Below are 50005 nucleotides of genomic sequence, written 5' to 3' on the forward strand. Positions count from 1 at the left end.
TCTGCCCCGTCACAAAACAGTGCAAAATAACGAAGTTGCAGCGCGGCGCTCGCCGCGCTCACTGAATCGGCCTATAAATCGACACAACGGGCCGATCCCCACACCGCGTTACACCGCTCAAATGAAAGGAAAACCATGCTGCGGGCTTTGATATGCGCCGGCGCGCTGGCCGTGCCGCTGACGGCAGCCGCGTTCACGGGAGGCGACCTCAACAAGCTGTGCACAAGGACCGACGTGGCATCGCGTAGCGCGTGCGCAGCCTATATCGAGGGCGCGGCTGACGGCGTGTACAACACGATCGACGCCATCGGCGGCACCACGGGCCCGCGTGTCGGGCAATATTTCTGCCTGCCGGCGGACACGCGCACGCAGCAGATGACCGATGCGGTGCGCAAATACGTCGCCGAAAACCCGAACTCCGTAAATTACAACGCGAGCACGGTGATTGCGCTTGGGCTTGGCAAAGCGTTCCCATGCAAGTCGAACCAATGAACTGAAGCGATGACGCCATGAGCCGCTTGGTGGTGGTCTCCAACCGTGTGGCAACGCCGACGGAAACCAAGGGCTCGGCGGGCGGTCTCGCGGTCGCCGTATTCGGCGCGTTGAAGGACATGGGCGGCGTGTGGTTTGGCTGGAGCGGGGACGTCGTCAGCGAGACGGTCGCGAACGCCGGGCCTAACCTCGAAGTGGACGGCGCGGTGACCTTCGCCACGGTCGGCCTGCCGCGCCGCGACTACGACCAGTACTACCGCGGCTTCTCGAACGCGATGCTGTGGCCGGTATTCCACTATCGCAACGATCTCGCCGTCTACGAGCGCGACGAGTATGCGGGCTACCGGCGCGTCAATGCCTGGCTCGCGCATAAGCTCATCAAGCTGCTCGAACCGGACGACATCGTCTGGGTTCATGACTACCACCTGATTCCGTTTGCCGAGGCGCTGCGCCAGGAAGGCATCGGCAATCGGCTCGGTTTTTTCCTGCATATCCCGTTTCCGTCGCCGCAGATTCTGCTCAACGTGCCGCCGCACGAAGAGCTCGTGAAGTCGCTGTGCTGCTACGACTTGCTGGGCTTTCAGACGGAAAGCGATCAACTGGCCTTTCACGATTACATCGTCCGCCACGCGCACGGCACTGTGCGGCCAGGCGGGCAGGTCGAGGCGTTCGGCCGGACGCTGCGCACGGGCGTCTACCGGATCGGCGTGTTTCCCGACGAGATCGCCGAGCAGGCGGAACGCTATGAAAGCCGCCAGCATGTGCTGGAGCTCAAGGAAAGCCTCGAAGGACGCAGGCTCATCATGAGCGTGGACCGGCTCGACTATTCGAAGGGCCTCGTCGAGCGCTTTCGTGCGTTCGAGCAGTTGCTCGAGAAAGCGCCCGAATGGCGCGGCAACGTCACGCTCGTGCAGGTTGCGCCGCCGACGCGTTCGGACGTCGACACCTATCAGCAGATTCGTCAGCAACTCGAGTACGAGGCCGGGCGGATCAACGGCCGCTATTCGGGCCTCGACTACACGGCGATCCGCTACCTGAACCAGCGCTACGACCGCCAGAAGCTGATGTCGCTCTTTCGCGAGTCGCAGGTCGGCTTCGTTACGCCGCTGCGCGACGGCATGAACCTCGTCGCGAAAGAGTACGTCGCCGCGCAGAATCCCGACGACCCCGGCGTGCTCGTGCTGTCCTGCTTCGCGGGCGCGGCCGACGAACTGACGTCCGCGCTGCTCGTCAATCCGCACGACATCACGGGCATGTCCGAGGCGCTGCAGCGCGCGCTGTCGATGCCGCTCGCCGAGAGACAGCGGCGTCATCAGGCCAACATGGCGGTATTGCGCAAGAACAATCTCGGCGTCTGGCGCGACGCGTTTCTCGCCGATTTGCACGGCGTGCCGCTGACTTCACAACCGACGCCGCCCGGCACGCCCGAGCCGCCTTCGGCCCCCGGCGCCGACACGCAGCACTAAAAACCCATCGCCTGATGCTGACGACGCTGGCCATCGCCAATTACCGCTCTTTGCGCCACCTGCTGATCCCGCTTGGCGGGTTGAACGTCGTCACCGGGCCGAACGGCAGCGGCAAATCGAGCGTGTACCGTGCGCTGCGCCTGCTGGCCGAGACGGCGCAGGGCGGGGTGATTCCGTCGCTGGCGCGCGAGGGCGGCTTGCAATCGACGCTGTGGGCCGGCCCCGAACGCTTCTCGCGCGCGATGCTGGCGGGCGACCAGCCGGTGCAGGGGACCACCCGCAAGGACCCGGTGAGCCTCAAGCTCGGCTTCGCAAGCGACGAATTCGGCTACGCGATCGACCTCGGCCTGCCGTTGCCGAGCAGTTCGCAGTTTTCGCGCGATCCGGTGATCAAGCGCGAGTGCATCTGGAGCGGGCCGTTTCTGCGGCCGTCGGCGCTGCTCGTCGACCGCCAGGGCGCGGCGCTGCGCACGCGCGACAGTGACGGCGAATGGGCGACGATTCCACAGCCGGTCGCGAGCTTCGAAAGCATGATGACGGAGTTCTCCGATCCGCGAAGCGCACCCGAAATGATCGCTTTGCGCGAGCAGATCCGTTCGTGGCGCTTCTACGATCACTTCCGGACCGATGCCGAATCGCCCGCGCGGCTGCCGCAAATCGGCACCCATACGCCGATGCTCGCCGATGACGGCGCCGACCTCGCCGCGGCGCTGCAGACGATCCGCGAAATCGGCGATGCGCGCGCGCTCGATCAAGCCATCGACGACGCCTTCCCCGGCTCCAGCATCGGGATCGAGAACCACGACGGCCGCTTCGAAGTCACGATGCGGCAGCACGGCTTGCTGCGTCCGTTGAAGGCGGCCGAGCTGTCGGACGGGACGCTGCGCTACCTGCTGCTGGTCGCGGCGCTCCTGACGCCGCGGCCCCCGGCACTGGTTGTGCTTAACGAACCGGAGACGAGCCTGCATCCCGACTTGCTGCCGGCGCTTGGGCGGCTGATCGCGCAGGCGGCGGGGCGCTCGCAGGTCATCGTTGTCTCGCATGCCGCGCGGCTCATCGCGGCGCTCGAGCGGGAGCCGCAAAGCCATTCGATCGTGCTGGAAAAGGTGTTTGGGGAGACGAAGATCGCGGGCGCCGACGATCTCGACCTGCCGGCGTGGAAGTGGCCGTCGCGCTAGCGGTGGCCTGGCGCCGGGCTGTGGCATGAGCGCGCGGGCCCATAAGCACCCCGAATCCGGATGTTTCGCGACTGTAACAGGACCGAGGAAGTGCAATACTTCCCGTCGCTTTACGCACGATCCGCGATAATCGAGCCTAAATGAACCGAAAAAGCGGGCGGGCAGCGGCTGGAACGGCGCGCTGCCGAGCCCCCGGGAACCCAACGGCCGCGAGAGCCGCTACCTGCGACGGCGTACCCGTCCAGACATGGAGAGCCAGAAAGATGAAGATTGCGCAGATCGCCCCTCTGACCGAGTCGGTGCCCCCGAAGCTTTACGGCGGCACGGAGCGGGTTGTGTCGTACATCACGGAGGCGCTGGTCGATCTCGGCCACGAAGTCACGCTGTTCGCCAGCGGCGACTCCCAGACGAGCGCGAAGCTCGAGCCAGTGTGGCCGCGCGCCTTGCGCCTGGATCCGGCGATTCGCGACCGGATCGCCCCGCACATGCTGCTCATGGAGATGGTGCGGCGGCAGGCCGAAGAGTTCGACGTGCTGCACTTCCACATGGATTACTACTCGTTCTCGCTGTTCAAGCGGCAGGACACGGCCTTCGTCACGACGCTGCATGGCCGGCTGGATCTGCCCGAGCAGCAGCCGGTATTCGATACGTTCAATACGGCGCCGGTGATTTCGATCTCCGATGCCCAGCGCGCACCGTTGCCGCAGGCCAAATGGCTGACGACGGTTTATCACGGCCTGCCGGAGATGCTCTACACGCCGCAGCCGGTCGAGCAGAAGTACCTCGCGTTCCTCGGCCGGATCTCGCCGGAAAAACGCGTCGACACGGCGATCCGCATCGCCTCGCGCTGCGGCCTGCCGATCCGGATCGCGGCCAAGATCGACGCCGCCGACCGCGAATACTTCGAGCGCGACATCAAACCGCTCTTCGACCTGCCGCACGTCGAGTTCATCGGCGAGATTGCCGATCATCAAAAGGCCGAATTTCTGTCGGGCGCCCATGCGCTGCTGTTTCCGATCGATTGGCCGGAGCCGTTCGGCCTGGTGATGATCGAAGCGATGGCCTGCGGCACGCCGGTCATCGCGTTCAATCGCGGCGCGGTGCAGGAAGTGATCGACGAGGGCATCTCGGGCTTTATCGTCGAGGACGAGATCAGCGCCGTGGCGGCCGTGAACCGCTTGCATACGGTGCCGCGCAAGCGCGTGCGCCAGCGCTTCGAGGAACGCTTCACGTCGCACCGCATGGCCAAGCAGTATCTCGAGGCGTATCAGGCCGTGATTCGCGCGCAGAAGCGCTCGCGCTTCAAGGTGATCGATACGACGTCGAGCTGACCGCGCCGGCCATGTGCCAATGAAAAACGGCGATGCGTTCACAACGCATCGCCGTTTCTTTTTCCGCGTCCTGCGCGCGACCGGGACGCCTTCGAGGCTTCCCGGCGCACAGGCAGCGCCCGTTAGATATTGAGGCGCGAGACCTTCGTGCCTTGCAGCGACAGGTCGCCCATCAGCCCGGCGTTCGTCAGCACGAACACTTCGACGGGCGAGGTGGCCGTATTCGTGTCGACCGCGCCGTTCGCGCCCATCTTCACGAGCGCGACCGAGGCGTCGCCGCCGGCCGACCAGCCGTCCGTGCTGCGGAATTTGTCGAGCGATTCCTGCGTCATGAACAGGAACACGATGGCCTTCGACTGCGCACCGGCCTGCAAGCCGAGCGAGCCCGTTGCCGTGCTGTAGTAGCCGACGGTGCTGCCGCCCACGCGCAGCGCGCCTTCGCCATATTGACCGCCGACGATCAGGCCGGCTTGGATGACCGACGGGAACACCAGCACGCCGCGGGCTTTGCCGACGAGCTCACGCGAGCCCGGCACCGTCGCATAGAGACGCGACATCGTGGCATCCACGCTCGCGTTGATCGACTGGCGCTTGGAAGCGTTGGTCGCGCTGTTATCGGGTGTGTTCGGGGTGGTCGTGCAGCCTGCCAGCGCGAGGCTGCCCACTACGAGCGCCGTTGCTGCCTTGAGCATCAAGTTGCGTTTTTGCATCTTTTTCTCCGTCGTGGATCTTCAAGGAAAACCTCACAAAATGAGAGGTTTGTATGAAGCGTTATAACACAGAGACAAGTTTCCGAACCCCGATCCAATCTCGAAAAGCCTTGCTGGGCGTGGCTCTCTGCGGATCGACAGTTCGTTTCGGTAATTCGGACCGGTTCGCCAAACCTTCCATTTCGCGCAATGTTTGAGCGTCCGGCGTGCCTGTAAAGCGGCGCTTCGCGCGCCTGACGAGTAAGGCAGCAGAAGCCATGCCAAGCGCGAGACTAGCTAAATGAGCGGCTCAATGATTCACCGGGCTCTTCACGGGGGGCGGCCGGCGCAAGGCGCGGCGGATGCCCGCGATCACCAGGCCGACGGCAAAGATGAACGCTGCCGGCACGATCCAATAGCCGACGAACGCGTGCCAGAGATAGCCCGCAAGCGTGCTTTTTCTGAGGGCGTATAGGTCGATGGCCTCCTGTTGCCGCGCTGCATTGGCGGCCAGGACCTCGGCCGGGCAGCCGGCCGAGCGCGCCTCGTCCGGCTTGCCGTGACAGCGGGCCGGGGCGCCTGCGGCGCGTTGGGCGTCGGTGAAGGTCCAGGTCGTGAGCGCGTTGTTGAGGTCGACCGTGTTGTAGGCCATCTCGTCCTGTATCTCACGTACCGCGACGATCATCACCGGCACCAGCCAGAAGGTGATGACGATCAGCCACCGCCTGAACCAGCGGTTTTGTCTCCATGCCATTCCTGCCTCCGCAATGCATCACGCATCAACGATGAGACGGCGGCCCGATGGCGCTTAGTCGTATTTGGGGAGCGGGCCGTCTTTGCAGCCATCATAAAAGAAAATGCGACATATCGCCGCATCATGAATCGCCCGCGGGGCGACCGCAGATCAATGCAGGCCAAAAGCGGTCGCAGCCGCACGGCCGCGCGGCTGCGTTCAGGCCGGGCCGAGCCAGGCCCGAGAGGCGCGGAAAAGGCTCGGGCTTAGCCCTTGTTGCTCAGGCAATCCTTCATGAATGCCTTGCGGTCGTCGCCTTTCTTGTCGGCGGCTTGCTTGTTGCACATCGTCATCTTCTCTTGCTGCGTCATCGGCTTCGCGCTGGCGGCCGGGGTCTTCGACAGACAGTCCTTCATGAACGCCTTGCGGTCATCGCCCTTCTTGTCGCCAGCCTGTTGGTTGCACACCGTCATTTTCGATTGCTGGCTGTTTTGCGCGAAAGCGGGGGAGGCGAGCGTGGCGCCGGCGAGAACGGCGGCAAACGCGGACAGGGCGATAGCGGATCGGATCTTCATTCGACACTCCAAACGGGTGATTAGCGTTATTGGCGATGCGACCACGCGCGGATCGGCCTTCAAGTCACAAAAGACTCAGAAGCGACTAATAAGCGACTCGAACGGGCTGGGCGCCGTCGCATTATGGCAAAGCTATCGCGATAAAAGCCAGAAATGCCAATTCGAAAAGACCATGCGTAATTTCTTCAAATTGGCTGGTAATTCGGGTGTTGTAAGTCGCTCGCAGTGAAATGCGGCGCGCATGCCGGTGACGCGACCCGAATCGCTGCCGTGATTAGGCAGCGGATTGAGCACGATTCAAACGGAACGGGTCTTGCATGCATTCCCAGGCGTCCCGGGCGCGCGTCAGCTGCGCGCCGCATGCCGCCTGAAGGCGTGCCGTGGCGGGAGCATTCCATCCAAATGGAGTTTGCGATGCTGGTTCCTCAGTCGGAGCATTACAAAGGCTATGCGATCGCGGTCCAAGCCCTGCGCCGCGCGAAGGAAAACGACGAAGCGCCCGATGGGCCGCGGCACTTCGATATCGTCGTCACCATTTCGCGGCAGTTGAGCGGCGAGCACGGGAAGTCCGAAATGTTCGGCGTGCCCGAGCATGATCCCTTCGATAGTCAAATCGAAGCGCACAAGACCGGCGTGCAGTTCGCGCGCGACATCATCGACGGCAAGGTGGAAGGGCACTCGGTCGAGGGGCTGTAGCCGCGCGGTCTGCCGCGCCAGCGCTCGTTTTCTCGCTTTTTGTAGCAGAAACCCCAATCTTCGCGCTCTTTCCTTGCGCGCTTCGCAATAACGGTACAGCATAGGCGGTCCCGAGCACATCAATAAACGGCTCGTCCCGAGCCCATAAACCAAGGAGATTTGCATGGATCACCGCATTCGTCGCCGCGTGCTGAGCGCGGCCGTCTTGCTTGCCGCCAGCGCGGCGATGCCGTTTTCCGCTATCGCTCAGACGCCGAAGAAGCCGAAGGTCGCGCTGGTGATGAAGTCGCTCGCCAACGAGTTCTTCCTGACCATGGAAACCGGCGCGAAGGATTATCAGAAGCACAACGCCAGCCAGTTCGACCTGATCACGAACGGCATCAAGAACGAAACCGATACGACCGCGCAGATCAACATCGTCGAGCAGATGATCGATTCGAAGGTCGATGCCATCGTGCTCGCGCCCGCCGATTCGAAAGCGCTCGTGCCGGTCGTGAAGAAGGCGGTCGACGCCGGGATCATCGTGGTCAACATCGACAACCGGCTCGATCCCGACGTGCTCAAGTCGAAGGACCTGAACGTGCCGTTCGTCGGCCCGGATAACCGCAAGGGCGCGGAGAAGGTTGGCGACTATCTCGCGAAGAAGCTGAAGGCGGGTGATGAAGTCGGCATTGTCGAAGGCGTGTCGACGACCACCAACGCACAGCAGCGCACCGCGGGCTTCAAGGACGCGATGCAGAAGGTCGGCGCCAAGATCGATTCGGTGCAGTCCGGCGAGTGGGAGATCGACAAGGGCAATGCGGTGGCCTCCGCGATGCTCAACGAGTATCCGAACCTGAAGGCGCTCCTGTGCGGCAACGACAACATGGCGATCGGCGCCGTGTCGGCCGTGCGCGCGGCGGGCAAGCAGGGCAAGGTGTACGTGGTGGGCTATGACGACATCGACGCGATCAAGCCGATGCTCAAGGACGGCCGCGTGCTGGCCACCGCGAATCAGTACGCCGCGAAGCAGGCCGTGTTCGGCATCGATACCGCGTTGAAGGCGATCGCGGGACACAAGAAGCAATCGGAGCTGTCGGGCGTCGTCGAGACGCCGGTCGATCTCGTCACCAAGTAACGTCGGCGGGCGGTGGGCGCTTCCAAGGAGCGTCCTGCCGGCTTGACGGACGAGGCTGGCCCAAACCAGGTCAGCCTGTCTTGGCGGGTTTGGCAACCAGCCGGCGCGAACGAGTGCGATGCGTCTGGCGCCCACCCGCCAATTCCACAAAAACTCAAGAAAGACGCGGCATTGCCGTTATCTTCAAGATAGCCCTCATGGCGACCGCCGATTCGTGATGGATTCGACCCACGACGAAATGACCGCAGTGCTGTCCGTGACCGGCATCGGCAAGACCTATGCCGAGCCGGTGCTGGCCGATGTCGCGCTCGAACTGTTCGCGGGCGAGGTGCTGGCGTTGACGGGCGAGAACGGCGCGGGCAAGAGCACGCTGTCGAAGATCATCGGCGGGCTTACCGAACCGACCACCGGAGCGATGCGGCTCGCGGGCGAACCCTATGCCCCGGCGAGCCGTACAGCGGCAGAGACGCTCGGCGTGCGCATGGTCATGCAGGAGCTCAATCTGCTGCCGACACTCTCGGTGGCCGAGAACCTGTTTTTGAACCACCTGCCGCGAGTGGGCCCGAAAGCGCTAGGCTGGATCGACCGGCGGCGGCTGCGCGAAGATGCGCGCGTCGCGATGGCGCAGGTCGGGCTCGACGCGATCGATCCCGATACGCTCGTTGGCGAACTCGGCATCGGTCATCAGCAGATGGTCGAGATCGCGCGCAACCTGATCGGCGACTGCCGCGTTCTGATCCTCGACGAGCCCACCGCGATGCTGACCGCGCGCGAAGTCGACTTGCTGTTCGAGCAGGTCGAGCGGCTCAAGGATCGCGGCGTGGCGCTCGTCTACATCTCGCATCGGCTGGAGGAACTGGCGCGTATCGCTGAGCGCGTCGCCGTGCTGCGCGACGGCCGCCTGGTCTACACGGACCGTATGGCGAACGTGACGAGCGAGCGCATCGTCACGTTGATGGTCGGGCGTGAGATCGGCGAGCGGATCGATCTCGGCGAGCGCAGGATCGGCGCGCCGCTCTTGAAAGTCGACAAGCTCGGCCGCGGCCAGGTGGTGCGCGACGTCTCGTTCGAGGTGCGCGAGGGCGAAATTTTCGGCGTGAGCGGGCTGATCGGCGCGGGGCGCACGGAGCTGATGCGCCTGATTTACGGCGCCGATCTCGCGGATCGCGGGACGGTGTCGGTCGGTCGGCCGCTCGCACCGGTGCGTATCGCGTCGCCATCCGATGCGGTGAAGCATGGCATCGCGCTCATCACCGAGGATCGCAAGGGCGAGGGATTGCTGCTGCCGCAGCCGATCGCCGCGAACGTCTCGCTCGGCAATCTGCGCGGCGTCGCCAAGCGCGGCGTCGTCGATGCGCGCCGGGAAACGGCGCTCGCGCAAACCCAGATCGATACGCTGCGCGTGCGCGCGGCGGGGCCGGCGCAACCGGTCGGCGAGCTGTCGGGCGGCAACCAGCAGAAGGTCGTGATCGGCCGCTGGCTCGCGCGCGCGACCACGGTGCTGCTATTCGACGAGCCGACGCGCGGCATCGACGTCGGCGCGAAGTTCGACATCTACGGCCTCATGGGCACGCTTGCGCGCGAAGGCCGCGCGCTGGTCGTCGTGTCGAGCGATTTGCGCGAGCTGATGCTGATCTGCGACCGGATCGGCGTGATGTCGGCAGGCAAGATGACGGGCATTTTCACGCGGGACAACTGGACGCAAGACGCGCTGCTGGCCGCCGCATTCGCGGGCTACAGCGGACGCGACGCGCTGCTGCACCCGCACGACGAAACGCATCAGGCAGGGAGTCTGTCATGACTGACCAACCGGCGCCGAAGAGCGGCGCGAACGGTGGGGCAAGCGGAGCAGCAAGGGAGCCAAACGCAGCCGCCGAAAGCGGAGGCGCCGAGCGCACCGCGCCGGCCGGCACGCGGCTGGGGTTCTCGAACTATCTCGGGCTCGCGGGCGCGCTCGCGGCGATGGTCGCGCTGTTCTCCGTGCTGAGCTCGCACTTTCTGACCTACGACACGTTCAGCACGATCGCCAACCAGATTCCCGACCTCGTCGTGATGGCGGTCGGCATGACCTTCGTGCTGATCATCGCGGGGATCGACTTGTCGGTGGGCTCGGTGCTCGCGCTCGGCGCGTCGGTCGTGAGCGTGGCCGCGCTGAAATGGGGCTGGGGGCCGTTTCCGTCGGCCTTGCTCGGCGTCGCGGCCGCCGCGCTGACCGGCACGGTGACGGGCGCGGTGACGGTTGGCTGGCGGATTCCGTCGTTCATCGTGTCGCTCGGCGTGCTCGAGGCCGCGCGCGGGCTCGCCTACCAGATGACCAACTCGCGCACGGCCTATATCGGCGACGCGTTCGACTTCCTCTCGAACCCGATCGCGCTCGGCATCTCGCCGGCATTCCTGATCGCGGTGGCCGTGATGATCGTGGCGCAGCTCGTGTTGACGCGCACGGTGTTCGGCCGGTATCTGGTCGGCATCGGCACCAACGAGGAAGCGGTGCGCCTGGCCGGCGTCAATCCGCGTCCGTACAAGGTCGTCGTGTTCGCGCTGATGGGCGCGCTGTCGGGCTTGGCCGCCTTGTTCCAGATCTCGCGGCTCGAAGCCGCCGACCCGAACGCCGGCGTCGGCTCCGAGCTGCAGGTGATCGCGGCGGTGGTGATCGGCGGCACGAGCCTGATGGGCGGGCGCGGCTCGGTCATCAGCACGTTCTTTGGCGTGCTGATCATCTCGGTGCTGGCCGCGGGGCTCGCGCAGATCGGCGCGAACGAGCCGACCAAACGGATCATCACGGGCGCGGTGATCGTGGTGGCGGTCGTGCTCGACACGTACCGAAGCCGGCGCAAGCGCACGTGACAGGGTAAACATTGCAAAGAATCGACATAAGGCATCATCAGGTGGTTCAGTCATTCGAATAATCTGCCGATATAGCGGAATGGATTTACGGGGCATTCCGCCGCGCGGCCGCCAAACAATCAGTAACAAGGCCGCGCAACGGCGCAAGCAGAGCGTAATGAGGCAGGTGTAGAAGGTAGCGGTTGGCCAGAAGCGTTAAGGGCCCGCCTGCCGGAAAGAAAAACAAGCGAGAGAGAAACGGGTTATGGCGACGATCAAGGATGTGGCGGCCGTGGCTGGCGTATCGTTCACCACGGTGTCGCATGTGGTGAACAACTCGCGGCCGGTGTCGGCCGACGTGCGCGCGAAAGTCGAGCGGGCGATCAGCCAGCTCAACTACGTGCCGTCGGCGGTCGCGCGATCGCTGAAGGGGCGCGCGACGGCCACCATCGGCCTCGTCGTGCCGAACAGCACGAATCCTTACTTCGCCGAGCTGGCGCGGGGCATCGAGGATGGTTGCGCGCGCAAGGGTTACTGCGTGTTCTTCTGCAATTCCGACGACGACCCCGCCAAGCAGCGCAACTACCTGCGCGTGCTGCAGGAAAAGCGCATCGACGGGCTGATCATCGCGTCCGCCGGCGACGACGCCGTGCTCGCCGAGAGCCTGGCCGACGCGCGCGAGCCGCTCGTGATCGTCGATCGCAACATCGAAGGGCTCGCGGCCGATCTCGTGCAGATCGACCATGAAAAGGGCGCCTATCTCGCCACCAAGCATCTGCTGGAACTGGGCCACGCCAAAATCGGCTGTATCACGGGACCGGTTTCAACTGCCGTGAGCGCGATGCGCGTGCACGGCTTCATCCGCGCGATGGCCGAGCGCGGCATCGAGATCGCGCCGGGCGCGATCGTCGAAAGCGATTTCTCCGGGGCGGGCGGCCATCTGGCGGCGGGCCAACTGTTCGATACCGTGCGCCCGACCGCGATCTTCGCGTGCAACGACATGATGGGCATAGGCGCGCTGCGCGCGGCCGCCGAACGCGGCATCCTCGTGCCGCATGACTGCTCGATCATCGGCTTCGACGACATCGAATTCAGCGCGTACACCTATCCGGCGCTGTCGACGGTCGGGCAGTCCGTGCGCGCGCTCGGTGAGACGGCCGCGCTGACGCTGATCGAGCGCATCACGAGCGACGCCGGCGGGCCGACTCGCCGCCGCGTGGTCTCGCCGCGTCTCGTGCTGCGCGAATCGACCGCCGCCTATGTGGAGCCGGGGCGCATCGAGCTTTACGCTTAGCCAGGCGCGCCTGGCGGGTGATTCGCAAAACCAGGCTCGTAACTACTGCAAGCTTGCAGCGCACCCAATCTTCATACGGTAAAAAGTGCTTCAAGTCCTCTGCGTTCGCGCCGTAAACGTGGCTAGAGCGCGGCGTCTAATCGCGCCTATTCGCGAGGCGTCTTGGGTGCGCCCGCGCGACTCTGGTTCCCCATCGATGCGTTAGAGGACTTGGCAACACCATGAAGAGCATTTCGATCAAAGCACGCATCGGTTTGACGATGGCGTTCCTCTCCGCGCTGCTGTTGGCGCTCGGCGTATTGGGGCTGTCCGGCCTGGGCCGCTCGAACGACGCCTACCGCGAGACCTACACGAACGAGATGCCGAGCGCCGTCAACATCGGCAACGCGGAAGTCTATGCGGCGCGCGAGCGCCTGGCGCTCGACCGCGCGGCCTTCCAGGCCGGCACACCGGACGCGGCCGCCACCCTCGAGCGCGCGAAGCTCATGCGCACGAATTCGGACATGTGGTGGAAGAAATACCTCGATCTGCCGCGCGGCGCCGACGAGGACAAACTTGCCCAGGACGTATCGGCCAAGCGCGACGCCCTGCATCAGCTGCTCGACGCCGAAGTACCGATCATCCAGGCGAACGACCACGACAAGATTCTCGACATCGCGAACCGCCTCCAGGTGGCTTATAACGACCTCGCGAATGCCGACGATGCGCTGCGTCAGTTGCAGTTCACGCAAGCCGACCAGGGCTTCCGTGATGCGCAATCGGCGTTCGGGACGTTTCGCCTCGTGACCATCGCCTTCTTGATCGCCGGGCTCGGCGCAGCGCTGCTGTCGTATACGACGCTGCGCGGCGCGATCGCGCGCCCGCTCGACGAAGCGCTCGGCCACTTCGATGCGATCGCCGCGGGCGACCTGCGACGCCAGATCGTCGCGCGCTCGCACGACGAAATGGGGCTCTTGATCGAAGGGCTCGGCAAGATGCAAAAGAGCCTGACCGATACGGTGCGCTCGGTGCGCGCGGGCAGCGAATCGATCGCTTCGGCGACCAAGCAGATCGCGGCGGGCAACGTCGATCTGTCGTCGCGCACTGAAGAGCAGGCGTCCGCGCTGCAGGAAACCGCGTCCAGCATGGACCAGCTGACCGGCACGGTGCGCCAGAACGCCGAAAACGCGCGGCAGGCGAGCGCGCTGGCGGCGAACGCGTCGGAGATCGCCAACAAGGGTAACGCGGTGGTCGGGCAGGTCGTCGGCACGATGGGCGACATCAACCAAAGCTCGGCCAAGATCGCCGACATCATCGCGATCATCGAAGGCATCGCGTTCCAGACCAATATCCTTGCGCTGAACGCGGCGGTCGAGGCTGCGCGGGCAGGCGAGGACGGACGCGGCTTCGCGGTCGTCGCGGGTGAAGTGCGCAGCTTGGCGCAGCGTTCGTCGGCGGCGGCCAAGGAAATCAAGGAGCTGATCGATACGTCGGTCGAGCGTGTGCGCTCGGGCTCGGCGCTCGTCGACGAGGCGGGCCGCACGATGGAGGAGATCATCGGCGCGGTGCAGCGCGTGACCGACATCATGGGTGAGATCGCCGCCGCCTCCGAGGAGCAGAGCACGGGTATCGATCAAGTGGCGCGCGCGGTCACGCAAATGGACCAAGTCACGCAGCAGAACGCGGCGCTGGTCGAGGAAGCCGCGGCGGCGGCGCACTCGCTCGAAGACCAGGCGAGCAAGCTGCGCGCGACGGTGGCCGTGTTCCGGCTCGACGATGGTTATGCAGCGCCCGCTGCGGCTTCGATGGCACCGGCTCGCGCCGTGTCGCGCGCGAAGCCGGCCGCACTCGCCAAGCGTCCGACTGCGGCGGTACCGGTGCGTGCGGTAGCTGCCGCGCCGAAGGCCGAGCCGGCTCCCATGCTCGCTTCATCGCCTGTAAAAAGCACTGCGCGCGCCGCCCACAAGCCGGCTGCGCCAGCACCTCAGCCCGCTCGGGCCGCAGCAGCCGCAGCCGACGGTTCCAACGACGACTGGGAAACCTTCTAAGCGCCCCGGGCGGCAAACCGGGACGCAGGGGACGTAGCCGCCATACGTCCCCGTTAGAATGCGCGCAGCGCCATCGTGCCGCTGCGCCAACCGACTTGCCCGGGGATGCCTGCCTATGCTGCTGCGCACCGAAGCCCGCCGTACTTCCTCCCGCGTTGCCCGGATCGCCGGTATCGGCGTCGCGGCGATTCTTCTGATCCTTATCGTCTGCGCAGCCGGAATCTGGCTGTTCCTGCGCGCAAGCCTTCCCCAGCTCGACGGCACCCGCGCCGAAGCGGGCCTTTCCGAGCCCGTCACGATCTCGCGCGACTCGCAGGGCGCCGTGACGATACGCGGCGCCACCCGTGCCGACGTCGCGTTCGCCACCGCTTTCGCGCAGGCGCAGGACCGCTTCTTCCAGATGGATCTGCTACGCCGCGTCGCGGCCGGAGAGCTCGCCGCGCTGATCGGCGGCGACGCGCTCGCGATCGACGAGCAGAACCGGCTGAATCGCTTTCGCGCCCGAGCCGAGGCAGCGGTCGCGGCGCTGCCGGCCGACGAGCGTGCTGTACTCGGACGCTACACGGATGGCGTCAATGCCGGCCTCGCTTCGCTCTCCGCGCGCCCGTTCGAATACGCGGTGCTGCGCGCGGCGCCGCAGCCGTGGCAGCCCGCCGATACGCTGCTGGTCGTCTACGCGATGTACCTCGACCTCCAGGCGGGCGAAGTGCCGCACATCCTCGCGCGCGCGGCGCTCCGCGATGCGGTGCCGCCTGACCTGTTCGCGTTCCTGACGCCTAGCGGCAGCCGCTGGGACGCACCGCTCGACGGCCGGCCGACCGTCGCGGGACCGCCCGTCATTCCCGCGACCCGGCCCGATTGGCTCGACGACAAGCTGCCAGCGGATATAACCGCACACGCCGAGACGTTCATTCCGCCCGCGGCGGCCATCGGCAGCAACAACTGGGCCGTCGACGCCGCGCATGGCGTGGGAGGGCGAGCGTTTGTCGCGAATGACATGCATCTCGGCCTGCGCCTGCCGAACATCTGGTACCGGCTGACGCTGTATTTTCCCGACGATACGGGCCACACACGGCGCCTATCGGGCGTGAACCTTCCGGGCACGCCGCTCGTCGTGGCGGGCAGCAATGGCGACGTGGCGTGGGGCTTCACGAACAGCTACGGACATTTCATCGACTTGGTGGAACTCGAACGCGATCCGGCCGATCCATCCCGCTATCGCGGGCCGGGCGGCGCATGGGAACGCGCGGACGAGCATGTGGAAACGATTGCCGTCAAAGGCGCGCCCTCCGTGCAATTCCCGGTGCGCGAGACGCGCTGGGGGCCGATGCTGGAGGTCAGCGCGGACAAAGGGAGCCACGCAGCGCGTACCTACGCCGTGCGCTGGGCCGCGTATCTACCTGGTGCGGTCAACGTGAATCTGATCCGCATGGAAGAGGCTCACGACGTCACGCAAGCCTTGGCAGCCGGACAGGGCAGCGGCATCCCAACGCAGAATCTCGCCGTCGCCGATCGCGGCGGCCATATCGCGTGGACGCTCGCAGGACCTTTGCCCGACGCGATGCTCGACTCGCAAGGCTTACCGGTTCCGGCCAGCGCGACAACGGCCGCATCGAAGTTCGAGCGCTTGCCCGCCGCGAACTATCCGCGCGTGATCGATCCATCGCAAGGCCGCTTGTGGACCGCGAACAATACCGAGCTCGGCAACGCGCAAGAGCAGCGCAAGATCGGCGACAGCGGCGCCGACATGGGGGCGCGCGCCGCGCAGATCCGCGACGACCTGTTCGCCCGAGAGCGTTTTGACGCACGCGATCTGCTCGCGATCCAGCTCGACGATCGTGCGCTATGGGTGCGTTATTGGCGCGAACTCGCGCTCGATACGCTCGATGAAGACGCGTTGACCGATCATCCGCAGCGTGCGGCGTTCAAGCGCATCGTGAGCGCTTGGAACGGTCGCGCCGATAGCGACGCGGCCGGCTACACGCTCGTGCGCGATTTCTATCAATCGTTCTACGAGGCATGGTTCGGCCCGCTCGATGCGCGCATGCGGCAACGCTGGCCGCAATCGTCATCGTCGAAAGGCGCCATGCCGTGGCTTTCCGCGCCGACTGCCGGCCGTGCATCGTCGCGCTTGGAGCCTCTCATGGAAGCGCTTGCACAACAGCATGCATGGGTGCCGTCTCGCGATGCGAATTGGCGCGCATTCGTTCTCGATCGCATCGACGCGACGATCGCCCGCAATTTGCAGCATCACGCCGCGCTCGACGACGCGCGCTGGGGCGAGCGCAATCGCCTCGCGCTTTACCACCCGTTCGCGCGGCTGTTGCCCGCGATGTTGCGCGGATGGCTCGGCGCGCCGTCCGACCCGATGCCCGGCGATATCGACATGCCGCGCATCCAACACCCGTCATTCGGCGCATCCGAGCGCTTCGCGGTGTCTCCGGGTCACGAGGAAGACGGCATTCTCGAGATGCCGGGCGGCGCATCGGGACATCCGCTCTCGCCATATTTCCTGGCCGGCCACAGCGCATGGGAGCGCGGCGAGCCGAGCGCGTTCTTGCCGGGATCCGATGTTCATCGGCTTACGCTCACGCCCCTTCGATGATCGTGCAATCGAGTTGAAGGTTTCTTCGAGCTCGATTCGGCATGGTGAAAGCAGACCGCGAAAAACAGGTGTCGATCGATGCAGCAGCGCCGGAACACGACGCTCGCGCATGCACCATTTCAGCATCGCGGCGGCACGCACAAAAAAACTGTAACCAATCGACAAACGTGTAATCGGAAACGGGGCGTCGCGCGTATAAGGAAGAACAGCGAGGTAGGGAAGCGGTCGGCGAGGAGACCCATCGCAAGTCCGACAAAAACGCGCGCGGCCTACACGGCTAAGACGTGCGTAAGCCGTGGATAAGTGCCGTAAAGCACACATCGGCAACGTGGAAATTATGTGGGATGGCAGACGTGCGGCAAGGCGAGAGGTGTGGCGAAAGTACGTTGGCGTACAGGCGAATTTCTTGCACTGCGTCACCGTCCCAAGCACACAAAGTTTTGTCTCAAGTAAGAGCAGGAACGCAGTGGCAGTGAAGATTCGGGAACAAGATTGTAGGTGACCGAATCTGCGTTTCCAAGTTGGGAATGACGCCAAGCGCTTTTCACAATGTTGTTCGTGAAAAAAAATTTAAAAGGGATTAGGATGATTTCGAGCGATGTCGTTTCCGATTTTGCGCGCCGCGCGCGGCATCGATCGCAGACTTCGGCGAGGAGGTAGCATGGATATCTACAGCAGCTTCGCGAACCGCTTCGAGAAAACTCGGGAAGAAGAGTTCTCTCTCGAAGAGTATCTCGCGCTCTGCAAAGACAATCCCGCCGCGTACGCTACAGCTGGCGAACGCATGCTGACGGCAATCGGCGAACCCGAACAGATCGACACTCGCAACGACCCTCGCTTGTCGAGGATCTTCGCGAACAAAGTGATCAAGGTCTATCCCGCGTTCCGTGAGTTCTACGGTATGGAAGAGGTGATCGAGCAGGTCGTCGCCTACTTCCGGCATGCGGCTCAAGGGCTTGAAGAAAAGAAGCAGATCCTTTATCTGCTGGGACCTGTCGGGGGTGGGAAGTCATCAATTGCGGAGCGTCTCAAGCAGTTGATGGAGCGCGTACCGTTCTACTCGATCAAGGGCTCGCCCGTGAACGAGTCGCCGTTAGGGCTCTTCGACTATGACGAAGACGGCCCGATCCTGGAAGAGCAATACGGTATACCGCGCCGCTACTTGAAGAGCATTCTGAGCCCGTGGGCCGTAAAGCGGCTTCACGAATACAACGGCGACATCCGCAAATTCCGCGTCGTGCGCCGCTATCCGCAGATTCTTCGGCAGATCGGTATCGCGAAGACCGAACCGGGTGACGAGAACAATCAGGACATCTCTTCGCTCGTCGGCAAGGTCGATATCCGCAAGCTCGAGCAGTACGCCCAGGACGACGCCGATGCGTACAGCTACTCCGGCGGCCTGTGCCTCGCGAACCAGGGCTTGCTCGAGTTCGTCGAAATGTTCAAGGCGCCGATCAAGGTGTTGCACCCGCTCTTGACGGCAACCCAGGAAGGCAACTTCAAGGGCACGGAAGGCTTCGGTGCGATCCCGTTCGACGGCATCATCCTCGCGCACTCGAACGAGTCCGAGTGGAAGGCGTTCAGAAACAACCGCAACAACGAAGCACTGCTCGACCGGATCTTCGTCGTGAAGGTGCCGTACTGCCTGCGCTCGTCGGAAGAGATCAAGATCTACGAGAAGCTCATTCGCAACTCCTCGCTCGGCCAATCGGTCTGCGCGCCGGGCACGCTGAAGATGATGGCGCAGTTCTCGGTGCTCACGCGCTTGCAGGAACCGGAGAACTCGAGCCTCTTCTCGAAGATGCAGGTGTATGACGGCGAAAATCTCAAGGACACCGATCCGAAGGCGAAGTCGTATCAGGAGTACCGCGATTTCGCGGGCGTCGACGAAGGCATGACGGGCGTGTCCACACGCTTTGCGTTCAAGATCATGTCGCGCGTGTTCAACTTCGATTCGACCGAAGTCGCGGCCAACCCGGTGCACCTGATGTACGTGCTCGAGCAGCAGATCGAACGCGAGCAGTTCCCGCCGGAAACCGAGCAGAAGTACCTGTCTTTCGTGAAGGACGTGCTCGCCTCGCGCTATGCGGAGTTCATCGGCAAGGAGATTCAGACCGCGTATCTGGAGTCGTATTCCGAGTATGGGCAGAACATCTTCGATCGCTATGTGACGTATGCGGACTTCTGGATTCAGGATCAGGAGTTCCGCGATCACGACACGGGCGAGAGCTTCGATCGCGCCGCTTTGAACGCAGAGCTCGAAAAGATCGAGAAACCTGCCGGCATCAGCAACCCGAAGGATTTCCGCAACGAGATCGTCAATTTCGTGTTGCGGGCGCGGGCGGCCAATGGCGGCAAGAATCCGGCCTGGATCAGCTACGAGAAACTGCGTGTCGTGATCGAAAAGAAGATGTTCTCGAACACGGAGGAACTGTTGCCTGTCATTTCGTTCAATGCGAAAGGATCGGCGGAGGAACAGCGCAAGCACGAAGACTTCGTCAACCGGATGGTCACCAAGGGCTATACGCCGAAGCAGGTCCGGCTCTTGTGCGACTGGTATCTGCGCGTTCGGAAATCGTCATGAGCCGAAGCGTGCATGGCTCGCGCGGGGCGTCCGCGCGAGCCCCTTGCGAGGCGTGAGCCGCGCGGGCCTAAAACCTGGTCCCGCGCAGTCACCCGCGCCTCGTGCTCGAGAACTCCAAGCGGGAGACCGGCTGTGCTTCACCAAATCATCGACCGCAGGCTGGCAGGCAAGAACAAGAGCATTGCAAACCGCGAGCGTTTCTTGCGCCGCGTGAAAAACTATATTCGCCGCGCCGTTTCCGAGGCCGTGCGCGACCGCAGCATCAAAGACATCCAGAACACCCAGAGCATCACGATTCCACGCAAGGACATCGCGGAGCCGTCGTTCAGGCATGGCCCCGGCGGCAAACGCGAAATGGTGCACCCGGGCAACTCGGATTACATCCGCGGCGACAAGATCCCGCGCCCGCAAGGCGGCAGCGGTGGCGGCGGCAGTCAGGCGAGCAACGAAGGCGAAGGGCAGGACGACTTCGTGTTCGAGCTCTCGCGCGACGAGTTCATGCAGTACTTCTTCGACGATCTCGAACTGCCGCGCCTCGTCAAAACCCATTTGCTCGCCGTGCCGACGTGGAAGAGCATCCGTGCAGGCTGGGCGGCGGAAGGCACGCCGAACAATATCGACGTGGTGCGTTCGCTGCGTAGCGCGCTGGGCCGGCGCATCGCGCTCGGTGCGCCGCTCGTCAACAATCTTCGCGAGCTCGAGCAGCAGCTGGAAGACTTGCAGAACGACCCCGGCGATCACCGCGAAGAGATCAAGCTGCTCGAAGAAGCGATCCACCATTTGCGCGGACGCATCTGGCGCATTCCGTTCATCGATCCGTTCGACCTGCGTTACGTGAATCGCGTGAAGCAGCCGCAACCGTCGAGCCAGGCCGTGATGTTCTGCCTGATGGACGTGTCGGGTTCGATGGACGAGCAGCGCAAGGATCTCGCCAAGCGCTTCTTCATCCTGCTGTACTTATTCCTGAAACGTAACTACGAAAAGATCGAAGTGGTGTTCATCCGTCACCACACGCGCGCGGAGGAAGTCGACGAAGACACGTTCTTCCATTCGACCGAAAGCGGCGGCACGGTGGTGTCGAGCGCGCTCGAGCTGATGCGCAAGGTGCAGGAGGAGCGCTATTCGCCGACTGAATGGAATATTTACGGAGCACAGGCGTCGGACGGCGACAACTGGACGGACGATTCGCCCAAGTGCCGTAAGATCCTACAGGATGACATCCTGACAAAGACACGGTATTTTGCGTATATTCAAGTGGCGCCGGAGGAGCAGAACCTGTGGCTTGAATATGCGCAGCTTGCAGTGACTCAGCAGCACCTCGCGATGAAGAAGGTCGAGACGGCCGCTGATATTTACCCTGTGTTCAGAGAGTTGTTCGAGAAGCAGGTGGAAGCATGAGCCCCCACGCTCACTTTCGTTCGCTGTCGACCGGAGTTAGCGCTTTAGCGGTTACTCCGGTCCCATGCAAAGCTCCCCCCGTGGGGGCCGCCGCCTCCCTTGGGACGGCCCGGCGGGAGGCAGCATGAGCACCAAGCACCTGCATAACGAGGCGCGTGGCTATCAGCCGGAGCGCCGCAGAAAAGGCACGCATGCGCATCAGACGCACGCGCAGCGCGAGCCCGGCACCCGCACCGACACGCGAGGGCACACCGAAGCGCCCGAACTGGGGCAAAGGGAAGTCCGTATGAACGTTGCCGACCGACGGCCTCTGCCGTGCCCGTCCGACTGGACCTTCGAGCTCATCGAGGAATACGACACGCACATTGCCCATGTTGCGGAGCAATATGAGCTCGATGTCTATCCGATCCAGCTCGAAGTCATCAGCGCCGAACAAATGATGGATGCGTATGCGTCCGTCGGCATGCCGGTCAATTACCGGCACTGGTCGTTCGGCAAGCATTTTCTTTCCACCGAGAAGAGCTATCGGCGCGGCCAGATGGGGCTCGCGTACGAAATCGTCATCAATTCGAACCCCTGCATCGCGTATCTGATGGAAGAGAACACGATGACGATGCAGGCGCTCGTGATTGCGCACGCGGCCTACGGGCACAACTCGTTCTTCAAGGGCAACTACCTGTTCCGCCTTTGGACCGATGCGCACGCGATCATCGACTACCTCGTCTACGGCAAGAACTACATCGCCGAATGCGAGGAGCGCTATGGGCTCGATCGCGTCGAGGAGCTGCTCGATTCGTGCCACGCGCTGATGAATTACGGCGTGGACCGCTACAAGCGGCCGCAGAAGCTGTCGCTGGCCAAGGAATCGGCGATGCGCCGCGAGCGCGAGGCGTATCTCCAGTCGCAGGTCAACGAACTGTGGCGCACGCTGCCCATCAAGAAGCAGGCGGAAGCGGAAGAAGAGGAAGGGCGCTACCCGCCCGAACCGCAGGAAAACCTGCTGTATTTCGCGGAAAAGAACGCGCCGCTGCTCGAGCCGTGGGAACGCGAAGTGATTCGCATCGTCCGCAAGATCGGCCAGTACTTCTACCCGCAGCGGCAGACGCAGGTGATGAACGAGGGCTGGGCGACGTTCTGGCACTACACGTTGCTCAACACGCTCTATCAGCAAGGCTTGCTGGAAGACGGCTTCATGATGGAGTTCCTCCATTCGCACAGCAACGTCATCTATCAACCGCCCGTCACCAAGCCGTACTACAGCGGGATCAATCCGTACGCGCTCGGCTTTTCGATGATGAGCGACATTCGCCGGATCTGCGAATCGCCGACCGAAGAAGACCGCAAGTGGTTTCCGGAGATGGCCGGCACGCCTTGGCTCGAAGCGCTGCACTACGCGATGCGCAACTTCAAGGACGAGAGTTTCATCGCGCAATACTTGTCGCCGCACTTGATCCGCGATATGCGCCTCTTCTCGGTGCTCGACGACGACATGCGCGACGCGCTCGAAGTCTCCGCGATTCACGACGAGAGCGGCTATCAGTACGTGCGGCAGGCGCTGTCCCGCCAGTACGACATGCATCACCGCGAGCCGAACATTCAGGTGTGGTCGGTGAATACGCGCGGCGACCGCAGTCTCACGCTGCGGCATTTCATGAGCGACAACCGCCATCTGGCCAACGACAGCGAGGAAGTCCTCAAGCACATGGCTCGGCTGTGGCAGTTCGACGTGTATCTGGAGAGCGTCGACGAAAACGGCACGGTGAGGAAACGATACGACTGCCGCTATACGCCGCCTACGATTCGGGTCTGACGTTGCGCTAAAGCCGTTAAGTCCAACCTCCAAGTTTCAATCCAGCCAGCCTTCGGGCTGGCTTTTTTTCGTCTGCGCAATTTTCGCGAACGGGCTTGGGCCCGTGGGCTCAGGCGCCACTTGCCAACGATTTGCCTACACAAATGCTTTCGTTTGCTTAAAATCCGTAGCCTTGTGGAAATGGAAACGTAATGAATGGGCGGCACTGACAGCGCACATCCCGCGCCAAGCCCATCAGAGACCCCCAAGGAGCCCGCCGCATGACCGATGTCACCGAACAAAACGTCCTTAGCCCGAACGACACCCGCCGACGCGTCCTTGCGATCGTTGGCGCCTCCTCGGGCAATCTTGTCGAATGGTTCGACTTCTACGTGTACTCGTTTTGCGCGATCTATTTCGCGCCAGCTTTTTTCCCAAGCGGGGACCCGACCACTCAGCTGCTCAATACCGCTGGCGTGTTCGCGGCGGGCTTTCTGATGCGCCCGATCGGCGGCTGGTTCTTCGGCCGTATCGCCGACAAGCACGGCCGGCGCAACGCGATGATGATCTCCGTGCTGATGATGTGCGGCGGCTCGCTCGTGATCGCCGCGCTGCCCACCTACGCGCAGATCGGCGCGCTCGCGCCCGCGCTGCTCCTGCTCGCGCGGCTGTTCCAGGGACTGTCGGTCGGCGGCGAATACGGCACGAGCGCGACCTATATGAGCGAGGTCGCGTTGAAAGGGCGTCGCGGTTTCTTCGCGTCGTTCCAATACGTGACGCTGATCGGCGGCCAGCTCTGTGCGCTGCTGGTGCTCGTCATCCTGCAGCAGTTGCTTTCGACCGAAGATCTCAAGGCGTGGGGCTGGCGCATCCCGTTCGTCGTCGGCGCACTGGCCGCGCTCGTTTCGCTGTATCTGCGCAAGTCGCTCGATGAAACCACGAGCGCCGAAACGCGCAATCGCAAGGAGGCCGGCACGATACGCGGCCTGTTCAAGCACAAGGGCGCTTTCTTGACGGTGGTCGGCTTCACCGCCGGCGGCTCGCTGATCTTCTACACGTTCACGACCTACATGCAGAAGTACCTCGTCAACACCGCGGGCATGCATGCGAAAACCGCGAGCAATGTGATGACGTGCGCGCTCTTCGTCTACATGCTGCTGCAGCCCGTGTTCGGCGCGCTGTCGGACAAGATCGGGCGGCGCAAGTCGATGATCTGGTTCGGTACGCTTGCCACGGCCTTTACGGTGCCGCTGCTGCATGCGCTGAAGGACGTATCGAGCCCATATGCCGCATTCGGCCTCGTCGTGGCCGGGCTCGCGATCATCAGCCTCTACACGTCGATCAGCGGCTTGATCAAGGCCGAGATGTTCCCGCCGGAAGTGCGCGCGCTCGGCGTCGGGTTGTCGTATGCGGTGGCGAATGCGATCTTTGGCGGCTCGGCCGAGTATTTGGCGCTGTGGATGAAGTCGATCGGTCACGAAACGACGTTCTATTGGTACGTCACTGCGCTATGCGGGCTCTCGTGCTTCGTGTCTTGGCGCATGCGTGATCCGAGCCGCGAAGGATACCTGCGCCACGAACCTTGAGATGGCCTGCCGCCTTAGCAGAAAAGCCGCTTAATACAGCAAGATTTGTTGGTTCTGCCGTTGTCCTCGTGCTGTTAACGTGACGGGCTCGCAGTGTTTGTCACTGCGCTTTCGCACGCTACACGAGGACGACCACAATGACATTCAAAACGCTCGCGGCATGGGTTCTGGGGCTGAGCATCACAGTATCGGGCGTCGCGCACGCCGATCGCCTCGACGACATCAAGAAGGCCGGCGTACTGCGCGTCGCCACGTTCGACAGCAATCCGCCATTCGGCTTCGTCGATCCGAAGACGAATCACATCGTCGGCCTCGACGTCGACTACGCCAAGACGCTCGCCGACAAGCTCGGCGTGAAACTCGAATTGCAGCCGACGAACCCGGCCAATCGCATTCCGTTCCTCACGTCGGGCAAGGTCGATCTCGTACTCGCGAACTTCACGATCACCGACGAGCGCGCGAAGCAGGTCGACTTCAGCATTCCGTACTTCTCGTCGGGGCAACAGTTCCTGGCGAAGAAGGGCGTGCTGAAATCGCCCGATCAGTTGAACAGTTTGCGCATCGGCGCCGACAAGGGCACGACCAACGAAATCACGCTGCGCGAGAAATTCCCGCAGGCGACCATCGTCGCCTATGACGACACGCCGTTCGCCTTTGCCGCGCTGCGCACGGGCAACGTGCAGGCGATCACGCAGGACGGTCCGAAGCTGATCGGCCTGCTCGCGAACGTGCCGGACAAGCAGAACTACGAGATCCCGCCGTTCACGATCTCGAACGACTACATGGGCGTGGGCATTCCGAAGGGCGAGGCGCGCCTGACCGCGTTCGTCAACGATACGCTGAAGGGCCTCGAAGCCAACGGCACGGCGGCGCAGATCTACGACCGCTGGTTCGGACCGAAGACCCGCACGCCGCTCGCGCGCATCTTCAAGATCGGCGACAAGACCTGACGATGGGGACGTGGCTCGCACCGAAGTACCTGTCGTGGCTCTGGCAGGGCTTCGGGATGACCATCGGGCTCGCGCTGTCGGCCGCCGTCGCGGCGACGGTCGCGGGCTTCTTGCTTGCGCTCGGACGGGACTCGCGCTACGCGGCGTTGCGGCGCGTGACGGCGCTCTACGTCGGCGCGTTTCGTAACTCGCCGCTTCTTGTGCAGTTGTTCTTCTGGTACTTCGGCGTGGCGACGCTGCTGCCCGAGTCGGTCATGCAATGGCTCAATACGCCACATGTCGCACGTTGGGCCGGGCTCGTATTGCGTTGGCCGTCGTTCGAGTTCGTGGCGGGCTGGGGCGGTCTCACATGCTACTCGTGCGCGTTCATTGCCGAAGAGTTCCAAGCCGGAATGCGCGGCGTGCCGCGCGGACAACGCGAGGCGGCAGCGGCGCTCGGTTTTACGCCGCTGCAAGCGTTTCGCCATATCGTGCTGCCGCAGGCCGTGCGCATCGCGATCGGCCCGCTGTTCGGGCAGTACATGAACGTCGTGAAGAATTCGTCGCTGACGATGGCGATCGGGCTCGCGGAGCTGTCGTATGCGTCGCGCCAGGTCGAAACGGAAACCTTCCAGACCTTCGCCGCGTTCGGCATCGCGACCGCACTTTACATCGGCGCGATCGCCGTGATCGAGGCGTGCGCACAGTGGGTCATCCATCTGCGCGATCGGCCGCTTGCGAGATCGTGACGATGGACTGGTCGTTATTGACAAGCAATCTGCCGTATTTGCTCGTCGGCGCGTTTCCGAACGGGCCGCTCGGCGGCGCTGCGCTGACGCTCGTGCTCGCGAGCGTATCGGCGCTGGCGTCCGCCGCGATCGGGCTCGCGGGCGGTATCGCGCTCGCCATGTCGTCCGGCGCCGTGCGCGGCTTGCTCATCGTCGTGATCGGCTTCTTTCGCGCGATTCCGGTGCTGATGCTGATCTTCTGGACGTATTTCCTGCTGCCGGTGGTGCTGCATGTCGACGTGCCCGGGCTCGCGGCCGTGGTTTGCGCGCTGTCGTTGATCGGGGGCGCCTATCTCGCGCATTCTGTGAACGCCGGCATCCGCGCGGTCGGGGAAGAGCAGTGGCAGGCCGGATTGTCGCTCGGCCTCACGCGCATGCAGACCTTGCGTTATGTGCTGCTGCCGCAGGCGATCAGGATGATGGCGCCGTCGTTCGTGAATCAGTGGGTGTCGCTCGTGAAGGACACGTCGCTCGCGTATATCGTCGGCGTGGCCGATCTGTCGTTTGTCGCGACGCAGGTCAACAACCGTCTGATGGTGTATCCGGCGCAGGTCTTTCTGTTCGTCGGATTCGTTTATCTGATTCTCTGCACCGCACTCGATCGCGTCGCGACGTATTGGCTGACGGCGCATCGACGTGCGGGTCGCGAAACATACGAGCGAAGCGCGTTAGCGGCGCCGGGCAAGCAAGGTTGAGGCGGATCTGCCCGCTATGACTTGCGTGCCCGCGCGCGCGCTAGAAGTTCGCGGACTTCGTCGTCGGTGGTCTCGCTGAAGTCTTCGTAGTACTGGCCGACGCTAAAGAAGTTCGACGGATTGGCCACGCAGACGAACGCATCGACGATGCCGCTGAAATCGGCTTCCGCGCCGAGCGGCGCAACCGGCAAGCCGATGATCACGCGTGCCGGCCGCTGTTGACGCAAGGCGCGCACGGCCGCTTGCATCGAGGAGCCGGTCGCCATGCCGTCGTCGACGATGACCGCGACGCGTCCCTCGACGCTAGCCGGCGCGCTTTCGCCGCGATAGAGCGCCGCGCGCCGCGCCAGCTCGATTTTCTCCTCCGCGTGCACCGCCTCGAACTGCGCCTGCGAGACACGCGCGATCACCATCGTGCCGTGATCGACGTACAGTGCGCCGCCCGCCGCGATCGCGCCCATCGCGAGTTCGCGCTCGCCGGGCACGCCGAGTTTGCGCACGGGGAGCACGTCGAGTTCGCCACCGAGCGCCGTCGCGACCTCGAAGGCGACCGGCACGCCGCCGCGCGGCAGCGCGAGGACGACGGCATCGGCTTCAACGCCTTCGTTTCGTAGATGGGCCGCAAGAATACGGCCCGCTTCGGATCGATCTCTAAACAAAGTGTGCATGATGCGTCCCGCCGCGAAAGGCCCGTGTCTCTATGGTAGCCGCCGTGCGCGAAAGCGTCGGGTGTCGAGCACGGCAAACCTCGCGACGGGTGCGGACCCGCAACGTGCGCTATTCCGTGGGCCGTTCCCGCGCGATCAGATACACCAGCGCCGCCATGAAAACCGACGCGAGCACGCCGAGCGCCAGCACGAGCGCGGTGCTGACGGTGTCGCCGAAGCCCAGGTAGCGATCGTCCGCCATATAGATGAGCGTGAGCGGCTCACCGCCGAAGCGCAGCGTCTCGGTCCGGCTGAAGAGCGTTTGGGCGGGCGCGTTGTCGACGGTATCGGAGGTCGAGTACAGCGCGCTCGCCGGCGCCCCCGAGTACACCTGCATGTCGATGTTCCGTTCGTGGACCTCCAGGCTGCCGAGCAGCCACTCGGCGTCGAGATGAGCGACGACGAAGCCCGCCACATCGGCTCGGCGGGCCTCTTTCGTCGCGGGCAGGCGCGCGCTTCGGTACACCGGCAGATACAGCTCGAAGCGAGGACGATGGGAATCGGTACGGGTATCGAACGCGACCGGGCGCGCGATGAGCGCGGGCTGTCCGGTATCGGCCGCGCGCAGCAACGCGCTGCGGCGCGACGGATCGCGGCCGAGATCGTAGGCGAGCGGCGCGGCCTCCGAGCGCTGCGGATATATGAGCGTGACCGGCACGAGCGCGCTTGGCGGTGCGGCGCTGTCGGCGGCGGCTTTTGCGTCGGGTGCGCTGTCGGATTTGATGTCACCGGCGATGCGGACCACGCCGTCCAATGTTGCCGTTGCATAACCCAGCGCGCGCACGGCAGGTTGCTTTTCGTCGAGATCGAGGCGCGAGACATAGCGGCGCCAAGCGTCCGAGGAAACGGGAGCCGCTGCCGGCTGCGTAGCTGAGGTGGCGCCGGTAACCGCGATAAGGCCGCTCGCTCCGCGCAGGATTTCCTCGCATGCACCGAGCCTGTTGCGCAAGTCCACGGTGGTTTGCGCCGCACGCCACTCGAAACGCGCGAGCGCGGCGCGCTGCAGTTGGTCGTGCACGATCCGCCACGTGCCGATCACCGCGGCGAGCGCAACGACGAAGGTGGCAATGGCTGCGAACGCGGGAAGCCGGACGAGCGTGGCGACTCGCGCGGGCGGCGGGTTCGGCGCCTCGTGACCCGAGGTTTTTCCGTAAGCGGTCATGCGGTGTGGTGGCTGATGAGGTCCTTGTGGCCCTGGTCGCACTGGCAGCCGTAGGGCGGCAAAGACGGAATTATTCTGTTCCCGCGCGAGGGCCACGGGCTCGTCCAAGGCGAAATTGTGCGCGTTTTGCCGATTTTTTGCCGATTACTTGCCAGCGCCACGCTGGCGGGGCACTGGCGCCTCTTGTTGGCGGGTCGGGTTGTCAGAGTGCGTCGTGAAAGATCACACCAAGCGTATGCCTCCGCCCCGAACGCAGACGGCTTACGCCGTGCCGCAACGCGACGCGATAGACGCCTCGTGAGCCCTGAACTGGACGATGGTTGACCGCGAAAATCACCGCGTCGCCACGCGCGAGCGGCACGACTTCGACACGCGACTGCATGCGCGGACGCTGTTCGGTCAGCACGAATTCGCCACCGGTGAAATCGAGGCCCGGCTCCGACAACAGGATCGCGACTTGCAGCGGAAATACATGTTCGCCGTACAGATCTTGATGGAGACAGTTGTAGTCGCCCGGGCCATATTCGAGGATCAGCGGAGTGGGGCGCTGCTGCCCGGCGGCATGACAGCGCCGAATGAACGCTTCGTGCGTGGCCGGATAGCGCGTGGCCAAGCGCATGGCCTCGTTCCAGCGGTTCGCTACCGGCGCGAGATGCGGGTAGATCGTCGAGCGCAGGTCTGCGACGACGTCCGGCAAGGGATACGAGAAATATTTGTACTCGCCTCGGCCGAAACCGTGGCGCTCCATCACCACGCGGCTGCGATAGAGGTCCTCGCGCGGGTAGAGCGCCGTCAACGCATGGCATTCATCGGCTGTCAGCAGAGCGGGCAGCGTCGCGCAGCCGTACTGACTCAATTCATCTTCGATGCGGGACCAGTCGAACGAATCCACGCGCTGTGCGACCGCATCTGACGACGCGAAGGGGACAAGGGTAAAAGCGGAAGGCGCTTCGACGCGCCCGTTCGTGCGCAATCGCGAATCGATAGAGGTGATCGGCGTGTTCATGAAAGTAGCCTGTGCGTTGTGTTGTCCATTGGCACAGTCTACGGACCCAGCCGTCGCCTCGCACTCCGACTCTTGCTGTCCAATTCCAGGCGCGCGACTATCGCGCACCCGTCGGTTCAAGCGCGTGTCACGCCTTGTACCCGATTTTGCGCAGCAGTTCCTTGCGCCATTGGACGTCTTCGTCGTTTTCGATCCCGAGCGGCGGGAACCCATCGACGACGCCAAGGATCGCGCGGCCCTGTCCCGTCTCCGCGATGACGACCTCGGTCGGGTTTGCCGTCGCACAGAAGATCCGGCAGACCTCCGGTACAGCCTTGATCGCGTTCAGAACGTTGACTGGAAAATAGCCATCGCCCAGCACGACGATGAAGCTGTGGCCAGCGCCGATCGACAACGCGTTCTTGCACGCGAGCTCGGTCAATTCGGCGTCCGTGCCCGAGTGCCGCACGAGGCGCTTGCCGGACGCTTCGCAAAACGCGAGGCCGAACTTGATGCCGGGCACGGTGCCGACCATCGCCTCGTGAATGTCTTCCACCGATTTGATGAAGTGCGATTGCCCGAGGATGAAGTTGGTGGTTTCCGGCTTCGAGATGGATACGGTGAGCAGTTGATGCATGTTGGACCTCGCTCCTTGAACGTACGCATGAAAGTACGCATCGGTACCCGTCGGGACAGATGTCCTTGCGGGAGACTGCGAAACGTCGGACACATCAAGCGTAGTACGAAGCGGGGGCGAGAGAAAGCGAGCTGCGAAGAAAAACGCGAGCGGGGCGGGCAGGCTCTAACTGGATTTCATGTTTGCGCGGAAAGGAAGCCAGTGTGTCGAAGAATCTTGAGCGCCCGACGTTCGCTTGAACGCCCTTGATTCGATAACCGTAGCTGGCTGCCTTTTGCGCGAGTCATGTTGCACCGTCCGGGCGATTCAGCTGCCGAAGTAGATCGAGCAAAAGCTGTTGGGACCGACGCAGTTCGGCTCGGCCTTGCTGGCTGCCGGAGCTTTAGGAGCGCCGGACGCGCCCGAGCCCGACATCTCGGAGCCGGCGCCGCTGGCCTTTTGCTGGGTGCGGGCGACTTGTTCCGCGAAGATTGGGTTGACCTCGGGATACGAGGTGTCCGTAACGAAACGCGAACCGTTGTTTTCCGCTTGAATCAATTCCTGACGGACTTCAGCGCGGGTCTTTTCCTGAGCGGACGCGCTGGTTGCGATGCCGGCCGAAGCGAGGAGAGCCATGGAAAGGGCGATGACGAGACGCTTGTTCATTTCGAACTCCTAAGTTGAGTGATTTCAAATTTCGCTTGCTACATCAGGGTGAACACAGCTTGATTCGGCTTTATTCCCGGTGGCTGTTTTTTTGTTTTTATCGCGAGCCGGGTTGGTCGATCGCCCTGGTCACTTCAAGTCCGAAAACTCCGGACTTGACTGGGTTAACCGCGGCACCTCGCGTTTTCTTCCCGCGATCGATTAAAAAAAAGTCACGGGAAAGCGCGCCAGGATCGCTGCAGGCGGATTGGTCGAGGGTAAATGGGGGCGGCAAAGATTTTTTTGCCCGTGACATGGCCGATCGGCCCGCGGCGCGGAGGGCGCCGCAAGCGGTTTGCTATCAGCGGGAAGGCGGCTTTAGTCTGCGGGGCGCTTATCTGTCAGCGCCCGCCGGCAATCTTCGAGTACTTGTTGGACCAGTTTGGCCTCGAAGTTCAGATCGTCGGTATCGAGGATTTCCTCGACCGCTTCGCGAGCCCAGTCGGCATCGACAAATCTGGCGTGCATCCGGGCGATATCGATCGCAAGCGCGGACAGCTTGGCGATGCTGAGCCAGTCCGCGTCGCGCATATGGCGATCGAGCCACTTGTGCGCCGCCTGTACATGGAACGGCGCCTGCGGCCATTCCTCATTCAAGTAATAGGCACCGAGGCTGCCGCACGTCAGCCAGCACAGCAGCTCGACGCGGTCGTTGGGACTTAAGTGTTGGCGTACATCACTCATGGCGACGCTCGCAAATGTAACTGGCGGTCGGGCCGCCGTTAGGCGAGCCCATGGTCCTTTGCTTTGACAATAACACGGCAATAGGACAAACAGGAGGGCCTCCCGTACAGACTCGGGTTCACCCGGAGGCTATGGAGAATGCGGGCTGGAGCCGGTCGCCGGGGATCGAGTCGTGATTCGAGAATTAAATGGTTCCCTTGCCTAACAGTTGAAGTAATTTTGTAGGAATTTCGACGGATCTTCAGACCGTAGGTCTGTTCCGCACCTAAATCTCGGACACGAGTCACCGTCCATCAGCGCGGGAGCGAACTTGGCGAACCCGGATCTTCTCGATAGCCAGCCGAAGACCGCGCACGTCGTCGCTGCACAAGCGAGCCCGTGCGACGAGCTCGTCATCCAAACGCAGCCCGCCACAGTCGACCGTCCGTGCCGCCGCAAGCGTCTCGCGCTCGCCGCGACGATCCTTGGCTCGAGCATGGCGTTCATCGACGGCTCCGTCGTCAATGTCGCGCTGCCGTCCATTCAGAGCGAACTTGGCGCGAGCGTCGCGGCGATGCAGTGGGTCGTCAACGCGTATTTGCTCTTTCTCGGGTCGCTCGTGCTGGTCGGCGGATCGATGGGCGACAAGCTCGGCCGCCGCACCGTGTTCATTGCGGGCATCGCGCTTTTCACGCTGGCGTCGGCCGCTTGCGGACTGGCGCCGAATGCGGCTGCGCTCATCGCCGCACGCGCGGTTCAAGGCATCGGCGCGGCGCTGCTCGTACCCAGCAGTCTCGCGATCATCGGTGCGGTGTTCGAGGGCGAAGCGCGCGGACGGGCAATCGGCACCTGGGCGGGCGTCGGCGCGATCACGTCGGCGGTGGGGCCGGTGGCGGGCGGATGGCTCGTCGACGCGTTGTCGTGGCGTGCGATCTTCTTTCTCAACGTCCCGCTTGCAGCGGTAACGATCGCGCTCGCCATTTCGTCGGTGCCAAACAGCCACAAGCTCGATGCGCCTCAACAGCTCGACTGGCCCGGCGCACTGAGCGCGGCAGCGGGACTCGCCGCGCTCACCTTCGGCTTGACCGAGGCGTCGGCGCGCGGCTTCGCGCATCCAATCGTATTAGGTGCGCTTGGCGCCGGCGTGCTCGTGCTCGCCGCATTCGTGATGATCGAAGCGAAGAGCCCCAACCCCATGATGCCGCTCGACGTGTTCCGCACGCGCGATTTCACCGGCGCGAACCTCGTCACACTGCTGCTTTACTTCGGCCTTGGCGGCGCATTCTTCTTCCTGCCGTTCACGCTGATCCGCGCGCATGGCTACACAGCGACCGAAGCGGGTGGGGCGCTGCTGCCGGTGCCCGTCACCATCGGTTTGCTATCGCGTTTCACGGGCGGCCTGACGAGCCGCTTCGGTCCGCGCGCGCTGCTGACCGCTGGCCCGGGCATCGCCGGAATCGGGTTCACGCTGCTGGCGCTGCCATTCGTGCACGGCAGCTATTGGGGCGGATTCTTCCCTGCGCTCGTCGTGCTCGGGCTCGGCATGACGATCACCATCGCGCCGCTGACCACGACCGTGATGAGCTCGGTGGAGGGCGGCCGTACAGGCGTCGCGTCCGGCATCAACAACGCGGTGGCACGCGTGGCGAGCCTGCTGGCGATCGCGGTGCTCGGCATCGTGTTCGTGTGGTCGCACCATGCGGCGCTATCGGCGCGGCTCGACGCGTTGCACGTGCCGCAGGACGCACGCCAGACCGGGCAGCTACTCGAACCGAACGCACAACCAGGGACGGCATTGCGCGCCGCTCATACGGCACGCGAGACCCCCGTGGCGCGCGCGGAAGCCGACGCCATCACCGACGCGCTGCGCGCCGTGGCGCTGGTGTCCGCCGCCTGTGCGTTCGCTGCAGCGGGACTTGCGATGGCGACCATTCAGCCGCGCAGATGAAAACGGAGAGCCGGATGCACGACGCTTATGCGGGGATGAATCGACTCTATCTCTCGCTGCACACGCCGGACGCGGTGCAAGGGATGGACATGAATGATCCGGTCATGTCGGCATGGATTGATCGCAATGTGACGGCCGGCCAGTCGATCCTCGACGCGGGTTGCGGGCTCGGCTTTGACGTGCTGGCTCTGCACAAAGGACTTCCGGCGAAAGGTGGCACGCGGCGGTTCATCGTCTACGGCTCGGACTACAGCGAGGACATGCTGGCGGATGCCCGCAAGACCGGAGAGACGGCAGGTATTTCTGCGGATCGTTACCGCGTTTCGTCGTTCGAGGGGTTGGCGGGAATCGTCGAGTGGCGCGAGCGCATGGATCTCGTGACGGTCAATTACGCGATCTACACGCAGCCGGACGAGGCCTGCGATTACGACGGGTATCTGCTGAAGTCCCTAGATGGGTTGCGGACAACGGTCCGAGCGGGCGGACATCTCGCCGTCAATGTGCGCGACTGGGCAGCATTGAAAGCCGCTGAGGCATCCGGCTCGAAGCATGCTGGGCAGGCGACGCATAGTGGACGAACGTATCACTACGAATACACGTGGGAGTTCGGCACGGCACGACTGCATCGAGCGACGCTTCGGATGTGGGAAGACGGAGGCGCGGCGCACTGTAGCGATATCTGGTTTGCTGAGCGCGGCGAGGCTGAATTTGAAGCTGCGCTGCGTCGTGCCGGATTTGAAGTGGTCGAGTCGGGTCGACATGGGGAAGGTGCGCGTGCTTTTCTGACGTTGATTGCGAGGAGGGTTTGAATGATGCAATCCGACGGATTGCTGGGAGCCGATCGGTGGCTTTTGTGATTTTACATAAGATAAATTATCGATGTTTTGACTGTTAGGGCAAGGTTCTAATGTCGTGTTCTGGCTATTCACAAATGCCGTGTTTTGCGATGGCTGGCAAGCTGGCGGTTTGATCCAACCTTGCCAGCCACCGCATCGACTCATACCGCCAAAAGCCCATCAAGCCGGTCCTGCCGTTCAAGCGCGTACAAATCGTCGCAACCGCCAACATGAGTCTCGCCGATAAAAATCTGCGGCACCGTGCGTCGGCCGAGCCGCGCGAACAGCGCTGTGGCGACGTCGGCCTTGCCGTCGAGATTCACCTCGTCGAAAACCACGCCTTTCCCGTGCAGCAGCGCTTTTGCCGATTCACAGTAGGAACAGCCGAGTTTGGTGTAGATGGTCACGTTAGACATAGGAACTCCGATAGTTGCAGAGAAAAGAAACCGCGCGCGTCACACGTTAGCCGCGAGCTTCGCCGCCGCATCCCGCAGCGCCGTGCGCAAACCTTCTTCGATGACCGGGTGATAGAACGGCATCTCCAACATCGCGTCGACCGTCAGTCCCATCTGCAGACTCCACGCCAGCAAGTGGCCGATGTGCTCAGCCGCCGGCCCGAGCATTTCCGCACCGACGAATCGCCGTGTCTCACGGTCGACATAGACATGCGCGAGCCCTTGGTTCTTCAGCATCACACGGCTGCGACCCTGGTTCTCGAAGCTCACTTCGCCGGTCACGAAGCGGCCGGGTGGCAGGTTCCGATGGCGCGCCCCGACCAGCGCGATCTGCGGGTCGGAGAACACGACGGCAAGCGGAGCCCTGCGCTCGATCGGCGTCACGTCCGGATAACGTCCGGCGTTGCGTCCGGCGGCCCGTCCTTCGTCGGCCGCTTCGTGCAGCAGCGGCACGATGCCGTTCGCGTCGCCGGCGATGAACACCGGATGCGTGCCTACCTGCAGCGTCTCGGGATCGAAACGCGGCACGCCGTGCTCATCCAGTTCCAGTGACGTATTCGAGAGCCCCAGGTTCGCGACGTCCGGCCGGCGGCCGGTGGCCGCGAGCACGTACTCGTAAGTGTCCTCGGTCACGTTGCCGTCGGCGCGCTGATAGCGCAGCCGCACGCCCTCTTCGACCCGCGTGGCGGACAGCATCGAGCCGCGCGGCTCGAAATGAAACGCTTCGCTGAAAATCGTCCGGGCCGCCTCGACGAGCTTCGGGTCGGTCAACTGTCCCACGCCACCGCGCGCGCCGTAGACGCTCACCCGCACGCCGAGGCGCGCGAGCGCCTGCCCGAGTTCGAGTCCGATCACGCCGGGGCCCATGACGGCGACGCTGCGCGGCAACGTCTGCCAGTCGAACACGTCGTCATTCACGATGACGCGGTCGCCGAGCCCTTGCAGCACCTCCGGGATCACGGGCTTCGAGCCGGTTGCGATCACCACACGCTTGGCTTGCACCCGCGTGTGGTCGCCGACTTCGAGCAGTTGGTCATCGATGAAGCGCGCGTGCCCGACCAGCCGGTCCTCGTTCGGCAGCGCCTCGATGCCCTCGATGACAAAGCCGACGAACCGGTCACGCTCGCGACGCACCCGCGCCATCACCGCCTCGCCGTCGATCCGCACGCTGCCGACTTCGACGCCGAACGGCGCCGCGTGGCTTGCCGTGTGAGCCGCCTCTGCGGCCGCAATCAGGAGCTTCGACGGCATACAGCCGACGCGCGCGCAGGTCGTGCCGTACGCACCGCCTTCGATGATGACAGCAGAGGCCCCTTCCGCCTTGGCCGCGCGGTACGCGGCGAGCCCCGCGGTGCCTGCTCCGATGATGGCGACGTCTGTTTGAATCGTGCGCATTTCCGTATCCCCACTCGATTTGCCGGGATGTAACGGATGGCCATTCGGGCCTCATCGGCCAGTCATCCGTTACGACATGACTGCAGTGTAGGGATGGCTCGTGAGCGCGTGAATGCCGCTGCGGTTCAATTTCCTGCTCGATCGTCTCACGCGACCGTCTCAACCGCGCGTTTTCGGACCTCTCTTGCGCGCAGGCGCGGCCGCCGGGGCTGCCGCTTCCCTCGCCTCGCGCTCCGCGCTCCACATCTCGAGCAACGCACGCGTCTGCGCCCGCGCCGTGCTCTTGAGCAGTTCTCCTTTCTCAGCGTCGATTTCCTGCCAGCCCAAGTGAAGCAGGGCCGAGCGAGGCGATAGATGGAACAGCATCAACTGGCCATAAAGGCTGAGCACGCGGATCCGAGTCACCGTATCGTCGGTCGAGGTGCCGGTAATTTTCGCAATCAACGCGACGCTCACGCTATTCAACGGCCCGCGCACACGCTCCTGGAGAATCTCGGACGCAATCGGCGGTTCGCGCCCGCCTTGCTCGCGTACGAAGAAGAGCCGATGGCTCGGTGACTTGGGCATCTTGAACATGTTGTCCGCGATCCGGTCCTGGATCGCGATGAACGCGTCGATCAACTGCGCGACGCCAGCGCTGCTTTCCAGCGCTTCTGAAGCACTGCGGAGGACCGGCTCGAAGGTCGTCCACACCTGGTCGGCGAAATACTCGGCGCAGGCGCGATACACGCCCTCTTTGTTCTCGAAGTAGTACTGCAGCGCGGGCGCGTTGACGCCGGCGCGCGCCGCGATGTCGCGCGTCGAGGCGGCGGCGAAGCCGTGCTCGCCGAACAAGTCGATGGCCGCTGTGATGATGCGCATGCGGGTCTCGTCGCCGCGCGCATATCCGCCTTCCGCCGGCCGGCGCAGACGCTTGGTTTCACTCATGTAACGAATTCCCCTCCCCTCGAATTCAGGATTCGGCATCTTGAATACCACATTCCTTACCGGAAAAATATATCACTTGACACAATTGTTCCGAGTGGAATAATTTGTGCGCGCTTTGCGTCATCTAACGAGATCGACTTTATGTCCGAAACAACAGAAGCCCCGGCACGCAGCACCGTTTCGCAGGAGACGGGCACGTCCGGCCCGCAGCGTTCCAAAAGGCGCCCACTACTCCTCATCGCCGGCATCATCGCGCTGATCGCGGGCGCGCTTTGGCTCGCGCATTGGTGGACGGTCGGGCGCTTCATCGAAAGCACCGACGATGCGTATCTGCAGGCCGACAGCGTCACGATCGCGCCGAAGGTCAGCGGCTATGTCACTGACGTCTTCGTCGCCGACAATCAGGCGGTCCCAGCCGGCGCCCCGCTCGCGCGGCTCGACAGCCGGCAGTATCAGGCGTCGCTCGATCAAGCCGCGGCGACCATCGACGCGCGCGAGGCCGACATCCAGCGCGCTCAAGCCGAAATTCAGCAGCAGCAAGCCAACGTCGCGCAGGCGAAGGCGCAGGAGCAGGTCGCCCGGCTTGCCTTGCAGCACGCCGAAGACGACGTGAAGCGCTATGCACCGCTCGCAGCGACCGGCGCGGAAACCCACGAACGGCTCGCGAGCCTCGTCAATACGCGCGATCAGGCGCGCGCCACGCTCGCGGCGAATGCCGCCGCCACCGCGGCTGCACAAACGCAGATCGGCGCGACCACCGCGCAGATCGCCCAGGCCCGCGCGCAAGTCGAAGCGGCGCGCGCGAGCATTCGTCAAGCGCGTCTCGATCTGCACGACACGACGATCTTCAGCTCGATCGCGGGACGCGTCGGCGACCGCACGGTGCGCGTCGGGCAATTCGTGCAGCCGGGCACGCGGCTCATGACTGTGGTGCCCGTGCAAAGCATCTATCTCACGGCCAACTTCAAAGAAACGCAGGTCGGGCGCATGCGCGCGGGCCAGCCTGCGACGCTGCACGTCGATGCGCTGCCGGGTAAGGAACTGCACGGCGTCGTCGACAGCTTCGCGCCCGGCACCGGCGCGCAGTTCGCACTGCTGCCGCCGGAGAACGCCACCGGCAACTTCACGAAGATCGTGCAGCGCGTGCCGGTGCGCATCCGCGTCGAGACGGGACCGGCGACGCGCGCCGTGCTGCTGCCGGGATTGTCGGTGACCGTGGATGTCGACACCCGCTCCGCGCGCGAAGGCGACAAGCGGATCGCCGCCGAGAACGCCCATGGCTAACGCAGCCGCGACGCAAGGCGCCGCGCCCCACGCCGAGCGCGCCAGCGCAGCCGACTGGATCGCGGTGGCCGCGGGCGCGCTCGGCGCGCTGATGGCGACGCTCGACATCTCGATCACGAACTCCGCGCTGCCGCAGATCCAGGGCGAAATCGGCGCGACGGGCACCGAGGGCACCTGGATCTCGACCGGCTATCTGATGTCGGAAATCGTGATGATCCCGCTCGCCGCGTGGCTCACGCGCGTGTTCGGCCTGCGCAATTTTCTGCTGACCAACGCGGTGCTGTTCATCCTGTTTTCGATGATGTGCGGCCTCTCGAACTCGCTGCCCATGATGATCGCGGGGCGCATCGGACAGGGCTTCACGGGCGGCGCGATGATCCCGACCGCGCAGACCATCATTCGCACTCGCCTGCCCCGCTCGCAGATGCCGATCGGCATGACGCTGTTCGGCTTGATCGTGCTGCTGGGTCCGCTGCTCGGCCCGGTGCTCGGCGGCTGGCTCGCGGAAAACATCTCGTGGGCGTGGTGCTTCTTCATCAACCTGCCGGTGTGTCTCGCATTGATCACGCTCTTGATCGTCGGCTTGCCCGCGGACAAGCCGCATTGGCACGAATTCGTCAACGCCGACTGGATCGGCATCATCGGCCTGTCGATCGGGCTCTCCTCGCTCACCGTCGTGCTCGAGGAAGGTCAGCGCAAGCAATGGTTCGAATCGAACGAAATCGTCATGTTGAGCGCCATCACCGCGCTCGGCTTCGTGCTGATCGCCATCTCGCAGTTCGTCGCGAAAAAACCGATCATGCGCCTCTCGCTCCTGCGCAACGTGCAATACGCGAGCGTCATCGTCATCGTGTTCGCGGTCGGCGCCGGGCTCTACTGCGTGTCGTATCTCGTGCCGCAGTTCCTGAGCCTGATCGCGGGCTATAACGCCGAACAGTCGGGCGGCATCATGCTGATCTCCGGCATCCCCGCGTTCCTGATGATGCCGATCCTGCCGCGCCTGCTCGGCAAGGTCGATTTCCGCGTGCTCGTGATCGGCGGTCTGTTGTGCTTCGCGGGGAGTTGTCTGCTCGACATCGGCCTCACGGCGCAAAGCGTCGGCCACGACTTCTACGGGTCGCAATTGCTGCGCGGCGTCGGTCAGATGCTCGCGATGATGCCCCTCAACCAGGCGTCGATGGCGGCCGTGTCGCGCGAAGATTCGGGCGACGCCGCGGGGCTCTACAACATGGCGCGCAATCTGGGCGGGTCGGTGGGGCTGGCGATCATCGGCACCGTCATCGACCGGCGCAACACGTTTCATACCGCTGCGATCCGCGAATCGCTGACGGCCAACTCCGTGCTCGGTCAGGACCGCATCGCCGCGAACACCGCGAGCTGGTTCGCGCAGACGGGCGACCTGGCCCACGCAAGGATGCAGGCGCTCGGCCAGCTCGCCGCGCAGATTCAGCAGCAAGCGGCCGTCATCACCTATTCGGAGACGTTCTACGTGCTGGCGATCGCGCTCCTCGCGTGCATCCCGCTCGCGCTGCTGCTCAGGTCGTCGGCTGCACCGGGGGCAAGCGCATCGTCATCCGGTCATTGACGCCTCATCGAAATTCTTGCCCTTATCCACCGATGTCATATCGCCGCTCTCCTTCGCTATTTCCGTCGTTGCCCCTGACGTTGCCTATCACGTTGCTCGCGGCGTGGGCGCTGTCCGCGTGCACGGTCGGCCCCGACTATCGCAGTGCGCCGCCGGTCGCGACGAGCGCCGTCCAGGCCGGCACGTTCGTGCGCACGCCGGCCTCGGGGGTCGCCGCGACGCGCGCGCCGAGCGCATGGTGGCGCACGCTCGGCGATCCGCAGCTGAACGCGCTGATCGACGCCGCGCTCGCGCACAACCCGGACTTGCACGCGGCGCAGGCGCGTCTGCGCGAAGCGCGCGCCCAGTTGCGGCAACAACAGGCCAATGAGCTGCCGAAGAGCTCCGCGACTGTCGCGGCGTTGCGCACGCGCGAACCCGACTTGAGTTCCTTCTTCCAGTCCGGCAGCGGTTCGTCACAGGGCTCCGGCGGCGGCCCGCTGCAGCTCTATACCGCGGGCTTCGACGCCTCATGGGAAATCGATCTGTTCGGCGGCACGCGGCGCGCCATCGAGGCGGCATCGAACGAAGCCGACGCGGTCAATGCCGATCTCGCCGATACGCAAGTCTCGCTCGCGGCGGAGGTCGCGCAGGCGTATATCGATCTGCGCGACGTGCAGCGGCGGCTCGCGCTTGGGCAGCAATCGGCTGATCTGCAGCAGCAAATGCTTACGCTCACCGAAGAGCGTCGCGCGCGCGGCACGGCGGCCGATGTCGACGTCGAGCGGCTATCGGGCCAAGTCGAAAGCACACGTGCCGCGCTGGTGCCGCTCGAAGCACAGATCGTGGAATCGCTCGATCAGCTTGCCGTGCTGACTGGTCAAGCTCCCGGCGCGCTCGACGCCGAACTGTCCGCGCCGCAGCCATTGCCCGCCCTGCCCGCGACGGTGGCGGTCGGCGACCCGGCCACGATGCTGCAACAGCGCCCCGATATCCGCGCGGCCGAGCGGCGCCTCGCGTCGAGCAACGCGCAAATCGGCGAGCACATCGCAGATTACTTTCCGAAGGTGACGCTGTTCGGCGACTTGGGATTCACGGCAGCCGACCCGGGGCATCTCTTGCGCAAACAAAACTTCTCGTGGATCGGCGCGCCCTATTTGCAATGGAACGCGCTCGACTTCGGGCGCACGGCCGCCGCCGTGCGCGGCGCCGAGGCATCGCGCGACGAAGCGAGCGCGAAGTACGAACACACGGTGCTCGCGGCGCTGCAAGACGCGAATACGTCGCTGTCGCGCTACGGCCATCAGCGTGAACATCTGGCGCGTCTCGAACAGGTCCAGCGTTCCGCCGATCGCTCGTCTGTCTTGATGCAGCAGCGCTACACCGCCGGCGTGGCCACGCTGATCGACTTGCTCGATACGCAGCGCACGCAGTTTTCCGCGCAGCAGGATGTGGTTTCCGGGCAGGCCGAGTTGCTGAAGGATTTCGTGTCGCTGCAAAAGAGCCTTGGGCTCGGATGGCAGGCGCATGTGGAGTGAGGCTGGCTGACGGTTGCGATTGCCGCCAGCCTCGTTAGCGCCCGAGATTGGGCAAGCTCACCTCACAAGAAACCCATACGTGAGCGGATCGCGCTCATCGATGATCCAGTTCGCGAAACCGCACACGTAAGCGCTGCCCTCCACTTCCGGAATCACGGCTTTGATATCGCCCACCGTGGTTTCGCGCAGCACGCGTCCTTTGAAAACGGTGCCGACGATCGACTCGTTGACGAGCGTCTCGTCCATCGACATCCGCCCTCGCAGGTATAGCTGAGCGACGCGCCCGCCGGTCCCCGAACCAGTTGGAGACCGATCGACCTCACGATCCGCGAACACGCAGCAGTTCGCCTGCGTCGAACCCGCGTGACGCGGCTTGTTCGCGATGATCGTGCCGTAGATGTGATTGATCTCCGGAATCTCCGGATGCGCTACCGGGAACGCCTTGTTGGCCGCTTCCTTGACCTCCGCTCCGAACCGGATGAGGCGCTCGACGTCGGACTCCCGCACTTCGAGCCCATGCGGCTCGCCATCGGTGTAGAAGTAAAAAGCCCCGCCATACGCGATATCGCCGGTGACTTTGCCGAACGACGGCGTCTCGACCGTCACGTCCTGCTTCCAGATGAACGACGGCACGTTGACGAAGCGCACCGGCCCCGCATGGTCGCCGTCCCACTTGACGAACGCTTCGATGAAGCCACACGGCGCGTCGATCCCGACCCGCGTCTCGGGGCTCGTGCGCGTCACCCAACCCAATTCGACAGCCGCCGTCGCGAGCGCGATGACGCCGTGTCCGCAATGGTCGCTATAGCCTTCGTTGTGGACGAAGATCACGCCGAAGTCGGCATTGTCACTAACCGGCTCGGTGAGGTAGCCGCCGTACATATCGGCGTGGCCGCGCGGTTCGAACATCAGCGCGCGGCGGATCTCGTCAGCGTTTTCCTTGAGCCAGGCGCGCCGCTTGACGAGCGTATCGCCCTGCATGCGCGGCAAGCCGCTCGTCACAATTCGGAATGCTTCGCCACCTGTATGGACTTCTACCGTCGAAATGGATCGGGTGATTTTCATGAGTGAGTTTCGTTAAGCGACGCGGGAATGCTTGGGTTTATTCACCATAGGGCGCGGGCAAGCCGTTCTTGATCACGTAGACCGTCGTAGGCGCGCCCTTGAGATCGCCGTACTCGTCGAACGAGTAGGTGCCCGCCACGCCCTTGTAGTCTTCACTGGCGAGCGCCGAGGTCAGCTTGGCCTTGTCGGTCGTCGTGCCCGCCTTCACCATCGCGTCGGCCAGCATCTTCACGCCGTCGTAGTAGTTGACCGCGTAGACCTGCGTGTCGGTGTGGTACGCGTCCTTGTAGCGCTTGAGGAAGTCGCGGCCCGCCGCGGTCTTCTCGAGCGATACGCCGCCTTGTGCGCAGTAGACGATCGACGCCGCCTCGCCCGCCACGTGCCCCATGTCCGCCGAGCAGATGCCGTCGCCGCCGAGCAGCTTCGCGCGCAAGCCGAGCTGGACCATCTGCTTGGCCATCGGCGCGCCCTGCGCCGCATAGCCGCCGAAGAAGATCACGTCGGGGTTCTTGCCCTTGATGGTGGTCAGGATGCTGTGAAAATCGGTGGCTTGCGAGTTCGTGAACTCGCGATCGACGACCTGGATGCCGTGCGCCTTCGCGACCGACGCGAACTCGTCGGCCACGCCCTGCCCGTAGGCGGTGCGATCGTCGACGATCGCGGCGGTCCTCGCCTTCAAGGTGCTGGCCGCGAACGTCGCCATCGTGCCGCCCAATTGCACGTCGCTTGCGCCGATCCGGAAGATGTTCTTGAAGCCTTGCTTGGTCAAGGTCGGGTTCGACGCGACCGGCAACATCGGCACGCCGGCCCCGCTGTAGACGCGCGACGCGGGAATCGCCACGCCCGAGTTGTACGGACCCATCACGGCGACGACGCCGCTGTCCACGAGCTTTTGTGCAACCTGGACGCCGACTTTCGGGTCCGCCTGATCGTCCTCGGAATCGAGCTTGAAGGTCACCTTCTTGCCTGCGACCGTCACGCCTGCTTTGTTGAGGTCTTCGATCGCGAGTCGCGCGCCGTTCTCGTTGTCCTTGCCGTTCACGGACTGGGGCCCGGTGAGCGGCGCCGAGTGGCCGATCGTCACGACCTCCTGGGCTTGGGCGGTGGCGATCATCCCCGTGGCCGACATGACGGCCAAAGCAATAGCAAGGTAGCTGCGCATGCTGTCTCCTGTTCCTCTTTGTGATTGGAAAAAGCAATGTAGGCGGGAAGCGGACGTAACGCAACGGAGGGTTAATGCGGTCTTCGCATGCGAGACAGGGCCTTGCATGCAACCGTATGACGATTGACTGCGGATGCCATCGCTTGAATGCCAGTGGACACCGCCCACTGTTGGACATAACGTGCGAACTAGCGCCTATTCGTCGAACAAATAGGCGCCTCAAAGCGCCAAAGCATCGAAACGAGCCAATAATCCGGCTCTTTTCAACGCACCAGGGTTTTCCCGGCACGCTCACACTCTGGAATCAGACAAGTTATTACGAGGAGCGCATGCGCCCGACCGTGTGTGGGTTTGAGCGGGACGATCAGAAGCCCCGGGCGCTGTTTCTGATCCCGGTGCTGACATGGCTCGTCCTGTGCGTCTTGTGGGGGACGATTCTCTTGCGCCTCGAGATCGAAAAGGCCGCGGTGCTGCGCGACGCGCACCTCGCCGCGAGCACGCTCGCCGATTCGTTGCGCACGCACACACTGAAAACGATTCACGACGTCGACGAGATCGCGCTGCTCGTCAAGTACGGCTACGAGAAAACGCACGACGCATCGCAGCCCTTCGACTTGAAGAGCTATGAGACGCATGGCCTCATCAGCTCGGATACCGCATTGCAGGTGACGCTCGTCGGCCCCAATGGGCATGTCACGGTGTCGACGCTTCCCGCGAACGGCGTCGTCGACTTGAGCGACCGCGAGCACTTTCGCGTGCACCGGTTCAATCCCGATGTCGGGCTCTTCATCAGCCGGCCGGTGATCGGGCGCATATCGAAGCACTGGTCGGTGCAGGCGACGCGGCGCTTGAACAATGCCAACGGCAGCTTCGACGGCGTGGTCGTCGTATCCGAAGACCCGGCCTACCTCACCGACGGTTTCTACAATCGCGCCGCGCTCGGCGAGCACGGCATGATCGCGGTGTTGTCGCGTCACGGTTTCATGCTCTCGCGCCGCGCCGCCGATGCGCACAGCACGGCGGGACAATGGCTGCCTGCGGGTTACGACGTGCTGCTGCATGAACCCGATACGACGCTTGTCGATCCGCTCGATCACGTCGAGCGGATCGTCGCGGGCAGCGCGATCGATCAATACGGGCTCTTGGCCGTCGCGGGTCTGTCGGTCGACGATGTGCTCGACGACTACTACCGGATGCGGCGCGTCTACGTGACGATGGCGATCGTCATCTCGGCGATGCTGGTCGGTTTTGCCGTGTGGATCATGGCGCTGATCCGCAAGTTGCTCGCGGGCCGCGAAGCGCTGCAGCGGCTCTCGCGCGTCGACCGGCTCACCGGGCTGCTCAATCGCGGCAGGATCTCCGACTTGGTGGATCAGGCCCTTGCCGCGCCCGAAGCGGTGGGCCACGTGGCGGTGATCTTCGTCGACCTCGACAACTTGAAGCTACTCAACGACACGCGCGGGCATCAGGCGGGGGATGCCGTGCTCGCTGCGCTAGCGGAGCGGCTGCGTGTCGCGGTTGGCGAGTACGGACGGATTGGGCGCGTCGGCGGTGATGAGTTTCTGGTGCTTGTGCAAACCGCCGCGCCGAATGCGGGGGAAATTGCAGCGCGGATCGTGCGCCACCTCGGAAGCGCGTTGGACGAGCCCGTCGTACTGCAAGGAGAGCCTTACCGGATGACGGCAAGCTGCGGTGTTGGAGTGCTCGAATCCAACGAGACGGCCGACGATCTGATCCGCAAGGCCGACGCCGCGATGTATGAGGCCAAGGAGTGCAATCGCGTCAAGACCAGCCCGGTTTGGCGGGCGCGCACGCGTGCCGGCAACGGTGAGGCGTCGGATCGGGATGCGTTCGGTGTACGTGCGTAGCGAAAGTAGCGCACGCGCGTTGCAAGCCACGCTATGTGCGCTCCCGAACAGCACAAAGACCGGCAATAGCCGCAAATGCGTAATCGTTACGTACGGAGCTAGCGGGTTGGAGAAATGCCCATGACCTCACATGTTCTCGAAAGCTTCATCCATCAAGCGACCGCTCGAAGCAATCTCCAGTCGGAGCCAGCCGACTGCGTACTCGCGCTCGCTCCGCTGATGCTCGATCTAATCGAGCATGCCGATACGTTTCTGCAACCCCATCACTTTCGGACCAGCGACGCGAGCTATACCCGTAACCTCGTCTATGAGGCACCGGATAAAGGTCTCTCGCTGTACGCGCTCGTTTGGCTTCCAGGCCAATGGACACCGGTACACGACCACGGAAGTTGGGGTGTCGTCGGCGTGGTCGAAGGCGTTTTGGAAGAGCGCGCCTATGTGAGGGTGTCACCGGATCGAGGAGCCGACGAAGAGATCGACCTGGTGCGTGGGGGTATCGTCCTGCTACGAAGCGGATCCGTAACCAGCTTCGTTCCCAATCCCGATCACATTCACGTTACCGGCGTTCCAACTGAGCGGTCCCGCGCGGTCAGTCTGCACATCTATGGCAGAACGATGAATGACTTCAACGTGTATGACGTCGAGGCCCGCACCCGTCGACGCATAACCGTTCCCCACAACGAAAGCTGATTGTCGAAAAGAGACGCGCGGATCAGTTACCTCGTGGGTCGCGTCGCGTAGGAAGCGCCGCGAAACGCAGAACCAGTCCGGCCTCGGATTAGGATCAGAACCTATTAGGGTTAACCCCAAAACTTGAAATTCACCTTTGCGAGCAAGGCGCTTAATTAAGAGCGATCGCTTTCCTAGACTTGGTATCACCTGCTACGGACAACAGTTCGCAGCGAAGCCAAGACAGGAGGTTCACCATGAAGTCGCTCATTCAAGCCATTGCAGTTGCCGCAGTACTTAGCGTCCCGGCCATTTCGTTTGCTCAGTCGAATGTGAGCGCCCCCGCGAACAACGCCGCTGTGTCTGGCTACGGTGGGGTGGCCGATAGCACGTCGGCGTCGGGTTCACATCATCCGCTTCAAGCACTGGATCATTCGATGCACTCGATGGGACATGCGATCCGTTCGTCGATTCGCCCCGACCCCAATGACGGTATGAAGCCGATCTATTTCGGTTCGCATTAAGCCCTAACGTTTCCCGGTCGCATTGCAGTTCGATACCTTGCGCGGGTCAACATTGCATCGTCACAAAACCGCGCAAGGATTGAATCGAGCCGTGGTCAGCCACACCATTCTGCCTCGCTAGACCTTTGCAATCGGGCCGTGGCTGCTGATGAAGTCGAATGCCATCATCCACCATGCGCGTAGAGGCTGTTTTCGCGGCTCTTCAGTACATCTGCCAAAAACCAGTACGCCTCCCCCCAAGCGTTCAGGACACGTTCATCCGCGGCGTCCCCGAGCACATCTTTGATGGCAGGAAGCAACGCATTAGCGACCGCCGGGTAGTGCTCCGCCTTAACGTGCACTGCGACGTGGCGTGCGGCGATGCGTTCTATCGCGGCTGTCAAAACGGCGAGGTTGTCCGCGTTAGTCGCGAAAGCGAGAAGCGCGGCGGCTAGTCGCTTTGGTTGCTCCCCAGGTTTTTCGGCCGCCTCGTCGAAAAGCGCTCTCATGTCCGGATCTACGAAAAGCCGCTCGTACATGCGATTCGTGATTGCCACCCCATGCTGTTGCATGGCAGGCGCAGTAGATTTAACGATCGCAATCGTTTCTGGCGAGAGAGCGCTCATGAAATTTCCTCCAAAAGGAATCGGGTGACAGAGCGCAAGCAGCCACCGCCGGCTGACTCGCCCGTACCCGATGAACTCACTTCCCAAGGCATGCCGCCTCTGGCGGCCAAAACATTGCCGAAGTGTTGCCATAGAGTGGTAGAGCTTCCTATCGTGAAGTCAAGCATCGCTTGCAACTCCGTAGCGATGCGGGGCGCTACAACCGCCACGCCGTTGTAGACGGCGCTCCGCTTAGTTGCCGAATAGTCCGGTGCCGCACTGAACTCTTAGTAAAACTACGAATTTCAAGGGCGAAAAGAAAAGTAGAACAACGAATGCATGTATTGGGTAAGTGAACGCGCCGATGTGCTCCGGAATCGAGCGGACATGTGCTTTCTGGAAAATTGACCCGCTGTTGCGAGGTATACGATGGGTCAAGCGCCCTTCACCTGACGGCTGGAGCGGCGTGATAGACAGGAGAAGCAGCGATAGTCGAATCCGCGGATGTGATCGTCATTGGCTCCGGCGGGCTTGGAGCGGCTACAGCCTACTATCTGGCAAAGCGGGGCACCCACCGGGTCGCGCTGCTCGAGCGGCTCGAAATCGGCTCACAAACCTCTCCACGAGCGGCTGGCATGGTCAGTTGCCTGCGCAAGAGCGACTTGATGATCGACCTGATCAAGCTGGCGGCTGCAAAGATCAAACAATTCTCTACTGACACGGGCCAGCCTCTGGATTGGGTGCAGTCGGGCAGCCTCAAGGTAGCGCGGCGACCGATGGATGCGGAGGTCATTCAGGAAGACATCCTGCGCGGCCGGCGCCACGGCCTGGACGTGGAGGAACTTTCGCCCGACGCGGCCCACCGGCTCAACCCGTTTCTTCAAACGACGGGGGTCGCTGCGGTGATGCGCATCGGCGACGACATGTACTTCAACCCCGCTCAACTGGCCGTGGGCTTCGCTCGTGCAGCGCAGGCAAACGGTGCGGTGTTACTGCCGAACACCGCGGTTACGCGCATCCTGATTGAGGACGGCGAAGTGAACGGGGTCGACACCACGTGCGGCCGCATACGAACCCCTATCGTCGTCGATGCAGCCGGCGCCTGGACGCGACAAGTAGCCGAAGCCAGCGGACTCCGAGTTCCTCTTGTTACGACAGCGCAGCAATTGTTCGTCACCGAGCCCGTTCCCGACGCCCTTTCCGAATTACCGATGATCAGAATCATGGATGCTGCGGTGTATATGAGACCTTGTGACGGGGGATTCCTATGGGGAGTCTACGAAGACAATCCGAGATTCTTCGACATGAATGGCTTCGACGCCAACTTCGACATCAAGGATCTGTCACTCGATGCCGAGATTCTCTGGCGCTACGCTCGGGACGTAGAGGCCCAGCTTCCGGTTCTTCTGAAGGCAGGGGTCCGCGAGCATCGTGGCGGGCTGCCAACGATGACGGCCGATGGCCAGCACATCGTCGGACCTGCGCCCGCAATTCGGGGGTTCTACTTCGCGAGCGGTTGCAATGTTGCGGGACTCTCCATTGCGCCGGCACTGGGGGAAGCGCTAGCCGCGTGGATCGTCGACGGTACACCTCCTATTGATCTGACGCCTCTTTCGATAGGCAGATTTGGAACCGGCCCGTGGCCCGACGACGAGTTGATAAGGCAGGCTGCGTGGCAGTACCGTCATTTCTACGGTGCAAGGTGACTTAGGCATCCAAGCATCCTGGCGCCCTAATGCGAATGCGCAGGCACGTCGGCCCCTCGGCAACCGACCAGGAAATCGAAGTCGCAGCCTTCATCGGCCTGCAGCACGTGCTCGACGTAGAGCTGCGCGTAGCCGCTCGTTTCGCCGGGCTTGCGCGTTTGCGTCTGCTTCCATTCGGCAAGTCGCGCGGTCATTTCCTCTTCGCTGATATCGATGTGCAAGCGCCCCGCTTCGCAATCGAGCTCGATCCAGTCGCCATTGCGCACGACGGCAAGCGGGCCGCCGGCGCGTGCTTCGGGCGCCACGTGCAGCACCACCGTGCCGTATGCCGTGCCGCTCATGCGCGCGTCCGACACGCGCACCATGTCGGTCACCCCTTGCGCGAGCAGCTTCGGCGGCAGCCCCATGTTGCCGACCTCGGCCATGCCCGGATAACCCTTCGGTCCGCAGTTCTTCATCACGAGCACGGAGCTCGCATCGACTTCAAGTTCAGGATCGGCGATGCGCTTCTTGTAGTCGTCGAAGTTCTCGAACACCACCGCGCGGCCGCGATGCTTCAGAAGCGAACGCGTGGCTGCAGACGGTTTAAGCACCGCACCGTTTGGCGCGAGATTGCCTCGTAGCACGCACAGTCCGCCATCCGGCACGAGCGGTTTTTCGAGCGGTCGAATCACCTCGTCGTTGTAGATCGGCGCTTCCTTGGCGTTCTCCCAGAGCGTGTGGCCGTTCGCAGTCAGCGCATCCGGATGCGGCAGCAGCCCTGCTTCGCCCAACCGCCGCAGTACCGCGGGCAAGCCCCCCGCGTAATAGAACTCCTCCATCAGATAGCGCCCTGAAGGCTGCA

At 63.5% G+C, this 50005-nt stretch carries 44 protein-coding genes (1 of these 44 cut by a window edge); 28 read left to right on the forward strand and 16 right to left on the reverse strand.

Annotated elements, in window-relative coordinates:
• The 5 genes from AAHK20_RS03315 to AAHK20_RS03335 form a co-directional block, all read left to right on the forward strand.
• Positions 1 to 30 carry the final stretch of an ankyrin repeat domain-containing protein gene (locus AAHK20_RS03315; protein WP_449179985.1) on the forward strand. Its footprint begins 750 nt before the window's first position, so the window shows 30 of its 780 coding nt (coding positions 751-780); the start codon falls outside the window, past its left edge; it ends in the stop codon at positions 28 to 30.
• A gap of 105 nt (positions 31 to 135) precedes the next feature.
• Entirely contained in the window at positions 136 to 492 is a 357-nt protein-coding gene (locus AAHK20_RS03320; protein ID WP_449179986.1) for a Rap1a/Tai family immunity protein, read from the forward strand.
• Positions 493 to 509: 17 nt separating this feature from the next.
• Positions 510 to 1958 (forward strand): alpha,alpha-trehalose-phosphate synthase (UDP-forming), encoded by a 1449-nt coding sequence (gene otsA, locus AAHK20_RS03325; protein WP_449179987.1) that lies wholly within the window; start codon positions 510 to 512, stop codon positions 1956 to 1958.
• A 14-nt stretch (positions 1959 to 1972) separates the two neighbouring features.
• Complete coding sequence (locus tag AAHK20_RS03330; RefSeq protein WP_449179988.1) at positions 1973 to 3136, forward strand: AAA family ATPase; 1164 nt, start codon at positions 1973 to 1975, stop codon at positions 3134 to 3136.
• A gap of 263 nt (positions 3137 to 3399) precedes the next feature.
• Positions 3400 to 4467: a glycosyltransferase family 4 protein gene (locus AAHK20_RS03335; RefSeq protein ID WP_449179989.1), complete on the forward strand. Its 1068-nt coding sequence runs from the start codon at positions 3400 to 3402 to the stop codon at positions 4465 to 4467.
• Positions 4468 to 4589: 122 nt separating this feature from the next.
• Here AAHK20_RS03335 and AAHK20_RS03340 read toward each other — a convergent pair whose 3' ends face one another.
• The 3 genes from AAHK20_RS03340 to AAHK20_RS03350 form a co-directional block, all read right to left on the reverse strand.
• Positions 4590 to 5177, reverse strand: a complete 588-nt coding sequence (locus AAHK20_RS03340; protein WP_449179990.1) for a BPSL1445 family SYLF domain-containing lipoprotein — start codon at positions 5175 to 5177, stop codon at positions 4590 to 4592.
• Between the two features lie 289 nt (positions 5178 to 5466).
• Positions 5467 to 5910 carry a hypothetical protein gene (locus AAHK20_RS03345; RefSeq protein WP_449179991.1) on the reverse strand — a complete coding sequence of 148 codons (444 nt, stop codon included), beginning with the start codon at positions 5908 to 5910 and terminating at the stop codon, positions 5467 to 5469.
• Positions 5911 to 6155: 245 nt separating this feature from the next.
• Positions 6156 to 6464, reverse strand: a complete 309-nt coding sequence (locus AAHK20_RS03350; protein WP_449179992.1) for a PsiF family protein — start codon at positions 6462 to 6464, stop codon at positions 6156 to 6158.
• A gap of 414 nt (positions 6465 to 6878) precedes the next feature.
• Here AAHK20_RS03350 and AAHK20_RS03355 point away from each other — a divergent pair, with 414 nt between their 5' ends.
• The 14 genes from AAHK20_RS03355 (at position 6879) to AAHK20_RS03420 (ending at position 26798) form a co-directional block, all read left to right on the forward strand.
• Positions 6879 to 7160, forward strand: coding sequence for a hypothetical protein (locus AAHK20_RS03355; protein ID WP_449179993.1), 282 nt, complete (start codon positions 6879 to 6881; stop codon positions 7158 to 7160).
• A gap of 163 nt (positions 7161 to 7323) precedes the next feature.
• The gene (locus AAHK20_RS03360) at positions 7324 to 8277 is read left to right on the forward strand and encodes a sugar ABC transporter substrate-binding protein (protein WP_449179994.1); all 954 of its coding nucleotides are present in this window, start codon (positions 7324 to 7326) and stop codon (positions 8275 to 8277) included.
• Positions 8278 to 8494: 217 nt separating this feature from the next.
• On the forward strand, positions 8495 to 10078 hold the full coding sequence (locus tag AAHK20_RS03365) for a sugar ABC transporter ATP-binding protein (protein WP_449179995.1): 1584 nt from the start codon (positions 8495 to 8497) through the stop codon (positions 10076 to 10078).
• A complete protein-coding gene (locus tag AAHK20_RS03370) occupies positions 10075 to 11124 on the forward strand; it encodes an ABC transporter permease (RefSeq protein ID WP_449179996.1) in 1050 nt (349 codons plus the stop codon). The genes AAHK20_RS03365 and AAHK20_RS03370 overlap by 4 nt, the downstream gene beginning before the upstream one ends.
• Positions 11125 to 11368: 244 nt before the next feature.
• Positions 11369 to 12397, forward strand: coding sequence for a LacI family DNA-binding transcriptional regulator (locus AAHK20_RS03375; RefSeq protein WP_449179997.1), 1029 nt, complete (start codon positions 11369 to 11371; stop codon positions 12395 to 12397).
• A 221-nt stretch (positions 12398 to 12618) separates the two neighbouring features.
• Positions 12619 to 14424 carry a methyl-accepting chemotaxis protein gene (locus AAHK20_RS03380; RefSeq protein WP_449179998.1) on the forward strand — a complete coding sequence of 602 codons (1806 nt, stop codon included), beginning with the start codon at positions 12619 to 12621 and terminating at the stop codon, positions 14422 to 14424.
• A 115-nt stretch (positions 14425 to 14539) separates the two neighbouring features.
• Positions 14540 to 17029, forward strand: coding sequence for a penicillin acylase family protein (locus tag AAHK20_RS03385; RefSeq protein ID WP_449179999.1), 2490 nt, complete (start codon positions 14540 to 14542; stop codon positions 17027 to 17029).
• Between the two features lie 661 nt (positions 17030 to 17690).
• Positions 17691 to 19613, forward strand: a complete 1923-nt coding sequence (locus tag AAHK20_RS03390) for a PrkA family serine protein kinase (RefSeq protein WP_449180000.1) — start codon at positions 17691 to 17693, stop codon at positions 19611 to 19613.
• A gap of 132 nt (positions 19614 to 19745) precedes the next feature.
• Positions 19746 to 21011 carry a YeaH/YhbH family protein gene (locus tag AAHK20_RS03395; RefSeq protein ID WP_449180001.1) on the forward strand — a complete coding sequence of 422 codons (1266 nt, stop codon included), beginning with the start codon at positions 19746 to 19748 and terminating at the stop codon, positions 21009 to 21011.
• A gap of 124 nt (positions 21012 to 21135) precedes the next feature.
• On the forward strand, positions 21136 to 22821 hold the full coding sequence (locus AAHK20_RS03400; protein WP_449180002.1) for a SpoVR family protein: 1686 nt from the start codon (positions 21136 to 21138) through the stop codon (positions 22819 to 22821).
• 260 nt (positions 22822 to 23081) lie between these two features.
• A complete protein-coding gene (locus AAHK20_RS03405; protein ID WP_449180003.1) occupies positions 23082 to 24386 on the forward strand; it encodes an MFS family transporter in 1305 nt (434 codons plus the stop codon).
• Positions 24387 to 24523: 137 nt separating this feature from the next.
• Positions 24524 to 25336, forward strand: coding sequence for an ABC transporter substrate-binding protein (locus AAHK20_RS03410; RefSeq protein WP_449180004.1), 813 nt, complete (start codon positions 24524 to 24526; stop codon positions 25334 to 25336).
• A 2-nt stretch (positions 25337 to 25338) separates the two neighbouring features.
• On the forward strand, positions 25339 to 26064 hold the full coding sequence (locus tag AAHK20_RS03415; RefSeq protein WP_449180005.1) for an amino acid ABC transporter permease: 726 nt from the start codon (positions 25339 to 25341) through the stop codon (positions 26062 to 26064).
• 2 nt (positions 26065 to 26066) lie between these two features.
• Positions 26067 to 26798 carry an amino acid ABC transporter permease gene (locus AAHK20_RS03420; RefSeq protein WP_449180006.1) on the forward strand — a complete coding sequence of 244 codons (732 nt, stop codon included), beginning with the start codon at positions 26067 to 26069 and terminating at the stop codon, positions 26796 to 26798.
• A 14-nt stretch (positions 26799 to 26812) separates the two neighbouring features.
• On the opposite strand, the gene AAHK20_RS03425 is transcribed toward AAHK20_RS03420, so the two are convergent.
• The 6 genes from AAHK20_RS03425 to AAHK20_RS03450 form a co-directional block, all read right to left on the reverse strand.
• Positions 26813 to 27466, reverse strand: a complete 654-nt coding sequence (locus tag AAHK20_RS03425) for a phosphoribosyltransferase (RefSeq protein WP_449180007.1) — start codon at positions 27464 to 27466, stop codon at positions 26813 to 26815.
• A 109-nt stretch (positions 27467 to 27575) separates the two neighbouring features.
• A complete protein-coding gene (locus tag AAHK20_RS03430; protein ID WP_449180008.1) occupies positions 27576 to 28667 on the reverse strand; it encodes a CHASE domain-containing protein in 1092 nt (363 codons plus the stop codon).
• 202 nt (positions 28668 to 28869) lie between these two features.
• Positions 28870 to 29673 carry a 2OG-Fe(II) oxygenase gene (locus tag AAHK20_RS03435; protein WP_449180009.1) on the reverse strand — a complete coding sequence of 268 codons (804 nt, stop codon included), beginning with the start codon at positions 29671 to 29673 and terminating at the stop codon, positions 28870 to 28872.
• Positions 29674 to 29800: 127 nt separating this feature from the next.
• Positions 29801 to 30289 carry an adenosine-specific kinase gene (locus AAHK20_RS03440; RefSeq protein WP_449180010.1) on the reverse strand — a complete coding sequence of 163 codons (489 nt, stop codon included), beginning with the start codon at positions 30287 to 30289 and terminating at the stop codon, positions 29801 to 29803.
• 306 nt (positions 30290 to 30595) lie between these two features.
• On the reverse strand, positions 30596 to 30934 hold the full coding sequence (locus tag AAHK20_RS03445; RefSeq protein ID WP_449180011.1) for a DUF4148 domain-containing protein: 339 nt from the start codon (positions 30932 to 30934) through the stop codon (positions 30596 to 30598).
• Positions 30935 to 31291: 357 nt separating this feature from the next.
• A complete protein-coding gene (locus AAHK20_RS03450) occupies positions 31292 to 31657 on the reverse strand; it encodes a hypothetical protein (RefSeq protein WP_137332481.1) in 366 nt (121 codons plus the stop codon).
• Positions 31658 to 31967: 310 nt separating this feature from the next.
• Between AAHK20_RS03450 and AAHK20_RS03455 the strand changes: the two genes are divergently transcribed.
• Both AAHK20_RS03455 and AAHK20_RS03460 read left to right on the forward strand, forming a co-directional pair.
• Positions 31968 to 33584: an MFS transporter gene (locus AAHK20_RS03455; RefSeq protein ID WP_449180012.1), complete on the forward strand. Its 1617-nt coding sequence runs from the start codon at positions 31968 to 31970 to the stop codon at positions 33582 to 33584.
• A 14-nt stretch (positions 33585 to 33598) separates the two neighbouring features.
• Complete coding sequence (locus AAHK20_RS03460) at positions 33599 to 34393, forward strand: class I SAM-dependent methyltransferase (protein WP_449180013.1); 795 nt, start codon at positions 33599 to 33601, stop codon at positions 34391 to 34393.
• A 188-nt stretch (positions 34394 to 34581) separates the two neighbouring features.
• On the opposite strand, the gene grxC is transcribed toward AAHK20_RS03460, so the two are convergent.
• The 3 genes from grxC to AAHK20_RS03475 form a co-directional block, all read right to left on the reverse strand.
• On the reverse strand, positions 34582 to 34836 hold the full coding sequence (gene grxC / locus AAHK20_RS03465) for a glutaredoxin 3 (protein WP_449180014.1): 255 nt from the start codon (positions 34834 to 34836) through the stop codon (positions 34582 to 34584).
• 39 nt (positions 34837 to 34875) lie between these two features.
• Positions 34876 to 36270, reverse strand: a complete 1395-nt coding sequence (locus AAHK20_RS03470) for a dihydrolipoyl dehydrogenase (protein ID WP_449180015.1) — start codon at positions 36268 to 36270, stop codon at positions 34876 to 34878.
• Positions 36271 to 36429: 159 nt separating this feature from the next.
• Positions 36430 to 37197, reverse strand: a complete 768-nt coding sequence (locus AAHK20_RS03475) for a CerR family C-terminal domain-containing protein (RefSeq protein WP_449180016.1) — start codon at positions 37195 to 37197, stop codon at positions 36430 to 36432.
• 141 nt (positions 37198 to 37338) lie between these two features.
• Between AAHK20_RS03475 and AAHK20_RS03480 the strand changes: the two genes are divergently transcribed.
• Genes AAHK20_RS03480 through AAHK20_RS03490 form a run of 3 tightly spaced genes read left to right on the forward strand, consistent with a single transcriptional unit; the run spans position 37339 to position 41583 of the window.
• Positions 37339 to 38481: an HlyD family secretion protein gene (locus AAHK20_RS03480; protein WP_449180017.1), complete on the forward strand. Its 1143-nt coding sequence runs from the start codon at positions 37339 to 37341 to the stop codon at positions 38479 to 38481.
• Complete coding sequence (locus AAHK20_RS03485; protein ID WP_449180018.1) at positions 38474 to 40066, forward strand: MDR family MFS transporter; 1593 nt, start codon at positions 38474 to 38476, stop codon at positions 40064 to 40066. The genes AAHK20_RS03480 and AAHK20_RS03485 overlap by 8 nt, the downstream gene beginning before the upstream one ends.
• 32 nt (positions 40067 to 40098) lie before the next feature.
• Positions 40099 to 41583 carry an efflux transporter outer membrane subunit gene (locus AAHK20_RS03490; RefSeq protein ID WP_449180019.1) on the forward strand — a complete coding sequence of 495 codons (1485 nt, stop codon included), beginning with the start codon at positions 40099 to 40101 and terminating at the stop codon, positions 41581 to 41583.
• Positions 41584 to 41640: 57 nt separating this feature from the next.
• Here AAHK20_RS03490 and lhpH read toward each other — a convergent pair whose 3' ends face one another.
• Both lhpH and AAHK20_RS03500 read right to left on the reverse strand, forming a co-directional pair.
• Positions 41641 to 42648 (reverse strand): trans-3-hydroxy-L-proline dehydratase, encoded by a 1008-nt coding sequence (lhpH, locus tag AAHK20_RS03495; RefSeq protein WP_449180020.1) that lies wholly within the window; start codon positions 42646 to 42648, stop codon positions 41641 to 41643.
• 37 nt (positions 42649 to 42685) lie between these two features.
• Entirely contained in the window at positions 42686 to 43810 is a 1125-nt protein-coding gene (locus AAHK20_RS03500) for a branched-chain amino acid ABC transporter substrate-binding protein (RefSeq protein ID WP_449180021.1), read from the reverse strand.
• Positions 43811 to 44139: 329 nt separating this feature from the next.
• Between AAHK20_RS03500 and AAHK20_RS03505 the strand changes: the two genes are divergently transcribed.
• The 3 genes from AAHK20_RS03505 (at position 44140) to AAHK20_RS03515 (ending at position 46871) form a co-directional block, all read left to right on the forward strand.
• On the forward strand, positions 44140 to 45678 hold the full coding sequence (locus tag AAHK20_RS03505) for a sensor domain-containing diguanylate cyclase (RefSeq protein WP_449180022.1): 1539 nt from the start codon (positions 44140 to 44142) through the stop codon (positions 45676 to 45678).
• A gap of 120 nt (positions 45679 to 45798) precedes the next feature.
• Complete coding sequence (locus AAHK20_RS03510) at positions 45799 to 46368, forward strand: cysteine dioxygenase family protein (protein WP_449180023.1); 570 nt, start codon at positions 45799 to 45801, stop codon at positions 46366 to 46368.
• 236 nt (positions 46369 to 46604) lie between these two features.
• The gene (locus AAHK20_RS03515; protein ID WP_449180024.1) at positions 46605 to 46871 is read left to right on the forward strand and encodes a hypothetical protein; all 267 of its coding nucleotides are present in this window, start codon (positions 46605 to 46607) and stop codon (positions 46869 to 46871) included.
• A gap of 164 nt (positions 46872 to 47035) precedes the next feature.
• Here the strand turns inward: AAHK20_RS03515 and AAHK20_RS03520 are convergent, their stop codons facing one another.
• Entirely contained in the window at positions 47036 to 47476 is a 441-nt protein-coding gene (locus AAHK20_RS03520; protein ID WP_449180025.1) for a globin domain-containing protein, read from the reverse strand.
• 485 nt (positions 47477 to 47961) lie between these two features.
• On the opposite strand from AAHK20_RS03520, the gene AAHK20_RS03525 reads away from it, so the two are divergent.
• Entirely contained in the window at positions 47962 to 49161 is a 1200-nt protein-coding gene (locus AAHK20_RS03525; RefSeq protein WP_449180026.1) for an NAD(P)/FAD-dependent oxidoreductase, read from the forward strand.
• A 26-nt stretch (positions 49162 to 49187) separates the two neighbouring features.
• Here the strand turns inward: AAHK20_RS03525 and AAHK20_RS03530 are convergent.
• On the reverse strand, positions 49188 to 50005 hold an 818-nt coding region (locus AAHK20_RS03530; RefSeq protein ID WP_449180027.1), incomplete at its 5' end, for a dihydroxy-acid dehydratase domain-containing protein.

The sequence above is a fragment of the Trinickia camelliae genome (assembly GCF_053525655.1).

Coding starts and splice junctions, on each gene's coding strand:
- AAHK20_RS03320 (WP_449179986.1), top strand. CDS start 136: ATGCTGCGGGCTTTGATATGCGCCGGCGCGCTGGCCGTGCCGCTGACG.
- otsA (WP_449179987.1), top strand. CDS start 510: ATGAGCCGCTTGGTGGTGGTCTCCAACCGTGTGGCAACGCCGACGGAA.
- AAHK20_RS03330 (WP_449179988.1), top strand. CDS start 1,973: ATGCTGACGACGCTGGCCATCGCCAATTACCGCTCTTTGCGCCACCTG.
- AAHK20_RS03335 (WP_449179989.1), top strand. CDS start 3,400: ATGAAGATTGCGCAGATCGCCCCTCTGACCGAGTCGGTGCCCCCGAAG.
- AAHK20_RS03340 (WP_449179990.1), bottom strand. CDS start 5,177: ATGCAAAAACGCAACTTGATGCTCAAGGCAGCAACGGCGCTCGTAGTG.
- AAHK20_RS03345 (WP_449179991.1), bottom strand. CDS start 5,910: ATGGCATGGAGACAAAACCGCTGGTTCAGGCGGTGGCTGATCGTCATC.
- AAHK20_RS03350 (WP_449179992.1), bottom strand. CDS start 6,464: ATGAAGATCCGATCCGCTATCGCCCTGTCCGCGTTTGCCGCCGTTCTC.
- AAHK20_RS03355 (WP_449179993.1), top strand. CDS start 6,879: ATGCTGGTTCCTCAGTCGGAGCATTACAAAGGCTATGCGATCGCGGTC.
- AAHK20_RS03360 (WP_449179994.1), top strand. CDS start 7,324: ATGGATCACCGCATTCGTCGCCGCGTGCTGAGCGCGGCCGTCTTGCTT.
- AAHK20_RS03365 (WP_449179995.1), top strand. CDS start 8,495: ATGGATTCGACCCACGACGAAATGACCGCAGTGCTGTCCGTGACCGGC.
- AAHK20_RS03370 (WP_449179996.1), top strand. CDS start 10,075: ATGACTGACCAACCGGCGCCGAAGAGCGGCGCGAACGGTGGGGCAAGC.
- AAHK20_RS03375 (WP_449179997.1), top strand. CDS start 11,369: ATGGCGACGATCAAGGATGTGGCGGCCGTGGCTGGCGTATCGTTCACC.
- AAHK20_RS03380 (WP_449179998.1), top strand. CDS start 12,619: ATGAAGAGCATTTCGATCAAAGCACGCATCGGTTTGACGATGGCGTTC.
- AAHK20_RS03385 (WP_449179999.1), top strand. CDS start 14,540: ATGCTGCTGCGCACCGAAGCCCGCCGTACTTCCTCCCGCGTTGCCCGG.
- AAHK20_RS03390 (WP_449180000.1), top strand. CDS start 17,691: ATGGATATCTACAGCAGCTTCGCGAACCGCTTCGAGAAAACTCGGGAA.
- AAHK20_RS03400 (WP_449180002.1), top strand. CDS start 21,136: ATGAGCACCAAGCACCTGCATAACGAGGCGCGTGGCTATCAGCCGGAG.
- AAHK20_RS03405 (WP_449180003.1), top strand. CDS start 23,082: ATGACCGATGTCACCGAACAAAACGTCCTTAGCCCGAACGACACCCGC.
- AAHK20_RS03410 (WP_449180004.1), top strand. CDS start 24,524: ATGACATTCAAAACGCTCGCGGCATGGGTTCTGGGGCTGAGCATCACA.
- AAHK20_RS03415 (WP_449180005.1), top strand. CDS start 25,339: ATGGGGACGTGGCTCGCACCGAAGTACCTGTCGTGGCTCTGGCAGGGC.
- AAHK20_RS03420 (WP_449180006.1), top strand. CDS start 26,067: ATGGACTGGTCGTTATTGACAAGCAATCTGCCGTATTTGCTCGTCGGC.
- AAHK20_RS03425 (WP_449180007.1), bottom strand. CDS start 27,466: ATGCACACTTTGTTTAGAGATCGATCCGAAGCGGGCCGTATTCTTGCG.
- AAHK20_RS03430 (WP_449180008.1), bottom strand. CDS start 28,667: ATGACCGCTTACGGAAAAACCTCGGGTCACGAGGCGCCGAACCCGCCG.
- AAHK20_RS03435 (WP_449180009.1), bottom strand. CDS start 29,673: ATGAACACGCCGATCACCTCTATCGATTCGCGATTGCGCACGAACGGG.
- AAHK20_RS03440 (WP_449180010.1), bottom strand. CDS start 30,289: ATGCATCAACTGCTCACCGTATCCATCTCGAAGCCGGAAACCACCAAC.
- AAHK20_RS03445 (WP_449180011.1), bottom strand. CDS start 30,934: ATGAACAAGCGTCTCGTCATCGCCCTTTCCATGGCTCTCCTCGCTTCG.
- AAHK20_RS03450 (WP_137332481.1), bottom strand. CDS start 31,657: ATGAGTGATGTACGCCAACACTTAAGTCCCAACGACCGCGTCGAGCTG.
- AAHK20_RS03460 (WP_449180013.1), top strand. CDS start 33,599: ATGCACGACGCTTATGCGGGGATGAATCGACTCTATCTCTCGCTGCAC.
- grxC (WP_449180014.1), bottom strand. CDS start 34,836: ATGTCTAACGTGACCATCTACACCAAACTCGGCTGTTCCTACTGTGAA.
- AAHK20_RS03470 (WP_449180015.1), bottom strand. CDS start 36,270: ATGCGCACGATTCAAACAGACGTCGCCATCATCGGAGCAGGCACCGCG.
- AAHK20_RS03475 (WP_449180016.1), bottom strand. CDS start 37,197: ATGAGTGAAACCAAGCGTCTGCGCCGGCCGGCGGAAGGCGGATATGCG.
- AAHK20_RS03480 (WP_449180017.1), top strand. CDS start 37,339: ATGTCCGAAACAACAGAAGCCCCGGCACGCAGCACCGTTTCGCAGGAG.
- AAHK20_RS03485 (WP_449180018.1), top strand. CDS start 38,474: ATGGCTAACGCAGCCGCGACGCAAGGCGCCGCGCCCCACGCCGAGCGC.
- AAHK20_RS03490 (WP_449180019.1), top strand. CDS start 40,099: ATGTCATATCGCCGCTCTCCTTCGCTATTTCCGTCGTTGCCCCTGACG.
- lhpH (WP_449180020.1), bottom strand. CDS start 42,648: ATGAAAATCACCCGATCCATTTCGACGGTAGAAGTCCATACAGGTGGC.
- AAHK20_RS03500 (WP_449180021.1), bottom strand. CDS start 43,810: ATGCGCAGCTACCTTGCTATTGCTTTGGCCGTCATGTCGGCCACGGGG.
- AAHK20_RS03505 (WP_449180022.1), top strand. CDS start 44,140: ATGCGCCCGACCGTGTGTGGGTTTGAGCGGGACGATCAGAAGCCCCGG.
- AAHK20_RS03510 (WP_449180023.1), top strand. CDS start 45,799: ATGACCTCACATGTTCTCGAAAGCTTCATCCATCAAGCGACCGCTCGA.
- AAHK20_RS03515 (WP_449180024.1), top strand. CDS start 46,605: ATGAAGTCGCTCATTCAAGCCATTGCAGTTGCCGCAGTACTTAGCGTC.
- AAHK20_RS03520 (WP_449180025.1), bottom strand. CDS start 47,476: ATGAGCGCTCTCTCGCCAGAAACGATTGCGATCGTTAAATCTACTGCG.